The organism is Desulfofarcimen acetoxidans DSM 771 (assembly GCF_000024205.1).
Taxonomy (GTDB): Bacteria; Bacillota; Desulfotomaculia; order Desulfotomaculales; family Desulfofarciminaceae; genus Desulfofarcimen; species Desulfofarcimen acetoxidans.
In genome coordinates this window covers 865,070-922,740 of record NC_013216.1, presented here as the reverse complement: position 1 = coordinate 922,740, position 57,671 = coordinate 865,070, and the positions used below count along the sequence as shown (strand labels likewise).

The following is a 57,671-nucleotide window of genomic DNA, read 5'->3' as shown; positions in this document are numbered from 1 at the left end:
GTTCAGCGGAAGCAGCATTAGCTTCAATCAAGTTGACCAGGGCACTGCCCACAATAACCGCATCGCAATAGGCAGCCATTTCAGCCGCCTGAGCCGGTCCGGAAATGCCAAAACCCACTGCTACGGATAGCTCCGTATACTTTTTAACACGGCTGATAAAATTGGCTATGTCAGTCTTGATAGATTTGCGCACCCCGGTAACACCCAGAGAAGATACACAATAAATAAACCCGCCTGCTTCGGCTGTGATTTTCTTAATTCTCTCTTCCGGACTGTTGGGAGCTACTAGGGGAATCAAGTCAATACCCTTTTCTCTGGCCGGTTTTGCCAGAGGTCCTGATTCCTCCAGGGGCACATCCGGCATGATCAGGCCGTTCACTCCCGCCTCTGCCGCCTCGGCGACAAATTTATCTATACCAAACCTGAAAACCGGGTTGTAATAAGTCATAAGCACCAGCGGTATATCAGATTTTTGCCTGATTTCCCTGACCGAATCAAGAATACCGGCCAGATTGGTACCCCCGGCCAGGGAACGCAAAGAGGCTTTTTGAATAGCCGGTCCGTCAGCTACCGGATCGGTAAAAGGCACTCCCAGTTCAATCACATCAGCGCCCGCTTCCGCCATAGACAGAACCAGCTTAACTGTAGTTGGCAGATCGGGGTCCCCTGCCGTAACAAAGGGAATCAACGCTTTCTCACCGTTTTTTCTCAGCTCAGCTAATCTCTTCTCAATCATTTATATGGACTCCTTTCGCCTGTTTAATAAAGGTTTTTATTTTTTCTACATCTTTTACACCGTCAGTCTCCACACCGCTGGAAACATCCACGGCAAAGGGCTTTACAGTCTCGACTGCCATCGCCACGTTTTCCGTATTTAAGCCGCCGGAAAGTATCACCGGTGCCGGAAAAGTGAAGCTCTTTAAAATCCGCCAGTCAAAAACCTCACCTGTCCCACCGGGCATACCCTTCTTATAGGTGTCAAACAAATAAGCATCTGCCGCTGATTTAAGCACACCGCTTACCGACTCCTCACCCTTGACCCGGCAGGAAAGAATAACTTTAACCGTCCGGTGCAGTAAAGCCTTGTACTCAGCCAGGTCTTCTTCACCGTGCAGCTGCACAGAGTCCAACCCGCAGTAGTTAACAATATCCAACACTTCTTGCGGGGAGGAATCAACAAAAACACCTGCCCGGCTGATAAAAGGAGGTACTGTGGCAATGATTTGTCTGGCCCTTTCCGCAGTTACACGGCGCCTGCTCTGAGCAAAGACAAAGCCCAGTGCATCGGCTCCGGCGGCTACTGCCGCCCCTGCTATTTCCTCGCTCATTATGCCGCAGATTTTAACCCGCACTGTTCCAGGCATTTTATGCACCCCTCAGTTCTCTTACAGCAGCACCTACATCAGGATGAACCATAAAGCTCTCTCCTACCAGAACGGCGTCCACACCCGCTGATTTCAAGGTCAGTATGTCAGCATAAGTTTTAATACCGCTTTCACTGACCACTACAATCTCCGGAACCGTAATTTTTTCTCTCATACGCAGGGTGTGATTGATATCGGTTTGAAAAGTCTCCAGATTGCGGTTATTTATACCCACGATCCTGACCCCCGCTTCCAGAACCGCAGTCAATTCCGCTTCTCCATGGATTTCTACCAGGGCATCCAAACCCAGTTCTTTTGCCAGAGCATAAAATCTTTTTAAGGTTTTAGGGTGAAGTACCCTGGCTATTAAAAGAACGGAGTAAGCACCCAGAACAGCCGCTTCATATATTTGATACTCATCTATAATAAAGTCTTTTCTCAGCAGAGGCAAGTGTGTTATCTCCGCACCGAGCTTTAAGTATTGAGAACTGCCGCCGAAAAACTTTTCGTCAGTCAAAATTGACAGGGCTGAAGCTCCTGCGTCAGTATAGGATTTGATTATCTCTGCCGGGTTGAAATCAGCTCTTAACAACCCCCTGGAAGGAGACTTTCTTTTAACCTCGGCAATGATAGACATTTCACCCGGCTTTTTCAGCGCCCGATAAAAAGACTTGGCTTTAGCCCGCTTTTTTGCTGCTGCAGATATTTTTTCCGCTCCCGCCTGCATTTCAGCCGGAGTAATTCTCTCTTTTTGACTCTTCAATTCAAAAATTTTGTGCTCTATAATCTCTTTCAGGATACCCCGAAGTTCTCTCATAAACCTGCCACCAGCTTCTTTTTATACTGTGATGTAAACTCCACCAGTTCGATTAATTTTTTCAAAGCATAACCATTGTCTATACTCTTATTCGCCAGGTCTACCCCGGCAGCAAAATCTTCCGCATAGCCTGCCGCCATGAAACCAAGGGCGGCATTTAACACTACCGCATCCCGACGAGGGCCTCTTTCCCCGGACAGCACACTGGTTGTAATAGCAGCGTTTTCCTCCGGCGTTCCCCCTGCCAATTGGCTGACTTTAGCCGGTCTGAAGCCGTAGTCCGCAGGATCAATTTGATAGGAAACAACCTGTCCGTCCTTTACCTCACTGACCTCTGTCAACCCGGCCGGGGACATTTCATCAAGACCTCCCGCCCCGTGAACTACAAATGCTCTGAAAACTCCCAGCCTGGCCAGAACACTGGCCATAATTTCTGTCAAATCCTTGCTGTATACTCCCAGCACATGCGCTTTGGCACCCGCCGGGTTAGTCAATGGACCGAGAACGTTGAATACTGTACGAAAGCCTAATTCACGACGCGGTCCGATAGCATGCTTCATGGCCTTATGCAGGGCGGGTGCGAATAAAAAGCCTATACCGACCTTATTAAGGCAATCAGTAATTTCCTGAGGCTCCAGTTCCAGGTTAACACCCAGTTTCTCTAACACATCAGCACTGCCGCACTTGCTTGTAGCAGCCCGGTTGCCGTGTTTGGCTATCTTAACACCGGCGCCGGCCAGCACCAGGGCAGCCGTGGTAGAAATATTAAAAGTATTGGAACCGTCACCACCGGTACCACAGGTATCCAACAGCATGGGAAAATCGGCTTCCACTACAGTCGCCTTTTGCCTCATCACTCTGGCAAAGCCGGTTATCTCATCCACAGTCTCGCCTTTTAAACGCAGTGCTGTCAAGAGCGCGGCTATTTGAGCCGGAGTTGCCTCTCCTTCCATAATCAGGTTCATAGCATAACTGGACTCTTCCTCAGTCAGAGGCTCTCCGGCAATCACTTTCTCTAAAATAGCTTTCACTAAGCTCTCCTCCCCTCAGCTAAACAACCTTTTCTATGATGCGGTACTCTTTATGTTTCTGAACCATATTTAAAAAATTGGCCAGCATATCCATGCCATATTCCGAAAGCATTGATTCAGGATGGAACTGAACTCCTTCCACCGGGTATACTTTATGTCTTAGCCCCATAATCTCTCCCTGCTCCGTCCAGGCAGTAATCTCCAGGCAATCAGGCAGCGATTCTTTTTCCACCAAAAGCGAGTGGTAGCGCACCGCAGTAAAGGGAGTAGGCACTTGATTAAATATTGTCTCCCCATCATGAACCACAGCAGAGGTCTTGCCATGCATCAGCCTGGCCGCCCGCACAACCCGGCCGCCAAAAGCCTGCCCGATAACCTGGTGCCCCAGGCAAACACCCAAAATGGGCAGACGGCCGGAAAAGTTTTTCACCAATTCCAGAGAGATACCGGCACTGTCCGGGTTCCCCGGACCGGGGGAGATGACTATGCCTTCCGGTTTCATAGATTTTACTTCCGTCAGAGTTATTTTATCGTTGCGCACTACTGTAACCCGTTCACCCAGTTTGGCAAAATACTGCACCAGGTTATAGGTAAAGGAGTCATAATTGTCAATCATTAAAATCATTCGGCTCACCTCGGCTCATTATTCCTAACTCATCTTTTCTCGTAAACTAATAACCCAACACCCGCAAAAGGGCTCCGGCTTTGTTTTGCGTTTCCACATACTCTTTTTCCGGTTCTGAATCGGCAACAATACCAGCCCCTGCCTGCACATAGCATTTGCCTTTATTTACAACAATTGTTCTGATGGCAATAGCCGTATCCATAGTGTTATTAAAGCCGATATAGCCGACAGCGCCGGCATAGATACCGCGCCGCATCGGTTCCAACTCCTCTATAATACTCATGGCTCTGATTTTAGGCGCCCCGCTGACTGTGCCGGCAGGAAAACAGGCCATTAAGGCATCCAAAGGTGTTTTTTCCGGCAAAAGCCTCCCCTGAACGGTAGATACTATATGCATTACGTGAGAAAACTTTTCTATTTCCATAAAACGGGCCACCTCAACCGTACCGGGCAAACTGACTCTGCCTATGTCATTGCGTCCCAGATCCACCAGCATCAGGTGTTCCGCCCGCTCCTTCTCGTCAGCCAATAAATCTTTAGCTAGTTCACTGTCCTGAGCACCGTTCTTGCCTCTCGGTCTGGTTCCGGCAATGGGATGAGTGAGGACCTGGCCGTTATGCACCTTAACCAACATCTCAGGCGAAGACCCTACCACCACAGGATCACCGAAATCCATAAAGTACATATAAGGCGAAGGGTTTAAACGACGCAGCTTTCTAAAGATACTGAAAGGCTCCTCCCTCTGCGGCGTTGAATAGCGGCGGGATAAAACAACTTGAATGATATCCCCGGCTCTGATATATTCCAGAGCCTGTTCTACCATCTCCATAAATAATTCTTTGCCCGGCTCAGATACTATCTCCTCAAGACCGGCGGCGGGTGACCGCTTTTCCTGCTCGAAATTATCCCCCGGTAAAACCAGCGGTTTCTGCAAATCCTGCTTCACAGCCTTAATTAGCTCCAGAGACTGCTCATATGACTGTGCCGGGTCATCACCTACCGGAACATTGGCTACAATTTTCATACTGCGGCAAACATGGTCGTAGCATAAAATCACCGAAGGAAAAAACATCATACACAAAGGCAATGAATCGTCTTCCGGCAACAGCTCAGGCAACTCCTCGACGGAACGCACAACATCATAGCCTATATAGCCAACCGCCCCGCCGGAAAATTCGATCAGTTCAGGAAAGGAAGGAATTCTATAACTGTCCATCAGGCCCTGCAACACCTTATGGGGTGAACCAACAACAGCTTTTTTCAATCCGCCGGGATAGGTCAGTTCACCTTCCGTATTAGATCCCCTGTAAGTCAAAAAGGGCTTCAGGCAGATAAAGGAGTGCCTCCCCACATTCTCCCCACCGTTTACGCTTTCCAGCAGGCAGCCATGGCCATCACCGACTGTCTTTAAATAAACCGTGTTGGGCGTTTCAGTATCCGCTTCACAATCTGTATATACAGGTATCAGGTTATAATCAGCACTCAGTCTGAGATATTCCTCGTAACCAGGTTTTATCATAATATACAATCACTTCCATCCAGCGCAAAATAAAAAACCGTACTCAAATGAGAGACGGCTGTATACTGACAGATATACCGTACTCATCTCAGCTCTACTCATGAAACTCACTCAACTTTACTCTTCTCAACTAAAAAACACTTGGAATATCTTATACTATTTGATTAACAAAATTATATACTAAGCCAAATTTTATTTCAAGCTAAAGTTACTTTTTAGGTATGATTTTTTATGATGAAAAGAATAAGCTTTATAAAACAACCTATTCTTCGATTATCTTATTGCCCTGAATCAACCTTCTTCTGTTGCAAACTAACGAAATGGTCAAATAATATTCTATAGACCTTTGATATAACATCAGGATCAAAGCCCTTTATCTCAGCCAGTTTTCTCAGTTTTTCCAATACGCGGCTCTCTCTTTCGGGATCACGCACACTGCCCACCTTCTTAAAATTGCCAACCTTATCCACCGTACGGGTACGACGTCCCAGCAGTTCTATGATTTGGTCATCGATCATATCTATCTCCTGCCTTAAATCGTCCAGCGTCGGTTCAAAGACACTTCTTTTAGCCGTCTCAACTTTGACAGCCGATCTGTAAGTACCCAGTACCCTGACTGCCTGCGCTACTGTCCTTATTTCCTCCAGCGCCTCTTTTACTTTGGGTTCCAGCCTGTGGCCCTCTATGTCTATAAAAAAGAAATACTCACCTATTTTTTTGCGGGTCGGGCGTGATTCTATCTTGGTCAGGTTAATTCCCCTTAAAGAAAACTCCCCCAATACGCGGGACAGCGCGCCTGGTTGGTTCAATACATAAACCAGCAGTGAAGTTTTACAATCCCAAAAACAATCGCTGTCAAACCGGGAAAGCAGCACAAACCTGGTTTCATTATTGGAATAATCATTAATTGCCGGCACCAGTACAGCTAGCCCGTAAGCCGCGGCTGCTCCGGCTGTGCCTATAGCAGCCCAGACCTCCCCGCTCAAAGCCACCTGCCTGGCTGCTTCCGCCGTACTGGCAATCTCAACCGGTTCAGCCCCCGGCAAGTGACCTTCAAGATATTCCCGGCATTGAGCCAGTGCCTGGGGATGAGAGAGAACACGGGTAATAGCCGTTAGCTCCACGCCCTGCCTGCTTATTAAATTCTGCTGCACCGGCAGTATAATCTCCCCGGTTATCTTCAAGTCGAATTCGTTAGCCAGCAGATCAAGAGTCTGGTTTACCGAGCCTTCACAGGAATTCTCAATTGGCACTATGCCTAAATCCACCTCTCCCCGGTAAACGGAATTGAATACATCCACAATAGTGCCGCAAGGAAGTAATTGCCAGTCAACTTGCTCCCGCATAGTAAACTTGCAGGCGGCTTCTTCGCAAAAGGTACCAATGGGACCGAGATAAGCAATCTTATTGATATTGTTAGCTGTCTTTATTTCACACATATGTTATTCTCCTATTAAACTGACATAGTGCGATCTATCGCAGGCATCATTTTTGTTAATTTAGCTATCAAGCCAACCAGTTCCCCCGGGTGCAGAGACTGTGCACCGTCACAAAGAGCTTTACTCGGTTCCGGATGCATTTCCACTATCAGACCGTCCGCACCCCCCGCCGCAGCCGCCAGAGACATAGGCACAACCAGCTGCCTGTCACCTGTGGCATGGCTGGGATCAACAATTACCGGCAGGTGACTGAGCCTCTTAACCAGCGGAACGGCACTGAGATCGAGAGTATTGCGGGTATAGGTTTCAAAAGTACGGATACCTCTCTCGCAGAGAATAATCTTGCCATTGCCCTCTGACATAATATACTCGGCTGACATTAACCATTCCTCTATGGTAGCGGACAATCCTCTTTTCAGTAAAATAATTTTATCTGTCTGTCCGGCCGCCCTGAGCAAACGGAAATTTTGCATATTTCTGGCACCGATTTGTATTATGTCTACATAATCATGCGCCAGCTGCAAACTGTGTTCATCAATAACTTCCGTCACCGTTGGCAAACCTGTTTCCTCCGAAGCTTCTTTTAAAAGCTTTAAACCCTCCTCCTCCATACCCTGGAAACTGTAAGGAGATGTTCGTGGTTTGAAAGCACCGCCACGCAGGACATGACCACCCGCAGCTTTAACCTGCCGGGCGGCGGTCAAAAGCTGTTCCCTGCTTTCCACCGCACAGGGACCGGCCATAACAACAACGCCCTCTCCACCTATGCTGATACCGCGTATATTAATAACCGTGTTTTCTTCCCTGGCTTCTCTGCTGACCATTTTGAAAGGCTTCATAATTTTAACAATATCCTCCACACCTGGCATTTGTTTCAGACTAACGCTGTCGAGCGCCTGCCGGTCACCTACCGCACCTATAACTATTCTCTTTACCCCGCGAATGACCTGTGTCTTAAAACCCAGACCATCTAATTTCTCTATAACTGCCTCTATCTGTGCGTCTGTGGATTCAATAGACATAACTATAATCATAAACATTCCCTCCGTTATATAAATTAAAAGCCCAGAACTTCCGCCCGCGCAGGGACGAAAACTCAAGGCTTCCGCGTTACCACCCTAATTGGTCTAATATAAAGACCCTCTTAGTCAAAGATACACAAAAAATATTATTCCCGATCAGCCCGCTTGTATTCATATGAGTAGAAGGTTATTTTTATTCGCAACTGCTCAAGAAAATCGTCTTAAGCGACTTTCGAGCAGCCACAAGCACTTGTGCTCAATGGAAATTATGCAATATCAACCCTGCTTATGCTATATAAATTTGCACAACATTAAACAATAATTTATCTGCCAAATTATCATAGCACAATTTCCCAGAGTACAAAAAAAGCTCTTCATCCCAAAGGGACGAAGAGCCTTCGCTCGCCGCGTTACCACCCTGCTTGAACTGTATCAATACAGTTCCACTCATACAAGATACGGGAAAATATTCCGATATCCCCTTCCCTCTAACGTTGGAAGCAAACGGCCCAACCTACTTACCCTGACGGGTTTCAGCCGGCAACTCCGGAGAGAACTTCGGTTAACCATACTTTAAAGGTGCTTGCAGTCAATGACACCTTCTCCCTGAAAAGCTGGGCTTAACTTACTTTTCTCCTTCACAGCTTTTAATAAAGATTTAATTAATAGTGATTATAACATATAAAGGAGATATTGCAAGTGGTTTTTTAGAAGATTTTTCAATTCCATAACTTACTCAAACCTTTCTGCCTGTTTCACAACCCACTTGGGCTCTTCTTTAACTCTTTTCTAGCGTTTTATTTTCTTCTTCTCAGATAAAGGAACAGCAGCCAGTACTACCTGGTTTGCCTGAAGAGAAACCTTGATTTCATAATCAATAATACCATCCTTAAAAAGCTTTACTTTAAGCTCTAATAAAGCTTTGTCAACCTTCTCCTGAAGTTCAGGTGTTAAAAACGAACTTTCTTCCTTTGTCGATGCTCTTTTGACCGGTTGAGCCGATGGCTCTGCTTCCTCCTCATCAAACAAACAGGTTATACGTTCTCCTTTATTATTTATTAAAAAACTTGCCAGCATATCCTGATCAGTTAAATTCTTTCTAATTTTTGTTCTCTTTTTCATTTTCATCACCTATTTTAACTTTATGATTTGATATTTTCTTTCGTATAATTATTTGACATGCATCCGGTTATTTCCTTCTTTAACCGGATGCAATACATTCTTCAGCAACGAATATAATAACGAAAATTTGTCTAAGTGATTAATCAAGCAGGGATTTTCAGACAAATATTGAATAAATAAAAAAGGTTTAAGACTTAGCTGTATATTACGATATATTCATTATATATTCTTTTAAAAATATCAATTATGAAATTTCTGGAGGTCTAAAATTTGCCTACATCAAGTGAACTCAATTTATCTCTTGCCACTACCAGTCGCTTACCCCAGATTAATGTTCTGGAGCAGACGAAATATTTGGAGAGATTTAAGAATATCCGTTACCTGTTGGATGCTTTCGGTATTGTTATAGTACTGAATCAATACTTGCAAGTGGTTTACTGCAACGAAGCCTTTTTAAATTTTACCAACAAGACAGGTACCGGCTTAGACAAAATTATTGGGAACAGGACAGGGGAAGTTTTGAATTGTATCCATAGTAACAGTAAGTTCGGCTGCGGCACAAGCGAGCACTGCACTGCCTGCGGGGCACTTCAGGCCATTCTGGCAAGCAGAAACGGCACAAAAACCTCTAAAGAGTGCAGGATTACTGTAAACAAAGAAAAGGAAGACTTCTCACTGGATTTAATGGTCACTACGGCTCCCTTCTCTCTGGAACTGCAGGACTATATTATTGTTTTGATAAAAGACATTAGTGATGAAAAAAGAAGAAAGGCCCTTGAAAGGATATTTTTTCACGATGTGATAAATACGGCCGGCGGACTGCACGGGCTTATTCAACTGCTTGATGCATCATCCACCGAGTCTCCGTATACCATAGATATTACGCAGGACTTATTGCAGATATCCGCCAACTTGTTAGAAGAAATCAAATGCCAAAGAGATTTAGTATCCGCTGAGAATAATGAACTGGTCATCAATACAGAAAAGATAGAATCCTTAGCAATATTAAAAACAACTGTTAAACAATTTGCCAACCACCAACTGACCGGAGAAAAATCCATAGAGATTGATAATAATTCGGCTGATATTGAATTTAATACTGATCCTGTTCTGCTCAAGAGAATACTGGGCAACCTGTTAAAAAACGCGCTGGAAGCTTCCGGTAAAGGGGATATTATCACCACTGGCGTAAAAATATGCGACTCTCGAATTAAATTCTGGGTAAACAATCCCGCCTTTATGCCAAGAAACGTGTCACTGCAAATATTCCAAAGATCCTTTTCTACCAAGGGTAATGGGAGAGGACTGGGTACCTACAGCGTAAAGCTTCTTACAGAACGTTACCTCAAAGGCTCCGTTTGGTTTCAGTCCAGTGAGGCCGAGGGCACCACATTCACTGTCAGTATACCTTTACCTGCAGATTTAACCAAACCCCGCCAGAATTCCCCCACCTCTAAGGTGGTGAGATGAATGGCAGCCTTGTTTTGTGTACTAATAAAATGTTTGCCAAAGCCTCTATGATGTGGCAAAATATAATCAGACGCAATAACGAAAGGCTGATTATTATTGAGCAAACTTGATACAAATAGCCACTCGGTCTTCTTACTCACATATCATCTGATTTTGGTAGTAAAATATCGCAGAAAAGTTATAAACGACACAATAGCAAACCGTATCAAAGAAATTGGTGAGTATATTGCACCAAAATATAATATTAGTTTTCTTGAATACAACCATGACAAAGATCACACACACATATTGTTCAAGGCTCACCCTAATACGGAAATTTCTAAGTACATCAATGCATTCAAAAGTGCATCATCCAGACTTATTAAAAAGGAGTTTCCGGAAGTTAGAAAGCAGCTGTGGAAAGAATATTTTTGGTCGCAAAGTTTTTGTCTTCTAACTACAGGTGGTGCACCCATTGAAGCAATTAAGAAGTACATTGAAACCCAGGGTGAAAAGAGGTGAATCATTTGCAAATTGTCTACCGGTTTGAAATGCGTCCGACCAAAGAGCAACAGAAAAAAATGTTTCACACACTAAAACTTTGCCGGAAACTCTATAACCGGTCTTTATCTGAGCGTCAGCGTGTGTATAAAGAAACCGGCCAAGGGTTGACATATAATAAACAGCAGAATATGCTGCCAGGCTATACAAAAGAACATCTGGAATACAAGCAAGTTCACAGTCAGGTAATGCAGGATACTTTGCGCCGGGTAGACTTTGCCTATCAGCAGTTTTTTGCCAAAGAAGCCGGATACCCCCGGTTCAAAAACCGTGACCATTACACATCATTTACCTATCCCCAGGTGGATGCTATAAAGAAAACTTTCTCTAAGCCGGGTAAAATCTATCTTTCTAAAATAGGTTTCGTAAAAATGACAACTCACCGGGAATTTGATGCCAGTCAAATATCCAGGGTTAACATAAAGTATCACGGTGGTAAGTGGTACGCTAATTTGACTGCCGAAGTGGAAGTACTCGAAAATCTTATCGACAGTACCAAATCCATTGGAATAGACGTGGGCCTTGAACATTTTGCTGTATTGTCTGATAGTACAGAAATAGAAACCCCAAAATACTATCGTAAATCAGAAAGGAAGTTAGCCAAACAACAGCGAAGACTTTCTCGCAAAAAGAAAGGTTCTAACAACCGAGGGAAAGCCAAAACTAAAGTGGCTAAACTTCATGCTAAGATAACTAATCAACGAAAAGACTTTCTACACAAGACCAGTCTAGACGTGGTTCAGAGCCATGATATTGTCTTCATGGAAGATCTAAAGATCAAGAACATGGTCAAAAACCACTACCTAGCTAAAAGCATACATGATGCTTCATGGGGTACATTCAGAAACTTTGTTGAGTATAAATGTCACAGATATGGTAAAATATTTCTTCCTGTCCCTCCTCATGGCACTTCCCAGACATGTCTTTGTGGTGCCAATGTGCCAAAGGATTTGAGTGTCAGAGTGCACCGGTGTCCTGCTTGTGGAATGGTTATGCCCAGGGATTTGGTGTCAGCTATATTGATAGAACGTCGTGGCTTAGAAATGCTAGCGGCTTAGATATATAGTTGTAGGGCGGGGACCGCCCGAAATCATGCCTGCTGGAGGCCGTGTAAGACCTATTGCTCTTTGTAACGGTAGGCCGTGGCTGATGAATCAGGAAACGCTCGTTGATGTTCCTTTGGAAGCCCCCGCTTCTTAGTGGAACGTAAGCGGGGGTAGTTCACACTTTATCGCAACTTGTCACCGGTGTGGGGCAGGCCGGCTCGAGTGATTTGATTTGTCCTCCCTGGTAAAAGGAAATTCCCGTACGCACATTCAGGGGACCAAGAGGAGAATTTAATAAAAATGAATACCGATTATAGGGCTTTTAAAATGCCCGCAGGAAATTTGCAAATCCATTTCATAAGCCAGCTCCCTCTCATCCTCTTCGGACCAGTGAAGTTGGAATAAGGGTTTGTTCCTGAAGAGGCAGATTTTTTAGGCAGCCGTTAGAGTAAAAGGCAATCGGTTTACCGGATTTTCTCCTTATCTCATTATTTCTAAACATAGGCACAAGAATACCAAACGGTGTGACCAGCTCATTATGCTCTGCTACCACACAATTTCTCAGGTTTCCCTTCGGGTAACAATCCATATATGAAACTCCTTTAATAATTCCGTAGCAGGTCTTAACTTCTCTCATAATTTTTATCCTAACTGATTATTTTTTACCCATACTTTATAGTTTTGATCATCATAGTCTTTCCCACAACAGCAGAGGGAAAAATATTAGTTGTCAGGTGGGGGAATTGATCCGGGTCTGCCAATGACGGACTAAAATGAGTAAACCAAATAAGGATGCCATCAAATTCCTCTTTCCCCTATGCTCATCTACTTTATATTTATTCCTTCGTAAAATATAAGCTTTTTAAGTATTAATTTAATCGCCAAACATACAAAAACTCATCATACTCAGAATTATAAGTTAATCATTTCATCCGGATACGCAATATAATAATCAAGTCCGAACGATCTGCCAAAAGGACTGTTTAAATAAAAGACACACAAATTAAAAATCGTATTAAACAACACTGAGAAAAAAAGAGCTAATGATTTAGGAGGTTCACATAATGTTAAGAAGCTACGTGTTTATTGATACAGCGACTGAATCGGCAGAAGCTCAGTTTAATAAGTTTTTGGCCAACACTAATCTGGCCCGGGAACAGGTAATCAGTATTCAGTATATTGGTGCTGAAGCTAATGGTTCCAGCAGTAAGAAAAATAAAATATTTATATTAGTTGAAGAAAAAAGGTAGCATTTATTGTTTTTTGCAAATCAAAGGTTCTGTCATAATATGTCTTCCGCTTCTGAAACCACTTGATTTTGAATACCCCGCCATACGATTGCATGCTATAATAAAAGCATTATCATCTGCACAAATCACCATCTTATGGAATATTTTTTTATGTTTAGAATAAAAAACGGAGGATTTATCATGCAGGGAAAAAACCAAATCCGAAATGCATTTAAAGCCTATGACATTCGTGGCCGGGTTCCGGATGAACTCAATGAAGAAATTGCCTACCGCGTCGGTCGTGCTTATGTGGATCTTTTCAAGGCGCGGCAAGTGGCTGTGGGTTATGACGTGCGTCTTTCCAGTCCGCCGCTGGCTGCTGCCTTAGCCAGCGGGCTTAATGACGCCGGCTGCAATGTTATCAATATCGGAAACTGCGGTACAGAGCAAGTTTATTTTGCTGCTTTTCATTTAAATCTGGACGGGGGAATAATGGTAACAGCCAGCCATAATCCCATGGACTATAACGGCATGAAGCTGGTGCGTGCGGGAGCCAGGCCCATAAGCGGGGACAGCGGATTAAGAGAGCTGGAGGAACGGGTAGTAAAAGGGATTTTTGCACCTCCAACAGATCTAAATCCAGCCAGGGGAAAAGTCCGTAAAATGGACATCACGGTTGATTACATTGAGCACCTGCTTTCTTATGTTGATCTATCGGCTTTAAAGCCTCTCACAGTGGTAGTTAATTCGGGCAACGGGTGTGCCGGGCCTATCCTTGATTTACTGGAAAGCCGTTTACCCTTCCGGCTAATTAAGGTTCATCATAAGCCGGACGGTGAATTTCCTAACGGTATTCCCAACCCATTGCTGCCTGAAAATCGTGAAGCCACAGCTAAGGTTGTTAAAGAAAGCAAAGCAGATGTTGGAATTGCCTGGGACGGCGACTTTGACCGTTGTTTCTTTTTTGACGAGAAAGGTGATTTCATCGAGGGTTATTATATAGTAGGTCTTCTGGCTAGCGCATTATTGTGTAAAAATCCGGAAGCCAAGATAATTCATGATCCCAGGCTTACCTGGAATACCATCGAGATGGTGCAGCAGGCGGGAGGCATACCGGTCTTAAGTAAAACAGGACATGCTTTTATAAAAGAACGCATGCGCGTGGAGGATGCCATTTACGGCGGTGAAATGTCAGCACATCACTATTTCAAAAACTTTGCCTATTGTGACAGCGGCATGATCCCCTGGTTGCTTGTTTTGGAAATTATGTGCAGAGAAAACACCCCCCTGTCAAAATTAATCGGCAAACAGATGCGCAAATACCCGGCCAGTGGTGAAATCAACCGTAAGGTAGCAAACCCGACAGAAATTCTAAAAAAAGTTGAGAAGCATTTTATCGGAAAAGCCCTTATTGATCATACTGACGGTTTAAGCTTGGAATTCACTGACTGGCGCTTTAACCTTCGCATGTCCAATACTGAACCACTACTGCGACTAAATGTTGAAAGCAGGGGCAACCATCAACTAATGCTGCAAAAAACAGCCGAACTGCTTGCTTTTATAGACGCCTGATTGTCTCTAAACTCTTTGTTAAAACAAAACTTAGGCAACCGCAACACAAAAGCACCCTACAGGTTTATTCTTTTAAGGAAAACTATTTAAGAAAAATATGCAATAAATATGGAGACAGAAAGATGAGTTTGCTCGATCCTGAAAAAAATAAGCGATCTGAAGATAAGGTAGTATACCGGAAAATCCTTACGGGGGAAGCAACATTTCGTGGCGGTTTGATTAGTCCCTTTCACAGGTGGTTTCGCCTTACACCCAGTTACGGCCCGGAGCTAGTCGAAATCATGCTGGCTGAAACGGAAACCTGTGATAAGCACGTGGTTCTCGATCCGTTTGCCGGTGGAGGAACAACACTTATCCAATGCAAACTAAATCAAATAGCCGCCTATGGCTTCGAAATAAATCCAATGCTTCATTTTAACTGCCGGGTAAGCACAAACTGGCAGTTAAATGCTTCTCTTCTGAGAAAGAACTTAGAGAATCTAAGTTCTTTCTACTTCGAGAAAAAGCTTGCTTTAAAAAACGCTGAAGTTGAGGAAACGGGTATCAGACTTCCAGCTATCCATAATATCTTCCGCTGGTGGAGAAAAGATGTTTTAAAAGACTTGTTAGTATTAAAACTGGCTATTACCACTGCCAGGATGGATGAACCGGAGCGCAATTTTTTCCTGTTAGGATTGGCAGGGGTTCTGGTACCTGACTTAACTAATGTAACTCTCGGAAGGCTGCAGCTGCATTTTGTCGATAAAACCGGCAGGGACATTGAAGTGTGGAGCACTTTTTCTAATCACATTGAAGAAATGCTTTCGGATCTGGAAAGCACCGGCAGTAAGGTTGCTAATACTCCTTCCACCGTCTTTATGACTGATTCAACTCATTTAGAAGGCATTGACATACCTCAAAAAATCGACCGGGTAATAACCTCGCCGCCTTATCCCAACAGGTATAGTTATGTATGGAATACACGGCCCCACCTATACTTTTTTGATTTTCTAAGTAACAGTAAACAGGCTGCCGATTTAGACAAAATCACCATAGGCGGTACCTGGGGTTCTGCCACCTCCATATTAAATAAAGGCGTAATAGACCCCCTATACCCAATTATTAATCAAAAGGTATCACCTATAGCCGGGCAAATCAGAGAGCAGGATAACTTAATGGCCAATTACATAACAAAATATTTCAATATGCTAGCCAAACAGATTGTAGCTCAAGACAGGTTCCTTTCGGATTATGCCCGGTGTGCCTATGTAGTCGGTTGTTCTCGAATAAAAGGTATTTTCATCGAAACAGATAAAATTCTCGGAGAAATTTTTGAGGGCCTGGATTTAGGTTATCAAATTCACAAAATAGAGAGGATTCGCAAAAGACACAGTGACAAAGACTTACATGAAGCCATTGTTTACGTTTACAAAGGCTGTCGTAAACAAAACAAAAAACAATATTCTATTTCTTCCAATTGATAATATTTAATTCTTTTCTACTGCCTTTTCCGGGAGAGAGATCAGGATATCCCAGAATAATGGGAGCCACTACTTCATATCGCTCCGGAACATTTAATTCTTTTTTTACTTCTGAGGTATTTGCAATACTACTGGCAAAACCAATCCAACAACTCCCGAGGCCTTTGTCATAAGCGGCCAACATCATATTAAGAGCAGCCATACTGCAATCATTGATATATGTAAAAAAGTTCTTGTCGCCATAAATTATAACCAGAACAGGAGCATCATAAAAAATATTAAAATTAGGATTAGCAAGAGCGTTTCGGTATTGTTCAAGGGCTGGCATGGCGTCTAATTTTTCCAAAAGAAAAGCCTTGGCTCGATCAGAAAGGTTTTTAAGGTATTCCTTGTTCTCCAAAACAACAAAGGCCCAGGGTTGACTGTTTATACCACTTGGTGCCCAGGCAGCAAGTTCCAGCAATTCTCTGATTGTCTGTTCTGGGATAGGGTCACTTTTGTATTTGCGAATGCTTCTTCGCGATTTAATGGCTTCAATTGTTTCCATATTAAACTCCTTTCAATAAATGGCAATATATTTTCAATAGAATACCTTCTCCCCTAATAAAAGTCAAGCACAACAACTCCGAAAATACTCGAAATTTGTTATTAGTATACCAAAAACAGAATGTTCACATTATTCACAGAGTTATCCACAGAAAACACAGGCACGTGTACTTATTGGAAATTATGCAATACTAACCTTAACTTATCCACAGATCCATCATAAGCATAATTTCCCGAAATACCAAAAATACCCCCTGATTAGGGGGTATAAAACAACTATTTGGCAACCGGAGTTTCATATGCTACCGGGTTACCATCTTTATCTACTCTTGGGCCAAAAATAGGAGCATCGGCTTGTCTAGTACCTTCCCATGCAATTGAATAGCCGAAACGCATGTTCTTTACATTAAGCCCTGCATCCCCAAGTACGCCTGCTGCCAGGCCGGCAGTATTCCCGGTGTAACAATAAATAACTATCTCATTTTTACCACCCTTAGCAACATGATCAGCTAACGCATCCTCAAGCTTTGTCAAGTTACCCGGCTCTGCAATATTTTGAGCTTCGGCTATCCAAACAGCTCCCGGGATATGACTCACGTCATAATCTTTTTGGGTCCTGACATCAACAACTAATGGATGTTTTGCCATATCACTATCATCAAGAGCCGCTTTTAAATCCACTGCCTTAACAAAATTAGTATGAATGGTAGGCTGAGACTGACTGGCATCGTTTTTCCCTTTTAAGAATTTATCCCCACTGGATCGAGTAATAACAACAGAACTGTTTTCTGAATCCCAATTTACATCACAGCCTAATGCTTCAGCAACAATACGAATAGGTACAAGTACACGATCATTTTGCATCAATGGTGCCACATCTGATTGGATATCCTTACCATTAACTAAAAGCTTAATGTTATCTACGTTAGCCGCAGCTATTGATGTCACGAAGATTAATAACAAACAAAAAATAAGTATTGTAATTTTCTTTTTCAAATTCCTTCTCCTCCTTTTTTATGATAGTTAACAAAAAATATCAAATAACACCCCCCATAATTTGTAATATATTAGTATTGTTTTTAAGAGAAAAAAGTTTCTATAAATATCTATTGAGTAGAATTTTAACAACATACATTGTTTTATTGGTTGGCATATTTTCTATACCTTTCCGGCTATTAATAATATTCTGATTATTCTAATAACTAAAAACATCCTTACATTAGGAAATGCTTCTGTATATTTTATTGAAAACTTTTTTACTCTTAATAATTACTATACCACAAACGAATTAAATTTCCTGCAAAAACCAGCAGTGATTTATAAACTTATGTCAGATTCTTTTAGCAATATAACACTTTAATATTCTTTTGTTCAAAAAGTGTTCAATAGGTCACCAAGTACTTTTGCTCAAATACTACCTAAAAGGCACTCACAGTTTAAAAAAATAAGAAAATTTCCCATAATCATGTTGACCAATACTTACCCGCTATATTAAGATAAAACAGAGGTGAATATATGAGTTACTCAGAACTATTATCGGAATACATCAAAAGATCTACTTATAGTTTAAGAAAAGTAGCTGAACTCTGTAATGAAAAAGGGTTTTCTATAGATCATTCCTACATAAGCAAACTCAGGAATGGTAAGAAACCGCCTCCCTCTGAGGAGCTGTCTCGTGTACTTGCTGAAGTTTTGAATGGTGACCCGGAAACCCTTGTAGTCGAAGGCTACAAAGAAAAAGCTCCTGAAGAAATTAAAAATTTGCTGAATGGCAAATGTGCTGCCGTCCCAAGATCGCCTGGAGTAATGACAAATACACAGCAAACAAATAATTTATCCCGAAAATACAGTATGGTTATTGAATTAGCTGATATTTTAGAAAATGACACTGTCATGCTAACCGCCGGCGGAAAACCTTTAAACGGAAAACATAGATTAAATCTACTTAAGCTATTGGATAAGACTTCAACCAATAAAAATATTGATAAGGCCGCAGATTTAATTCCAATTTTAGGTTCTATCAGAGCCGGCATACCTTTATTATCTGAGCAAAATAAAATAGGTGAAATTGATGTCCCGGCAAACCTTGTTGGCAGAGTAGATTTTGCATTATATGTGAATGGGAACAGCATGATCGGGGCGGGAATAAATGAAGGAGATCTTGTTCTATGCAAGCAGGATTACAACCCTTACCCTGGTGAAATTGTAGTTGCTTTAGTTAACACTGATGAAACAACCCTCAAGTATTACATCAAGGAAAATGATAAAGTATTATTAAGAGCAGCTAATCCCAAGTATAAAGATATTGAATTAGGGCCGGGTGACCAAATCCAGGGCAATGTAGTTAAAATTCTCAAGGAACCCCCGTCAATAAATGTTTATAAAGAATATCTCTACCTTAAAGAGGATCACTTGCAAGAATGGAATGAGGCAATCGAAAAAGCTGCCGCTAACGGAATCAAACCCTCCGCCATTCGGGAAATGATTGATATCCAGGTGGATTTAGCTAAAAGATTAGCAGGTTTAGATTAATCAAAACCACTAAGTACATGAGCCGCTTAGTGGTTTTTCCTTTGGAAATACAACAAGTTTCTCAAAAAAGATTCATCAATAATGTTTACTCTTTCTAATTGAACATTATTTCCTTATTTTGATATTTATCCATTAGATATCATAACTTAACTCAACACAATTTATTTTAAACCGCATATTAAATGATTTAACTACGAACCATAATATCGTAAATAACTTTGAAAGGGTGAAATAAATGAACCAACATATTCACTGCATTATTAAAGATTGCCATTACTGGCAACAAGGAAACAAGTGTACCGCTAATGAAATTCTGGTAGCAACAGATGAATTTGGGGCAAAATATCCTGAAGAAATGGATGCCCACATGGCAGCTCAGCTTACCCCGGAATCAGCTGGAAATTGTACGACAACTTGCTGTAAATCTTTTATGCCTAACGGTTCTAATTACAAGACTCTTGACGGAATTAAAAAAATGAAATAGTCAAAAAGATTAGCTGCACTCATATAAAAACAGTATGAGCCATTGCTGAAAATATACTATCGCAATGGCTCATACTGTTTATTGTCAAGTTAATTTGAATTTTTATCATTAGTAAGTCTCCCGTCACCTTTTACCGGTATTGCTTCTCCTAAGAAAGTGGGTTTTGGCTTGATGATTTTCGCGTTAAAGAAATCCTTGTCCCTGGCAGCAATTTCTCTGAGCTTGTATTTTTCCATAACAATACCGTAATCCTGCCTATCTGCCGCAACTCCGTATGCTTTAAGTCCTAATTCCCTGGCAATGAAAACTGCCCGCAACAAGTGGTATTGCTGTGTAACAATTATAATATTTTTAGCCTGAAAGATATCTCTTGCCCTATACAAGCTTTCGTATGTGCTAAAACCTGCATGATCCATGAATACGTCTTCATTCCTGGCGCCTTTATCTATGAGGAACTTTTTCATGGCGTTGACTTCATCATAACTGAATTTTCCATGATCACCACTGACTATTAATTTTGCAGCTTTGCCTCGTTGATAAAGTTCAAAACCAACAGTTAAACGGTCATTTAACATCGTTGACACAATTCCATTGGGATAAACATAGGCACCCAGTATGAGAATAGCATCCGATTTGGGCACATCATTCTCATTAGTAATATATCTGGAACCGTTATTTTTTACATAATTATCAATCGCGAGACCGGCAAACACAATCACAAAAAATATTACTATAATAACGATGCATGTCCATTTATTCCTGGCTTTCATTTGAATTAGTACCTTTCGTTTTAATAACATAAGATCGTAATAGGCCTCTTACTCCTGTTTAAATTATTCCTTGGCCATCTTCTCCTTAACCTCATCTATATTTAGCGGGTAAAGCGGCTTGCAAATAATTTCGTTAACCCGAAGCCTCCTTATATGCTGTGAAGAGGCTGCCTGCATAACCAGAGCAGTATCTGAACCTTTGGCAGTTCCGGCTATCGCTATTACCTTCTCTCCACTTCTTAAGTGGCCTGCATCTGTGGCCATGAGAACTATTTCAAAACATACTTTTATTCCCTGGCAAAAACAGCGCAATAGGTTCGCCATCGCAGTTGAAGTATTATTCCCATATAAATTATCCGTATGGAAAAGCATACTTCCAAAGTGTACTTCGTGACCGGATTCTCTAAGCGTCTTAACCAAATCATGAGGAAATGGGTTCTCTTTTTTATAAAAGTCAAACTGATGAGGTACTACTACTAACTTGACACCGCTATCTTTAAAAAAGTCCATAGCTTTCTTGGCTGTCGTACCTGTAGTAGAAGCTAATACTAATTTATTAATACCTGAGTTCTGCAATCTTTCTTGAACTAAATTAAAGGTGATTCCGGTATTTTCGGATTTAACATCCTCGAAATAGAATATTTTACTCTCCATAATATTGCCTCCGATCAAATAATCTTGGATATCAAAACTACCCTTAAGCTTAATATTATGAACTACTGAAATGACTATACGTTTTTAATCAATTTTTCTCGGCTTACCTTTTCTATAAATATAACCAACTACATTAATTTTACATCAACTATCATGGAAAAAACAATCTTAAGATAAATTTTAGTAAAAGAAATATAATATTAACCCTTATAATACTCTTAAAAATTCCAAAAGTTTATTTAGAATAAAACGAAATATGTTAGTAACAATTTAATATTATTTTAAGGTTCCGTAAGTATTATTAATATCATATTCATCAGCATTAGTCTCACAGCAATGTTCTTTCTAAAGTTCCAACTCCCAAGCGCCGTTAAAATATATTCTCTCCAATCTAAATATTCACTCCTATGACCTCCGTTCTAACAGGAGGTTTTTCTTTTGGTCAAAATAAGACAAGTAATTCATTGACATTTTAGCAACTTAGTGTTAATATGTTCAAGTCATTACTTATAGGAGGCGAGAAAGTTGACTGAGGAGCTAATCAATGAGATTCTGGAAAGCGTTGGTTTGGAGAAAATTGAGGATCAAGGCGAATAGAACCGAAGGCAGAAGGGGCCTTCGGTTCTATTCGCCAAAAAGAGAAAATGGATACTATTAAACTATTAAAACCCGGCCAAGGCTAAGTGTGATATTCTTAACAAGCTTTTAAACACATTATGGCAGCGAAATTACTTCTTAACCTCCAGTTTACTAACCACAACCGCCAGTTCCCCCCAGGTAGGTCTCCAATCAGCCTGATGCCCACTGGTTATTATACCCTCTTTTTTTAGAGTATCAACAGCGCTTTGCGGTATCTCAGCCGCATCCAGAAGGCCGCACCGATCTAAAATTACTGCTAACATCTCCCTCGTTACTACACCTTGAGGATTAGTACCATCCATGAATCCTTTTGCTGTTGCCTTATCCCAACCCGCCTTTGCCCAATCACTCACTACATCTATTATCTTTCCGTATTCAGCCGCGCCCACAGCTTCCAGTCTTACCTCGCCCGCTTCCTGCCAATCCCAATAACTGATACCGGGAAGACCGGCATTCTTGCACAAATCAGCAAATTTAACAATTTCATCTGCTGCTACCTTGCCATATACCTGACCGGCAGGCATAACGGGTATGCCAAATTGCATACAGTCACGCAAAGATAGAGATAAAGCTTTATCTACCGGCATAGCAAAGTCGCCCCAGTATACTTGAGGTAAAACTACATCACAAGCTGCGTTAAAAACCTGCCAGGGAAATTTACTGTGATAAGACGGTATGCCGAAACTGGAATAACCCAGTGGTACGCCAAAAACTCTAAAAGCCTCCAGAACGGAGCCAGCTCTACTGGGATTCTGTTCATACTCAACTTCAGCATCAATTATTAACCAATCCGCACCCGCATCTAAACACCTTTTTGCAGCCGCAGCCTCGCCCTGCGGATATGTACCGTAACTATAACCCCATGCACCAATAATTAAACCTGCTGCGTGTGCCAAAGCAATAATATCCTCTATTTGCGACCAGTAGCTTCTTCCATCCCAACCCTTCACTAAAAGCCCGGCAAGACCAAGATTCACAGCACGGTTAACAATGACTTCGGGACTGCCGCTCTGATTTAGTTGCCATATCCATATATGCTTTCCTTCCCATGGATTCATCTTAAATTGCCCCTTTCAATATTTTTATTATCTAATAGAGCGATCCATGATTGGCGTAGATATATTTTCATTAGCTTTTTAGCAGCATCATACTGCTAGCCACATTATAGAACAAGTACTTTATACCAATAATGTATCAAATGTCTAACTAACCCCATATTATAACTTAAAATATAAAGGGGGTATAAAAATGGCATTATCAACAGCAATTAACTTTGCAACAGGAGTTACTGTTAATATTTTAACTACCGGTGGCTTTGCTTTCACTGGTGAACTGATTGATCAAACTACAGGCACAACAGACACGACAACTACAACAGATAGTTTCTTAATTATTAGATTGAGAACCGCTACAGCTCCTTATTTCGCAGGTCAAGTATTAAGAATAAATATGAATCAAATAATCGCTCTTGGGTAAGGGTTAATTTAATTGTCACTGGTAGTAAACATGGGCAGCCAGTAAACCGAGTATGGTAGTATGTGGTATGAGCCGCTAATTATTCAATACCACTATTAAATTCTCTAGTTAACATAACGTGCAAAGCAAAAACGATATCTGTGGTTTACAAGATTTTGTGTAATTGATTTATTCCCTTGTAGATTTAGGTGGGCTTATAATGGATCTTACCTGCCGGAGATAGCTAAGGATATTATTCCCAGCTATCTCCTTTTTTTATAGCTATTTTTGAGAGAACGAAAGGAAAATATACTTACTGCTAATCCCCTGCTCCTTGTAAGATACATATTTCATGGAGTTACGAATTTGGCGAATGACACAATTACGGAAAACAGCGTTAAATAGCCTCGCCAAAACCAGAAAGACTGTCTTTACAGGCTATTAGGATATCTTCACAACGCCCCTATTTTTAAATTATATGCATCTTGAGCCAAGTCTATCATCTCAAAACCGAATATATATTCTCAGGCTTTGATATCCTAAACCCCAATACCCCGGAGTTTAAAGGCTATTTACTGGTCAAGAAAGAAATAATAAACTTCAGCTACCAAGTCAGCCTGCCAATTTATTAATCGCGGCCCCCCGATTCCAACTTGTAATCAACCTTCTCCCGTTTATTAGTTTTTAATTCCAATGAATTCATAATCAAACCACCACGCTAACTTGACCCGGCCCTTCAACCACTTCTCCGATTTCTACTGCAGTTAAGACTTCTTCTTTACTTTGTAGAGCTTTGAGTAATTTATTTTTATTTTCTTGGGGAACTGCAATCAACAGACCTCCCGAAGTTTGCGGGTCGCACAAAATTAGTTTTACTTCCTTGGAGAGTCTGGTATCCCATTCAACCAAATCACGTAAATAGCGATAATTGTTATGTGTTCCCCCGGACACTGCCCCTGCTTGTATTAATTCTTCAGTTTCCGGTATAATGGGTACCTTGGAAGCAGTTATACATGCCCCGGTTCCACTGGCTATGAGTATCTCACGTAAATGTCCCAACAGTCCGAAGCCAGTTACATCCGTACAGGCATTTACCCCCACCTCCTGCATAATCTCAGCAGCCTGTTTGTTTAATGTAGTCATCTGTTTAGTAACTCGTCCTATTAGCTCATTATTTACAAGCTTACGATCTATGCCTGTTGTGATCACTCCAATACCCAACGGTTTAGTTAATATTAAAGCATTTCCTGGTTTAGCTCCCTTTTTGCTGATCATCCGGCTTGGATTAACAAAGCCGGTTACCACCAAGCCGTACTTAGGTGCATGGTCAGTAATAGAGTGACCTCCGATAATGGCAATACCAGCTTCTGCAGCCTTGTCCGCACCACCCTTTAATATCTGGCCAAGAATGCTTAAAGGCAGGGATTGGTTAGGATAGCCTACAATATTTAGGGCAAAAGCCGGAGTTGCTCCCATCGCATAAATATCGCTAATGGCATTGGCTGCAGCAATCATGCCATATTGATACGGGTCATCCACTACCGGGGTGATATAATCCACCGTTTGAACCACAGCCAAGTCATTACTTACTTTATAAACAGCGGCATTATCCTCCCGGCCAGCTAACACCTTGGGGTCAACCACTTTAGGCAATCCGGATAGAAGCTCCAATAGGTCCGCCGGACCTATTTTACATGCTCATCCAGAGCCAGGTGAATACGAGGTGAGATTAACATCCATAATGTAAAATTTCCTTTCTTAACAGGTATTTATAATTATAGAAATATACTTAAATATCGAACTTATTCTACCCTTTATTTGATGTCAGCAAGGTATTTTCCACTTCCACTGCTGCATCACCGCCTCCTACCACTGCCACAACCAGGTCTCTAAAGAAAACTCTATCACAGGCAGCATAACTCAATACATGTTTACAGCTTAGCACTATATTTTATATAATACAAATGCATTGTTTGTATTTAACCTATACAATTTTATTATAGGTGGTGATTTGTTGACTGATATAATTTTTAACTACCTGCGGGTTTTTCACTCGGTGGCTAGACACTTGAGTTATTCCAAGGCTGGAGAAGAACTTAACTTAAGTCAACCGGCAGTATCACGGCAAATTTCATCACTAGAAAAAGGATTAGGACTGGATTTATTTACACAGCGTGGCCGCAAGGTGGTGCTAACCGACGCCGGCCGGTCTCTCTATGATTATGCGGATCGCATCATGGGTCTGGCTCAGCAGGCTGGCCGGACACTGGCCCAGTACCACGACTTGGAAAGGGGGGAAGTTCGATTAGGGGTTAGCCCGGTGTTAGGCTGCTATCTGCTCCCTTCAATCTTGAAAGAATTCTATACTCGTTTTCCTAATATTAAAGTCTCCTTACAACTGGATAGCGGACAAAAATTGATTAAGAGAATTGAAGATGGAAAACTGGATTTAGCCCTAGTGGTGGGACCGTTGGAAAGCGACAGAATACATTTAGAGAGATATACCCAGGATGCTCTGGTTTTGGTTTGTCCCCCTGGTGAGGATTCTCCTATGTTTAACGAAATTTTTATTAACTACCCATTGATTACAAGAGAAAAACCCTCTTCTACTAGAATTACTATAGAAGATCATCTGGCTAAGTACGACATTAGACCTAAATTAATTATGGAGATTCCAGATAATGAAGTAATTAAAAGACTGGTAATAACCGGAATCGGTGTTGCTTTTCTGCCTAAACGAGCTGTGGAAACAGAATTAGTCTCCGGTGCTCTGCAGGTCGTTAAAGGGGAAGGAACTGCTTTAACCCGATGGGTATATTTAGTAACTGCTAAGGATCAGCACCACTGTCCAACTCTTCTTGCCTTTATGAACTTCATGAGAAAATATTGATAAAAATGGTTGAGCTACCCCATCTATTTCGATAGTTAAAATAGAATTTCATTCGTAGGGTTCCGAACAGGTTACTTGTTCCAATTAGCAGTACATCAATACATACTTGAACGCTTATGCTGTATGCCAATTATGTAAAAATACACAAGAGGCTACAATTGAACACGCCCTGAAACGGGTATGCTTGGCCTGCGGTATTTTTTACTGATGTCAGCCCCCAAGAGAAATTGGAAATAACGCCTTTTTGTTATTTCCGATTTCGATTCGAACATCAATAGAGGCTATCCTCTGACAATTCCATCAGTTTAATCATATAACCTTCGGATTTCTAATGTTAACTGAAAAATACCTCATAAAAATAGTGTGTTTCAGCCTGATATGGCCAATATAATTCTAATAATAATTATTTTACACACTCAATCAACATTCTTGCATATTTTAAACGTTTGTTTTTATAATCTTGGTAAAAAACATGTGGCTTCCCCTTACTGCCTAAAGCCATAGAAATCGCACTACCAATATATTCATCAACATCAACGAATTCAACAAGCCATTTGTGATTTTTTTTCTTGGCATATTTTAAGACATGGATAGTTGTATCAGTGTATACAATATGTGGAGTGTTATTACTATCAAGAGCCATTGACACACCGTAACCAACATCATTTTTTTTATCTACTATCTCTATAACCCATTTTTCATCTTGCAAAACAGCATATTTTAAATCTTCTCTGAGATAATCATAATAGCTAACATGAGGGATGCCCTTGTTGTCCAAAGCAAGTGAAGCATTATATCCAACGTCCCCATGATTATCAACAATATCAATTCGCCAGGTGCCATCCTTAAAACAAGCATATCTCAGATTTTCATTTTCACCGTCATAATATGCAACATGAGGATTGTCAAAATTATCTAATGCAAGCGCTACTTCATAACGTCCTTCACCGCACCCGACACTGTCTACCTTTACTATTTCCCACCTTCCTGAAATTTTCTTAGCAATTTTTACTTCTTCCATATCAAAATCATAAAAACATATGCACGGTTCACCAATATGGTTAAGAGCCAGAGAGAGTTTTTTAGCTGCACCCTTAGCCCCCTTAACCACCTCAAATCCCCATTTATTACCTAATTGTTGAGCATATATCAGTTCTTTTTTTACAATATCGTAGTAACTTATATGCGGATGGTTTGCACTATCAATTGCAAGGGAAGAGAATGCTCCGGCAGCACCATGAGTTTCTAGCATTTCAATATACCAAACATCACCCGACCCAAAAGCATATTTATAATTGTTTTTTTACTCTCTAAATAACAAACGTGTGGCACATCGTTTTGATCTAAAGTCATCGGAGGTTCATAACCTACTTTACCTTCCTCATCTACAATTTGTATATTCCATAAATTTCGTCTTTTAAATTTCATAACATACCTCTCGTTTTTATTATATTGACAATATTGGTACAAATATGGGAGTAAAGTATGGTACTGGCATATATATGTTTGGATAAAAAATAAAATATATCCTGAGACTCATAATCAATTCTATACTTTTGATATTTCCAACTATTTCCCCTACCAAATTCACTTCTTATTTCTTCTTTTCCGGTTTTACCGTGTATGTCGTCATCGTTCCATCATCGTTGATCTTTACGACCAGTCCCTTGTCTTCGTCTTTCTTCCCCGAATCTGTGGTATATGACGATAAATCAGGAGAGCGGTATCCTTCGGTGCTAGGCCTGTTCCTTCCGGCAATAAGATCTTCCATCGTCAATGGCTCTTTACGAGAAGGTTCTTCGCGGCAAAAGGCATCTTCCCCCAGGTGCTTTTTGACCCTTTCTTGTATTTCCAACATTTCAGGATTCTTCTCCATGGGCTCATCTGAAGTTAAAAGCATGAAGTGATCTTTAGCGAATTCCTCCACCTTACATGGAGCGGTTTGGATTACCTCTTTCCCAAACATCTCAACATGGGGCGGCCCGTATAGCGTCATCCAGGTTATATGGCCCAGGCATGTTTTATAGTCAAGTCCTGGTGTATAGATAAGGTTTGAAATATGGCAGGCGTAACCATAAACTCCATTTGACCAGAGAAACAGTTTTTTGGCTAACTCTATGAATTTTTTAGTTCCGTTATTCTTTATGACGAGATCCCTAGACATATCAAGTCCAATGATATTAGAATTATCGTTGTTCCAACTTATGTCTCCATATATTTTTCGACCTTTCAGCATGATACCACCTTAAAATATCTTTACCTTTTCCGATTCTACCCACATTTTTTTAGCTTCTTCCATGGAAAATGGTGTTTTAATAGGTTCATACATTCCAATTTTATGAGGCAGATAGGCTGGATTAGCGTCCTGGAGCATCTGAAAAAATTCTTCTGTGAAATGTTCTTCTCCAAAAGTTTTATAACCGTAAATCGTTAAATAAACATCGTCAGATTTTTTACCTTTCATAATGATCCCCCCCTACTTTTTCCGGTCGCCGGCCTTTAGTTTGCCATGGGAATCTTGACGATAGTTTCTCTAACATTTCCAACCTTAGTTTGGCAAAAATTTTCGGGTTGGCTTCGGACCAGATCATCAGCGCTTCCATTCGTAGAAACCGTTCGTTCGGTGATCCAGCAGGAACTGTCTTGGAATTTTCGCAATCTCAGTCATTATGCGACATTATCAAAAATCCAAGACTATCAGCAGCTGGAGTTTGATGTGTCTGAAAAGATACATGCCTGATATAGTTATCAGGCTTATTTGGAATATTTCATTTGGGATTTCTCGGAAATAAAATTCTTTTGGATATCTTTTACATGCCATTTTATCCCCTCCACTGTTTTTAGTTTATACTATTTGGGGATGAGACTCAAATCCTTTTAAGGGGCTATATAGTGTCCACTATATACAGTCTTACTTGTTCGCAATCCATCATGTCTATAGTTGTAGGTTGCAACCAGACTATTATCGGATACCCTTTTTACTTGAGTCAATTGACTTTCTGTATCATAAGTATAGTTAAAGGTTCCATCACTGGTCATATTACCGTTATTGTCATAGATGAAACCGCTATTTGTTATCTGATTCGCGTTGTTATAAGAAAAATCTCTACTTCCTTTTCTCAACATGTTCCCTGCAGCGTCATATATATAGCTTTCCTGAACAGGGCTACCATTTTGGGGCGTAAAAGACCAGGATGTCAATCTTCCATTAGCATCATACACAAAGTTATCAATACCTGCCCAGGACGAGATGGAAGAGATATTTCCATTATTATAGTAGGAATAATCATAAACATAGCGCTCTCCACCTCTAAGGCAATTCTGAATATTTTTACACCAACCATTGGGATAATATATAATATTTTTTAGAGAGTATAATCCATTACCATAAATTATTTTAAAAACACGGCCACTTTCATCATAATAGTAATTAAAATGATACTACTCCACTACAACATTGCCGTACTGGTCGTATTTCCTGCCGTTTGACTCCTTAATGCCAGGCATACCTAAAAGGCTGAGACAAGACCATAATAAGAAATATGAAACGGCCGAGTATATATGTGCCTCTCTCAAACTTTAGGAGACGCTTTGTATTACCTGGAGATATAAGAAAAAGCCCTGTTTAGGGCTTAAGCTAAATAACAATATATCTAGAATCTAGACAGAAGAGATATACCTGTGCATTCTTAATTTGGATATATAAAGAGATAGAGTGTGTTTTAGGAGCCTTACGAAGTCGTCCTTTTGTTACTTCTAGCACTTCTTATTTCTTCTTTTCCGGTTTTACTGTGTATGTCGTCATCGTTCCATCATCATTGATCTTTACGACCAGTCCCTCGTCTTCGTCTTTCTTCCCCGAATCTGTGGTATATGACGATAAATCAGGAGAGCGGTATCCTTCAGTGCTAGGACTGTCCCTTCCAGCAATAAGATCTTCCATCGTCAATGGTTCTGTACGGAAAGGTTCTTTGCGGCAAAAGGCATCTTCCCCTAGGTGCTTTTTGACCCTTTCTTGTATTTCCAACATTTCCGGATTTATTTCCATGGGCTCATCTGAAGTTAAAAGTATGAAGTGATCTTTAGCGAATTCCTCCACCTTACAGGGAGCGGTTTGGATTACCTCTTTCCCAAACATCTCAACATAGGGCGGCCCGTACAGCGTCATCCAGGTTATATGGCCCAGGCATGTTTCATGGCTAAGTCCTGGCGTATAGATAAGATTTGAAATATGACAGGTGTAACCATAAACCCCATTTGACCAGAGAAACAGCTTTTTGGCTAACTCTATGAAATTTTTAGTTCCGTTATTTTTTATAACGAGCTCCCTGGACATGTCAAGTCCAATGATATTAGAATTATCATTTTTCCAACTTATATCTCCATAGGTTTTTCGACCTTTCAACATAATACCCCCGTAAAATTTTCCTGCCTTTTCTGAATCTACCCACATTTTTTTGGCCACTTCAATGGAAAATGGGGTTTTAATAGGTTCATACATTCCAATTTTATGAGGAAGATAGGCTGGATTAGCGTCCTGGAGCATCTGAAAAAACTCCTCTGCAAAATGTTCTTCTCCAAAAGTTTTATACCCGTAAATTGTTAAATAAACATCGTCAGATTTTTTACCTTTCATAATGATCCCCCTATCTGTTTTAACCGAACCCATTAAAACATATTTCGAGTTAAGTTCCATAATCTTCTTGAAACCAGTTTTCCCAACCAGGCGGGAATACAAAAATCGAAGGTGGTGCTTTCAAAGCTTCATCAATATTATACGGAATAAGCTTTCCATTAACCATTCTATATAATTTCCCACCAGTATTTTTAAGATTTTTAAGAAGGGGTTTTGAACACTCTGTTGTTTCATTAATAACTAATCTAAACTTATCTCCAAATTGTCTCATAAAATCTCTTAACTGTGGGCTATTCGATATATACTCACCCGATTTGGCTTCCCGAGCTTCACCTGTCTTTGTGATGTAATCAACAATTCTGTTTCCAAGCCCTTTTTTGCTATTTTTTGCGGTATCAAGTAATTCCCCAAGTTTGTCTTCAAATGCTTTCCAAGTTGCGCGAACAGGAATCTCCCCTGTCGGATCTACATTATTTACAGGATTGCTACCCGTATAGCTATAAAGATTCAGTGTTTGTGGATTTTTATACTTAATATATTTAATCGAATCCTTCGTCAAAAACCTCCCCAACGCTGGACTATAGTACCTGCTCTTCAGATAATATAACCCTGTCTCCTCGTCATAGTAGTATCCGGCATACCTAAAAGGAGCAGAAATCCAACCAGAATAAGAAATTTGGTTACCCCATGGATCGTAGTTGTATTTAGCATAAAAACCGCCATCAATGTTAGTTAATAAATAAACATCACCTCTTAAATTAAGATGTACTTCATAGGTGTAATTGTTCTTTCTAAAACAAACTAGCTTCCCTTGGTTGTCGTAATTATAGAAAGAGACGTTACCTGCTGAATCACTTTCACGTACCAGGCGCCCGAATGCATCCCAGTTGAAATATGTAGTCTGGGATGTCTGTCCACTATATACAGTCTTACTTGTTCGCAATCCATCATGTCTATAGTTGTAGGTTGCAACCAGACTATTATCGGATACCCTTTTTACTTGAGTCAATTGACTTTCTGTATCATAAGTATAGTTAAAGGTTCCATCACTGGTCATATTACCGTTATTGTCATAGGTGAAACCGCTATTTGTTATCTGATTCGCGTTGTTATAAGAAAAATCTCTACTTCCTTTTCTCAACATGTTCCCTGCAGCGTCATATATATAGCTTTCCTGAACAGGACTACCATTTTGGGGTGTAAAAGACCAGGATGTCAATCTTCCATTAGCATCATACACAAAGTTATCAATACCTGCCCAGGACGAGATGGAAGAGATATTTCCATTATTATAGTAGGAATAATCATAAACATAGCGCTCTCCACCTCTAAGGCAATTCTGAATATTTTTACACCAACCATTGGGATAATATATAATATTTTTTAGAGAGTATAATCCATTACCATAAATTATTTTAAAAACACGGCCACTTTCATCATAATAGTAATTAAAATGATACTACTCCACTACAACATTGCCGTACTGGTCGTATTTCCTGCCGTTTGACTCCTTAATGCCAGGCATACCTAAAAGGCTGAGACAAGACCATAATAAGAAATATGAAACGGCCGAGTATATATGTGCCTCTCTCAAACTTTAGGAGACGCTTTGTATTACCTGGAGATATAAGAAAAAGCCCTGTTTAGGGCTTAAGCTAAATAACAATATATCTAGAATCTAGACAGAAGAGATATACCTGTGCATTCTTAATTTGGATATATAAAGAGATAGAGTGTGTTTTAGGAGCCTTACGAAGTCGTCCTTTTGTTACTTCTAGCACTTCTTATTTCTTCTTTTCCGGTTTTACTGTGTATGTCGTCATCGTTCCATCATCATTGATCTTTACGACCAGTCCCTCGTCTTCGTCTTTCTTCCCCGAATCTGTGGTATATGACGATAAATCAGGAGAGCGGTATCCTTCAGTGCTAGGACTGTCCCTTCCAGCAATAAGATCTTCCATCGTCAATGGTTCTGTACGGAAAGGTTCTTTGCGGCAAAAGGCATCTTCCCCTAGGTGCTTTTTGACCCTTTCTTGTATTTCCAACATTTCCGGATTTATTTCCATGGGCTCATCTGAAGTTAAAAGTATGAAGTGATCTTTAGCGAATTCCTCCACCTTACAGGGAGCGGTTTGGATTACCTCTTTCCCAAACATCTCAACATAGGGCGGCCCGTACAGCGTCATCCAGGTTATATGGCCCAGGCATGTTTCATGGCTAAGTCCTGGCGTATAGATAAGATTTGAAATATGACAGGTGTAACCATAAACCCCATTTGACCAGAGAAACAGCTTTTTGGCTAACTCTATGAAATTTTTAGTTCCGTTATTTTTTATAACGAGCTCCCTGGACATCACAAGTCCAACGATATTAGAATTATCATTTTTCCAGCTTATGTCTCCACGTGTTTTCCGACCTTTCAACATAATACCGCCATAAAATTTCCCTACCTTTTCCGATTCCACCCACATTTTTTTGGCTTCCTCCATGGAAAATGGGGTTTTAATCGGTTCATACATTCCAATTTTATGAGGAAGATAGGCTGGATTAGCATCATTGAGCATCTGAAAAAATTCTTCTGCGAAATGTTCTTCTCCAAAAGTTTTATAACCGTAAATAGTTAAATAAACGTCATCAGATTTTTTACCTCTCATAATGATCCCTCCTTGTATAATCTGTATTTTTCATGCAAAAATCGAACCCCTTGAAACATATTTCGAGTTAAGTTCCATAATCTTCTTGAAACCAGTTCTTCCAACCAGGTGGGAATACAAAAATCGCAGGTGGTGCTTTCAAAGCTTCTTCGATATTGATCGGAATAAGCTTTCCATTAACCATTCTATATAATTTCCCGCGAGTATCTCGAAGATTCTCAAGAAGGGGTTTTGAACACTCTGTTGTTTCATTAATAACTAATCTAAACTTATCTCCAAATTGTCTCATAAAAGCTTTTAACTGTGGACTATTCGATATATACTCACCCGATTTGGCTTCCCAAGCTTCACCTGTCTTTGTGATGTAATCAACAATTCTGTTTCCAAGCCCTTTTTTGCTATTTTTTGCGGTATCAAGTAATTCCCCAAGTTTGTCTTCAAATGCTTTCCAAGTTGCGCGAACAGGAATCTCCCCTGTCGGATCTACATTATTTACAGGATTGCTACCCGCATAGCTATAAAGATTCAGTGTTTGTGGATTTTTATACTTAATATATTTAATCGAATCCTTCGTCAAAAACCTCCCCAACGCTGGACTATAGTACCTGCTCTTCAGATAATATAACCCTGTCTCCTCGTCATAGTAGTATCCGGCATACCTAAAAGGAGCAGAAATCCAACCAGAATAAGAAATTTGGTTACCCCATGGATCGTAGTTGTATTTAGCATAAAAACCGCCATCAATGTTAGTTAATAAATAAACATCACCTCTTAAATTAAGATGTACTTCATAGGTGTAATTGTTCTTTCTAAAACAAACTAGCTTCCCTTGGTTGTCGTAATTATAGAAAGAGACGTTACCTGCTGAATCACTTTCACGTACCAGGCGCCCGAATGCATCCCAGTTGAAATATGTAGTCTGGGATGTCTGTCCACTATATACAGTCTTACTTGTTCGCAATCCATCATGTCTATAGTTGTAGGTTGCAACCAGACTATTATCGGATACCCTTTTTACTTGAGTCAATTGACTTTCTGTATCATAAGTATAGTTAAAGGTTCCATCACTGGTCATATTACCGTTATTGTCATAGGTGAAACCGCTATTTGTTATCTGATTCGCGTTGTTATAAGAAAAATCTCTACTTCCTTTTCTCAACATGTTCCCTGCAGCGTCATATATATAGCTTTCCTGAACAGGACTACCATTTTGGGGTGTAAAAGACCAGGATGTCAATCTTCCATTAGCATCATACACAAAGTTATCAATACCTGCCCAGGACGAGATGGAAGAGATATTTCCATTATTATAGTAGGAATAATCATAAACATAGCGCTCTCCACCTCTAAGGCAATTCTGAATATTTTTACACCAACCATTGGGATAATATATAATATTTTTTAGAGAGTATAATCCATTACCATAAATTATTTTAAAAACACGGCCACTTTCATCATAATAGTAATTAAAACTATCCCCTATTCCATTAACTTGCAAAAGTCTATTGTCACTTCCATAAATATAACTTATACAAGCATAGGTACTGGGTGGGTAACTTTCCTTTACAAGATTATTACTTTTATCCCACGTATAATCCAAACGGTAACCAAAGGAATCTGTCGAGTACTTAACTCTACCAGCACCGTCGTAATCCCACAAACAACTTTTATTGTCCTGATCGGTAACGCTAATCAGATTATTAGCACCGTCATAAGAATAGTTGTAGTGTTTTCCATTATCCAATATCTTACTGGTAAGCCGGTTTGCACTGTCGTATGTGTAATTTATTTGCAGCCCGTTTGGTAAGGAAACTCTTGTTAAATTACTAGATCGGTCATAAGTGTTTGATATATTCCTTAGCAATGGATCGGCAAGGGTGTTTAACTGGTTTATGTTGTTATGTGCAAACAATGTTCGGTATGTGCTGTCTGTTGAGCTTGAACTCTTAGGATCTCGAGTGGCTGTGAGATTGCTCACAGGGTCATACTCATAATAGGCATGTCCAGACATCGGGTCAGTCACTCTGACTAAACGGTTCAAATTGTCGTAGTCATAATACGTAGTATTATTGGAAGCGTCTGTGAAACTTAATTGAGTACCGGTATTCTCATTATATACTCGTCTACTCTGTTTGCCTAAAGCATCTTCTGAAGTAGTCAAGTAGTTCCCTGACGCACTGTAAGTATATTTTTCACCATCTCTATGCACTAGTTTAATAGAGTCAAAAAATGCCTTGCCCTTGCCATCGAGTACAGCTCGTAGTCGCGCATATTTGGCCTGGGAGGGTGTAATTGCCAAACATGAAAGCCGGGTAAATTCACCCCACTTTTCATAAGTTTTAACAGAACCAGTTTGCACGGTATAACCAGGGATTATCTGATTCGACGCATCATAATAATCGACTTTAAAGTAGGCGCCTGTACCTTCACATGACGCAGATACCATTCCCGAAAGAGTCATTGATTCCCCGCCATAAACAGGAATATCCTGATAAAACGAAGATAGATTATTTGTGGAATGATATAACAGTCCCGATCTTACCCCTTCCCAGGCTACGCCTGTATAAATAGAAAAATTTGAACCAATAGTCCAGTTCCGAGCATAATTTTCAAAGCTGCTGTCCTCAACTGAATTATAAGCACTAAGAGTGTAGCCATTGCCTGATTGGCACATGTTTTCAAGCTGAACTCCGTCAATCCAGGCTGTACCAGTGGCGTTATTTAAACCAATATAAACATCGACATATCTGGAGCCAGTTCCGTAAGGCACGGTTGAGGTTATCACAATGGGTGTGGTACCGCTACCCGAGCATACATAAGATTCCCAGTGACTCGGGTCGTAATACAGTTTGATTATGACACCACCATGAACGTTGTCAAGTTTAATATCAGCCCTCAGGGTAAGCTTGTCATAGTTATGCAAACCAGTAACTCTTTGATAAAACAAGTCAGTGGTATATGTATTGCTGCTCATTTTCAAAGCGGAATTACCGTAAAGCTGGCATCCTTCCATGCTAACCGTGGCATTGCCGGCAATCCGAGTCCAGTAATTCGTTGAGTTTTCGAAACTGCCATTATTGAGAAGGTTACAAGTACTTGAGAGTCTGGGACTATATTCTATAACATTGCCGTATTGGTCGTATCTCCTGCCGTTCGACTCTTTAATATCAGGATTACCGGTGGAAAGAAGGTTTCCTCTGTTATCATACTTATAAGAGGTTTTTCTGCCGCTACCGTCTACGAACTCGAGAAGCTGGTTATATTCGTCATAAGTCATGGTTTGGATGATGTTGTTGTTGGCATCGTTGTCTACGGTGATAGTTTTTTTGATAATATTTCCCTTGGTATCATATTCGTATGTTATCGTACCTTTAGCATCCTGGGCCGTTATAAGGCTGTTGCTGGACCAGCTGTATTGCCAGGAATTGCCCAATTGATCTTGGTATTTTGTTAAATTGCCTGTACTGTAATCATGGGTAAAGGTAAATCTATGACTTCCCGGATCTATTACAGTTGTTACTATCGTGTTTGTTTGGGTACTCTGGCTAAATAATGTATCATAAATATCCTGGCCATTTGTCCTGGCATCCCTGATAGTTTGAAGTTTTCCATCAGAACTATTTATAAATGAAGTAACACGGTTCAACGGATCGGTTAAGGAGGCTAAATATCCATTTGCATCATAAGCAAAAGTAACCGTTTTATTTAGCGGATCTGTGACAGCTGCTAGGCGGCTGTTCTGGTAAGCCAACTGATAGGTCCGGTTGCCCGGATCTGTCATGGCAGATAACTGGCCAGAGGTGTTGTAAGTATACGTAAGCTTCCGATCTGAAGGATCGCTTAATTGGTAAAGACGCCCGCTTGCGTCATAAGTGAAGGTCGTGGTATTATTATCTCGATCAACAAACTTACTGGGTTTTCCGTTTACAAAAGTATATATGTTTTGCTTTTTATCGGTGATTTTAAAATTACCTGACCCTAGTTTCTGTAAAGTGAGGTATATACCTTTAGGCGATGTGTAACCGCCGGTTCCATTGGGAGTAAAAATGTGTGAGGAACCATCTCCTTCCACATAAAGGACAGTTCCATCCTGGCGTTCGGTTAAACTGATATCGGTGCCAAGATGCCAACCGATACCTACAGGGCCACCTCTGGTGTCAATGGAATTGTATGTTAAGCTGTCTCCTATGGGCAAACCACGACCAGGAATAAGAAATAGCCCTTTACTCAAAACCAGATTGAGATTGCAGGTGTTAACGGAGCTTTCCCATCCCCCTCCTAAATCTATTTTTGAATAGTTCCAATAAGACTCTATTCCTGATCCGTCACTTCCCGCCAGATTGATTGTTGGATCAATGATAACAGGATAAACAGCCTTTTGAAGCCAATTTGAGTTTATGGAAAATTGTAGAATTCCTTCTTTGCTCAGTTCGAAATTATTTGCATCACAGCGATTGCCATTGCTATCCAAAGCGTATGGCCTTGGCATATAAAAGGATATCCTGCCAGTATCCGGTTCGATAAAATAAATTCTATCGTCTTCTGAAAATGCATAAACAGCACCGGTTACACTTAACTGAAAAGAAAATTCACTTTGTCCGGTATACTTCTTAGTAACGATTTCTTCCTTGAGTCGATTTTCTTCTAAAATATAACGCAGGTCAGTATTAGGAAATATATTTTCGTAATTTATCGTGTTTTCATATACTTTACCGCTAACAGAAACAGCTTCTAAGGGAGCAAGAAATAATTCAGTATTTCCATAAGAAAATTTTAATACATTTTTTTCAATTTTATCACTAAATTTGGCAGTATATAAACCCTGCTTGTTTCTAATAGAAAATGAACCATATACTACGCTGGTTACCGACTTTTGTAATTCTTTTTCGCTTACCAATGTTAAATCATGTGTATTGGTTTTATATACTTCTTTTGTAACAGTTTGCTTTGGGGAAATGTAAACAGATGAATCCCTAACAGGAGCAAAGGGTTTCGGTTCAATTATATTATCATCAGGCATATGTTTTATATGTTTAATGAAAATTTTATTATTACTGGAAGGGTCTTGTTCCAATAAATAAGATTCATCCTGTTTAATCGAATATAATATTTCATCTTTATCTGTATTAGAGATTTGTTCTTTTATTAAATCAGTTGATTGCTCTAATTCGGTTCCAAATATTATTGCAGGGAAACCGGCGGTTAGAGATAATAGTATTACTACTAGAAAGATTAAACAAAATAATTTCGCTTTATGAAAAGCCATCTCTATAATAACTCCTTTCAAAATCTGTCAATGTTTTTACCAATTTCATTCTTAGCCTTCCAGTTTTATTTCCAGTTTGATTAATGGTTCACTAAGTCCAATTGGAAATAAAACTTAAATAAACTGGCAATTATTAAATTCCACAGCACTACATTTTCTAACTTCCAAAAAAATGGTGGATATGATAATCAAAATACTATCAATAATACAATTTATATCATCACCTTTCGTCAAACCAAATGGCATTTCAAACTAAATACTTCATATATTAGAAATTACTCTCTAAATTAGATATTTCCTCATAATAACAACAATATCCTTCATATTTATGGATAAATTTTACGACAATGTTATATACTATTCGACTTTTATTATTTTTTAATAATTTTAAGTTAATTTTTTATTACATTATTTTTTGTTTCCTTTTCCAGCGCGCTATGTATAGCATTATCTCTTTTTCTCTCTTCACAAGGAGCTACTCTAAAAAAGTTACATCATTTTATTAGGTTTTCAGCATCATCGATATAATACAACTAAATAGATAATAAAGCTTTCCGGCCATTTCTTGCTATTACTCTTTTGGAACATACCAAAAAGTAACCTCAATCCTATAATGACCTAGGTCCTTTGTCAGTTTAAGCCTGGCTAAATTGTCAACCATTTTTACATAAGGTTTTTTACATAATTCTTTAGCTTTTTGCTCACTAATCATAAATTCTCTTAGGAGAATAGGCCATTCCTTTATATTAACAAGTTCGTTAATTCTTTTCGTATAATCAGCATAACGTTTTACTGCAATGTCTTTAGCATACTGCGTAACCCCTGACCGTAGAAACCAGCTTCAGAAGAAATTCTTCTAACTCTGCCATATACAGTTGGCTGTTTTAGTCTAACGAATATTTGTCCGTTAGGTTTTTCATTTGCCAACCTTTCCACAAATTTATGATACTTACTGTCATAAATTACGTATGCGTCTTGTCACCTTTTTCTGTTAGAGTAACAGTACCTTTCATCAGGTCTATTTTTTCTGCTCTTATTGCCTTGGAAAAATCCCTAGAAGCCTTGGTTTCCTTAACAACTACACCATTTACAACTACTTTCCCGCCTGTTTTTCTCTGTCGGCCAAATATTGTCTCAGCCCTGCAACCGGTTGCACTAATAAATTCAAAAGCATCTGCAGCACGTTGGTCCTGTTCTGACATATCAATGATCAGACTGTCTGCCTCGTCTTCTGTATACGCAGATCCGCGCTGCACTATTACATCCTCCCAATTCCGCCTTGGCTTTTCAAAATCATCTATTTTCCATTATTGTTTGTGCATAATTTTTATACACACTTATATCTTAGCCGTTGGTCTTATAAAAACCTTAAAAAAGAGGGATGGCTGGTAAGGCCGCACCGCGATTACTCCTATATTTAACTGTTAGTTTGATACTCATTTTAACCAAAGCCCTTTTATACAAGCTCGAACATTAAGTCCACCCAGGTTTATTTTCCGATGTAGTGGATCGGACTTATACTCGCTCACCCTTATAACTTGGCAATTTGAGAGATTTACAAGTTCTTCTAAACAATATTTTCGATATTTTTGAAGATATTTTTGAAGATATTTTTTGAAATACACACTTACTGATACTTCCCATACAGGCTCAAGCATTAGGTCTGCCTCGGATTATTTGCCAATAGGCCAGACTTATGCTTATTCACCCATATAGCTATAGTTGGCATTGCTTACAAGCTACCTTTCGCAGCGCGTTATGAAAGGAATTGAGTTATAAACTTTCATAACACTCTGCGAAAGGTAGGTCACTATAGACCCCTCTTAAAATTTGCCACGAGATCTCGTTATAAATATTTATACTTTGCTTATTTTTCATATTGTAAATTCTTTTATTATATATATAATAAAAGAATAATCATTACAATTTTTGATTTTTCAAAACATTAGCTTTAGACGTGATTTTTAAAAAACACAAGCATATCACCCACTCAGAGGTCAATGCTATGACAGAATATAAAAAAGCAGTCAATCTATACATAATATAAAATATCATTTTGTATGGGTTATAAGAAATATGGATGCAAGGTATTACGCGACCGCTAGTCGCTTAATATATAAGAAATAAGTATGAACAAAGAAAGTGCCATTGATTGGTAACCCTACTCCAGCCTTCAAGAAAAAAATAACCCAGGGAGAAATTAGCTGTATGACTCCATATTTATCTTGTAAGGGAGGAAACTTTATGTATGAAAAAGAAAAATGTCCCGTAACGGGCAGAACTAACAATGCCATTGCAGGCGCCGCTAATTCTAACAGGGACTGGTGGCCAAACCAGTTGAACCTCAAGATTCTTCATCAGAACTCAAACTTGAGTAATCCGATGGCTCTGGAATTCAATTATGCTGAAGAATTCAAGAAGCTCGATCTGGATGCCCTGAAGAAGGACCTATACGCGTTGATGACCGACTCGCAGGATTGGTGGCCTGCCGATTATGGTCACTACGGGCCGTTCTTCATCCGGATGGCGTGGCACAGCGCAGGCACGTATCGCACAAACGACGGTCGTGGCGGCGCAGGTAAGGGGACACAACGCTTTGCACCCCTCAACAGCTGGCCCGACAACGTAAACCTCGACAAGGCACGCCGTTTACTTTGGCCAATCAAGCAGAAATACGGCAGTAAGATCTCCTGGGCTGACCTCATGATCCTTGCCGGTAATTGTGCTTTAGAGTCTATGGGACTCAAAACGTTCGGTTTTAGTGGCGGACGCGAGGATGTGTGGGAGCCGCAAGAAGACATTTACTGGGGAACCGAGAGTGAGTGGCTGGGCGACAATCGCTACTCCGGTGATCGGGAGCTCGAGAATCCACTCGCCGCCGTGCAGATGGGCCTGATCTACGTGAACCCGGAAGGGCCGAATGGCAACCCAGATCCGGTCGCCTCCGGCCGTGACGTTCGGGAGACCTTTGCACGTATGGCCATGAATGATGAAGAGACTGTCGCACTCGTCGCCGGCGGGCATACTTTCGGCAAATGTCATGGCATGGGAGATCCGACGCTTGTCGGTCCGGAACCTGAAGCTGCCGGCATTGAGGAACAGGGGCTCGGCTGGAAGAGCAGCTTCGGCAGCGGAAAAGGTGGCGATACGATCAGTAGCGGTATTGAGGGTGCCTGGAAGCCAAACCCGACCAAATGGGACATGGGCTATCTAAACATGCTGTTCAAATACGAGTGGGAGTTGGTCAAGAGCCCGGCGGGAGCGCATCAGTGGCTGGCTAAAGATGTAGACGAAGAAGATATGGTGATTGACGCACACGACCCATCGAAGAAGCACCGGCCGATGATGACCACGGCGGATCTCTCTCTTCGCTACGATCCAATCTACGAGCCAATCTCGCGACGCTACCAGCAAAACCCCGAGGAATTCACGGATGCCTTCGCTCGCGCGTGGTTCAAGCTAACTCACCGCGACATGGGTCCTCGCTCGCGCTATCTCGGTGCGGAGGTTCCTGAGGAGGAACTGATTTGGCAAGATCCGGTGCCCGCGATCGATCATGAATTAGTTGACGAACATGATATCGAAGATCTCAAGAGCAAAATTCTGGCTTCTGGGCTGTCTGTCTCCCAATTGGTTTCAACAGCCTGGGCTTCGGCGTCTACATTCCGTGGCTCCGATAAGCGCGGCGGGGCAAACGGAGCGCGCATTCGTCTTGCACCACAGAAGGATTGGGAAGTCAACCAGCCGGCTCAACTAAACACTGTCCTTAATGTTCTGGAAAAAATCATAGCCGAGTTTAATAGTGCACAGACAGGTCCAAAGAAAATTTCGCTCGCGGACTTGATTGTCCTGGGTGGATGTGCAGGTATAGAGCAAGCTGCAAAGAATGCCGGTTGCAATGTGTCCGTTCCTTTTATACCGGGACGCACGGATGCATCGCAGGAGCAAACCGACGTACAGTCATTTTCGGTGCTTGAACCAATTGCAGATGGGTTCCGAAATTATCAAAAAACCAAGTATTCTGCATCTGCAGAGGAACTGTTGGTTGATCGTGCGCAACTGTTGACATTGACCGCTCCTGAAATGACTGTTCTGCTTGGTGGCATGCGCGTCCTGAATACCAATCACGGGCAATCTCAACACGGTGTCTTCACCAAGAGACCAGAGGCGCTCACGAATGACTTTTTCGTAAATCTTCTCGACATGAGCACTACATGGAAGGCGATATCTGAAGACGAAAACGTATTCGAGGGTCGTGATCGCTCAACGGGCGAAATCAAGTGGACTGGTACCAGTGTTGATCTTATCTTCGGTTCAAACTCCCAACTACGGGCTATAGCTGAAGTCTATGCATGTGACGACTCTCAGAGTAAGTTCATAAATGACTTCGTATCTGCTTGGAATAAGGTGATGAACGCAGATCGTTTCGACCTTTCTTGAATCGCTGCATAAACAATTTCAATAACTCTTTAATTGAGTACCAATGGTTCAAGAGAAAATTTAAATCAGAGACATATTATCGGCAACTGTTTAAAGACGGATTCTGCATATGGCAAGGCCATTGCAGATACACCTAGCATTAACACATTGGATAATGTCAAATAAACAAAAAGCAGAAGAATTTCTAAGATTATTAAAGGAACTAGCCCCTAATCAGGAAAAATTTTATGCGGAAGGCAGGCAGCAGATCTCGCTGTCTGCCTTTGCCGTCTAAACGGCTATTTTTCCTGATGTCCTGTACAATGTCCCAGGTTTCACGATTCACCGGCGGCTCATGGATATTTTCAAAGCGAAGCTGTTCGGATGTGGGACGTTTGATACGCTTCTTATTTTTATAGGATATTGTGGTGGACTTCAGACTGATGGTATGCCTCAGGTAGACCTCATCCTCTAAAATATCGGCAACAGACCGTCCGCTCCAGTCGTAATGCCTTGTGGTGTCTACGTTAGTTAGAAGAATGCCGGTTTTACTGTAATAATAATTGCCTGGCGTGAGAACCTGCTCTTTTTTAAGCAGCCTCAAAGCTCTTTACATCTCCTCGTATAATAGAGTCAGAACAACCGAATACGACATGTTCTAAAATAGTAGAATGTTGTGGTCCGGATGTTCAGGGAACCGGTTCCCATATCAAGGGTACCTGGGTTTGATGAAGTCAATAACAATACCACAACAATGCAGTAAAGGTACCTATTAATCACGTGAATTACTGCATGTGGGTTACTTATTGGAAGTAGTTGCGCCAAGGTACCCAATCAATGATAGGATGGTGATGTCTATACGAACCGAAAATTTTATTGACAGAAAAATATCCACAGGCAAATCATTTTCAAAGAGACAGCCCACACTGAAAAATTAGTAAGATGAATTCATCAGTCCTCCTCGCATGTGGTGATATCCACAATGCTTTTTAAGTCTGTTTCTCTTTCCCCGTCAGGGTTTGATTCTGACACTTAGAATGTTTGCTTAGCAATTCTGATTTACGTGAGGCTGTTTAAACCCGGGGGAGTGGTGTTGTCAACTTTCTTTAAAGAGTGCTATAATTTACAATGGTTTAGATAGTACTTTTTAGGTGCCTGTCTGTCAATGTTTGATGAAATAAGCAATTTAAATAATCATTTAGTTAGAATGATCCCGGTAAGATGGTAAATTCTCAATACCCCGAGCAGCATAGACTGCTTAATAAAGTATGTTTCTTTTCCTTCTACGTTTTAGTTCTAACACCTAGCCTGTTCAGCATGATAGTTGACCTGGATGGCAGCAGATCCAGGTAGTCTCCCGCTCCATGTCAGTTCTGATTACGAGGATGTTCTCGCGTAGAAAACGGAAAAGTTAATCCACTTACCAGAGGTGTTTTTATGACAATATCCTTGCATGTTGGCATTGATATTGGTAAGAATAAGAATGTGGCTTGCTTTATGAAATTAGACGGAACGATTTTGTTGAAAAAGTTAGTTTTCGATAACTCCATTTCAGGTGCCGAGAGTTTGGCATCTAAAACTAAAGAGTTATCGATTAAAGATAGCTTTGATCATGTTGTTTTTGGAATGGAAGCTACTTCTTTATACCACTTTCACTTGATGAATTATTTACTAATCACCGAAGAATTAAAGCCATACAGGCCTACAGTTTACCAACTCAATGCCAGAAGTATCAAGAACTTCAAGAAGTCTTATCCTCCAAAGGGCAAGAACGATGCATATGACGCTTATATCATAGCTGAAAAACTAAGACACGGCAGATTACCTAAACCTTACGAGGTTGATGAGATGTATCTTCCGCTACAGCGACTGACCCGTTACAGGTTTCACCTGGTGGGTTCACTTGTGCGAGAAAAAAGTTATTTTTTAACTATGTTGTTTATGAAATTTAGTAATTATGGTGATGTATTCAGTGATATCTTTGGAGCCACCAGCATGTCTATTATTACCGATTTTTTTGGCCCGGAAGAAATTATTAATACACCACTTGAAGACTTGGTTCAATTGCTTGTGGATAAAGGAAATAAGCAATTTTCTAACCCTGAAACATTGGCTACTGAGCTAAAACGAATTTGCCGTGAATCCTACCGGATGAGTCCGAAGCTCACGGATTCGGTTAATCTGATTCTTGAAACCAGTATGAATAATATCCGCTTTTTTGAGCAAACCATCCGCAAATTGGACAGTGTGATTGCCAGGGATATGGCCAAGCTCTCGAATCCATTGATGTCAATCAAGGGAATTGGGCCAGTGTTTTCCGCCGGCATTATCTCTGAAATTGGGGATATTAACAAGTTCGAAGATCAGTCCCAGTTAGCTAAATTTTCAGGTATCACCTGGAATAGCAATCAATCCGGCGAATTTGACGGTGAAGATAAACCCCTGAATAGGGCTGGAAACCGGTATCTCAGGTATTATCTGATAGAAGCTGCGGACAGTTTGAGGAGACATAATGACGAGTACCGAGCTTACTATCAAAAAAAATTTCAAGAATCAAAAAAACATGCCCATAAACGAGCTCAGGTTCTTACAGCTAGGAAGTTTGTAAGGCTGGTTTTTTCCTTACTTTCAAAGAACCAGCTTTACAGGTCGGACAGGGGATAGCTGTTTAAATAACTGCGGTAACGGTGCTGATTAATATTCCTGCGGTTGTCTGCTGCCAACTGGCTAGGAATATTAATTATCATAGTTATCCACAGGTAAAAGAGTGGTGATGCACTGAAATATTATTTGTGCACCAATATATGTTTTTCCCTGAGCTTTATTGGTGCAAACAATAACCATATTTTAAGATTATGCCTTAATATCAGGGAATAATTTTATAGCCGCAACAGGAATTTTTGGGTGTTTCTGTGGTGGTTAATTTTTTATACCCAAAAACAAGGAAAAATATGTTTTTAAATTCCCTCTTGACATATTACCCTAGCACTTAATTCACCAAATGGTGTAAGGCTGTAGCTTATCAGCCTTTTATCTGCAATCTCGCTCTTGTTATTTTAGTCTTATAAGGGTATAATATTGATACAAATTTGACTATCAGGAGTGAGAAAATTGAGTACAATCATTAAGTCATCAAGTGAGCTTCGGAAAAATTACAACAGTATCGCTGATATTTGCCGTAAAACGAAAGCACCTGTATTTTTAACCAGAAATGGCGTCGGCGATACAGTTATCATGGATATGGAAACATTCAACCGGCGCGAGGATGATTTGGCGACAGCCGAGCGTTTGCTTGCAACGGAACGTTCCCGTTTGCTTGGAACTCAAGGATATACGGTTGATGAGTTCGAAAAGAACATGAGGGAAGCAATCGCCAAGGGAGCGGAGCATGGAGCGTAATGAAAAGGTATATCAGGTAATTATCGCATCCGATGCAAATGAAAGAATGTATGACCATTTTGAATTTTTAGCACGTGTCAGCGTTAATGCAGCAAACATGCTTTTGGATGGATTGCTCAAAGATATTCGAAATCTCCGAACCGATCCGTTCCGTTATCCTGTATATAACCGTCCGTATCTTCCAGTCGGCAAATACCACTATATACTATTAAACAAAAGGTATCGGATCGTTTATCAGATTATTGGCAATCAAGTGTTTGTGGATGATATACAAGATTGTCGGCAAGATGATGACAAAAGCATATTAAACAAATAATTGCAACGCGCCTTTTGTGCTGCCCTTATTTTTATAAGGATAGGAAAATCGGAATGGCTAATTGATGATACCGGTTTTCCCAAACAAGGAAGTCACTCCGTTGGTGTGGCAAGACAATACTCAGTCTAAAGAGATTATTAAGATATTCATCACTTTTTACAAGATTGTTTTTAGCCTAATATTATCCTTATGTTATAATTATATAATGCAATCATGCAGGGAGGATATAACTGTTGCTAGAAAACTAAATTAATATCAAAAAGCCTGCTATAATAGGATATGATTTTGGCAGGTGATTAGGATGGAAAACCATATAAGTATTGGCAAAGCAGTTAAATATTTAGGGGTTAGTATTAATACTTTACGTGTTTGGGAAAAGAAAAAGATATTAGTTCCAGAAAGAACTCCTACTAGCCATCACCGCTATAAAATGTCCCAAGTAGAATCCTTTGAGGGCAAAAAATATAGCCGAATTCAAAATACCGTATTTCCCTACGCCAGGATATCTACGCAAAAATAGGCTGATGCCGGGAATCTTGATCGAAAAATAGGAAGGCTTACTGAATATGCATCAAATAACAAATATGCTATTCAGGCTGTTTTTCGTGATATTGCCAGTGGTTTAAATGAAAACCGTAAAGGTCTACAAAAGTTACTTAAGGCTGTAAAGGAGACTAATAACGCCTTAGTAATTATTGAGTATAAAGACCGTTTAGCACGGTTCGGTTATGCCTACTTAGAGAAATACATTAGCGACTTTGGCGGGCATATTGCAGTAATAGAAAAAAAGCTGTCAAAGGTCATTGAAAGCGAGGTGACTGCCAGTGAAGACAACGGCGATGGGGATAATCCCGGAACTGACAGCTAAACAGAAAGAATACATTGATAACCTCATGGATAGTTACTGTGCCGCAGTTCGTTGGACATTTAAAAGACTGCTGGACGGATGGAAAGTACAGGACATTCGTATAACTGTACAAGGAAAGTTCAGACTTAACTCCCGGCAGGCTAACGATGCAGTATATGATGCCCAGACCACAATCAAAAGCCAATATAAATTAGTGCAGATGCACTATGAAAACGTCAAAGCAAAGGTTGAATTTACAGAAAAGCGTATCGCCAAGGCTAAATCACCGGCTAAGATTGCCAAACTGCAAAAACGGTTAGAAAAGGAACAGCGTAAACTGGCCTTCTGGCAAAAGCACCTGGATAACAACACTTTTCCGCCTATTGTATTCGGAGGAAAGAAGTTCTTTCAAGAACGCTGCAAAGGCAATATTACCAGGGAAGAGTGGCAGGAAGTCAGAAGTAACCGTTATCTATCACGGGGAGATAAAACCAAAGGCGGCAACCTAAATACCCGCATATACGAAGACCAAGACCAAATCTATCTTGATATAGCTGCCGACCCGGTACAGAAAGGGAAATCCGTTCGCTATAACCGCATAACGGTGCCGATCTATTTAGCTCAAAAGCCATCGAAAAAGACCGGCAAGATTAATGGTATCAACTACCGGCAAATGGTTTTGGATTATCTTAAAACAGGCAGTGCCTATCAGGTAGAAATCCTCCGCAGAGACGGGAAATATTACGTCCATGTGAGTATTGAAGAAGAAGTTCCGATGCCATATAACCATAAGGGTGCGTTTGGTGTAGACACCAACCCGGACGGATTAGGCGTAACCCAGGTAGACTGTCTGGGGCAATACCGGGGCAGTGAATGGCTGGGGCAAGGCGAATGGACTTATGCCAGAACAAACCGGAGAAATAACCAGACCTGTGAAATGGCTAAGAAAGTGATCCTCCAGGCTAAAGAAAAAGGTTACGCCCTGGCGGTAGAGGACTTGAAGTTTAAAAATGACAAGTCCGTAACGGCCAAGTTTAACCGAATGAGTCACAGTTTTGTCTGGTCGAAGTTTCTAAAAGCAGTTGACCGGTGTGCTGCCCGTGAGGGAGTGCCGATATTAAAGGTAAAACCGGCTTTTACTTCGGTCATAGGCATCCTAAAATACCAGCACATGTACGGCATAGCTGTTCACGAAGCGGCGGGCTATGTCATAGCCCGGCGTGGCTTGGGCTTTGATCATGAGAAGATACCCAAGATATTGCTTGATAAACTGGTTAAAAAGAAACCTGAATTTAAACAAATGACAAATTGGAAACAATGGTCAGCAGTTAAAAAGTCTGTGCTGGCCAAGATTAAAAAAATCACGAAAAGGAAGAAGGTGAATAGCCTGGTTTCATGGCAGATTCACCGGAAAAATGTGTTAGGTATAGGTTAATCCCTTTGCTATAAATTTTGCGGGCGGCACAGTACACGCAGCGAAAGGCTGTTGCCGCAAGTCAGAACCCAGGCGGAGGTAACACCTTCTCCGGTTAGTACGCTCGCTTTAAGCAGCGGCGGGGAACTCTTTTAGAGGAGACCACCCGGAACATAGGCGAGAGCCTATGGCCTAGCAGTTGAATCCTGTGACACTGCCACCCGTTTGTCGGACGGGTGAAAAAACTACTTGTAGGTTTTAGAAACCAGGTTATGAAAATAATTAAAAGAATAATTAGTATAACACTTGTTGTCGCCGGAGTATTTATAGCTATCTGGTCTAATACTCCAGTATTAGCAGCTGCTAGCAGCAGCGACTATTTTACCGCCTCGCCTATCCGATACAACCTGTCGGTAGACGGTGAAAGCGCCTCTCTGCGGGCGTATGTTATCAACGGCGGCATGTATTTCAAGCTGCGCGATGTTGCGAAGGCTCTCAGTGAAACAAGGAAACGTTTTAGTATAACCTGGGACGGGGCAAGTAATGAAATATGCATCTACTCCAGTACAGCCTATTTGAAAGCCGGCGACGAACCGGTTCCGACAGAGGATACGGAAAGCAAGACGGCATCCCGCGCCACCTCAAAAGTATACATGAACAACCGATACCATGAATTAGGTTTTACAGTTTACAGTATTGGCGACAACAACTACTTTAAACTGTCTGATCTTGCCGAGGCTTTAGACTTCTACATTGCATACGGCGACGCAAACACCATTGAAATTGATACTTCCGCTGGATATTCCGTCACGGGGAATAAAATCTACAATTCGGATAATACGTGGCTGAGGGATGAACCGGCCACCGGTGTGAAATCCTCTTTAAGCGCGGACCTGAACGGCGACGGTCAAAACGAAACCGCTGAATTGGTCATGTCGGAGGAGAAAACAAAAAAGTGGATGCTTGTCTATAAAGACGGCGCATCGGAAGCCTCTATTCCGGTATTTAAAGGAAACGAATACGGGTTTTCCACTTCCATTGCCGCAGGGCATATGATCAGTAAGAATTCGATTGATTTTCTAATCGCGTCCGACTTTATGAGCATGCCGTTCGGAGGTTCTGCCTATGAGCTTTACAGCTTTCAGGACGGAGTCTTTACCAAAATAGATGTATCGGAAATCACGGACGGAACTGAATTTGATGTCAGCGTGGATGAAAATAAAAAAACGGCGAAACTTATGGCAAACGGTTCAGAAAAGACAGTCGAGCTTTCCGATACGGCGTTGTCTGATTATAAGCTGTACGGAAAGGAATTCTGTCAGGACTTCTTTATCGAAATGAAATTTCAAAGCGTCGAGGGCTGCTCTTTGCCTGAGCTTGTCACAACAGAAGTGATCGCCGCCGTCCTGCCGAATAGTTTAACGTATCTTCACACTACATATAGATATATTGACGGTGCATGGAAGGTTCAAAGGGTGGAATTTTATAATTTTGACTAGGCTTTGCCGGGAACCGTAAAAGATACAAAGCCGAACGATGTCACCCTAACAAACGCGGGCCACTTCCTGGTTGTTTGACGGAACCCGGCCGGCCCTTTTTTGTGGTGCTGTAATATTCATCCAGGACACCATAGACTGGCACCAGTTGAAGGAGTGAAATATATGGATTAGAGAAGACAAGAAATATTATAGAAAATCTTGTTGCAAAATCCTTTTTAGTTGTCTATACCCTTACAAGATATTTTTAAGGAGGGATACCGAATGAACAAACCCAATTTATGGTTATGGACGGCAATCGCTATATTATTCCTGATAGGAGGTGGCTTAAGTTCACCTGCTTTAGCTGACCAATCAGCAATTACGGTTACTATAAACGGTCAAAAACTTGAACTGTCTGAGCCACCTCGGCTGCAGAGCGATGAATGCAATTATTTATGGATAATCGTACCTGTGCGGGAGATTAGTAACGCTTTAGGAGCCAGTGTGACTTGGGACTCAGCCACCAACACAGCTACCATCGTTAAAGGTAATCAAACGATTATTCTGAAACCGGGTGATCGTGAAGTTTGGCAAAATGGCCATCAGTTTGAACTCGCCACCCCACCACAAATAATAAACAATCGACTACAAGTCTCCCTCAATTTTCTGGCATCCGCCCTAGGGGGCCGGGTCAAATGGGATCAAGCTGCGTCAATGGCCCAAATTACCACCAGCCAACCAGTCCCACTCCCCAAGCCGGAACGGATTGAAATGGCGGCTTTTGCCGCCCGAGTAGCTTTCACCAGTGATGGCCACTTGTGGCTGGTAGATGGCAGGCAGACTGATAGCACACCAATCAGTCTCACAGAGGCTGGCCCGGCAGAAATCGTGGGTTGGTCTTCAAATGGTGAATGGTTAGCCTATCTGCAGAGCGATATCAGTGATGAATATGCCAGCAGGCAGTATCTCTGGGTGGTAAAAGCTGATGGGACCGGCGCTATACAGTTAGACGAAAGACCAGTCTATATTACCCCATCCTGGTCGCCAACAGAAAATCTGCTTGCTTATACCACTAAAGACCCTCAAGAAGAGTATATTCCAGATGGCAACTTGAAAATCTCCTCTTTAAAAACCGGCGTGGTCACCACAACAAGCTTGTGGCCACAGAATAGCGAAATAATTGAGAGCTTGGCCTGGTCACCGGATGGGCAAAGCCTAGCCATTTCTCTGCCTAGAAATGAAAAACATCCTCTGCAAATTGACCAGATCACATTAAAAGGCGATCATACCAATCTACTGACCCTGGGTGAAACTGGCAAAATGGAAAATGAAATCTATACCCGAGTTGCCACCGGGCTAAAGTGGTCCCCGAACGGACGCTACCTGGCCTACTATTTAAAACCCAATTCGGCTTCAATATCGGCCGATGGGGTCGCCATGCAAGTGCTAAATATACCACAAAAAAAGTCGATCGATCTGGGTTGTGGATTGGCCTATGCCCAATGGCTTGATTGGGCACCCGACAGCAGTCAATTGGCTTATATTGTAGGTGGTGGCCGGGAAGCAACTATTCAAAAACGCTTACATATCGTTGACGTGAAAACCGGTCAAATTAGTGATTGTGGGAAAACTGGTCAGGTTGATACTCAACCCAGGTGGCTATCAACTCCTGCAAGCGGCATTTTGTTCTGCAGGGGAACAGAAACATTGGACTGGGAAGGCCAAGAGCAGGCTGGTGTCCTGGTCCCAGGGCAGCGAATTTGGCACAGAACGGCGGATGGTAAAGAGTTAGATGTTACAAGCGGACCAGTTGATACGGCTGATTATGCCCCGCACCTTTCCCCTGACGGTCAGGGTTTATTATTCCTCCGGTTAACTAACTATAATTGCGGCTCATTGTATTATCAACCTATGGCAGGTGGACCGCCTAAAGAATTAATTCGTGGTATCAGCGGGCAACCTGGCTACTATGGCAATTACTATCCCGAGTGGATTAACATTTATTGAGGCATCCAGTCTTGTCCTACCGACAAGACTAACGTCGTACTTGATGAAAGTTGAATAATTTTCACCCCCATTAATATCCAGATTTAATTTGAATTACTGATACATAATCCGAGCCTCTGCCTTGGTCAACTCTATACTCCAAGAAATCTTTTACGGATTCAAAATCACCTACACGTGCCTTTTGAACACAGCAGCTTAAGGTTGTTTGAAGGCTGGCTATATACTAAAACCAGAAATCTGATTAACAGTTTATACAGGAGCATGTATATAAAAAAGAGGCATGAAGTATTCATTGATGATAATATATCAAATATTATACTATCATCAGATAATGATTTTGAGAAAATTTTAAATGGCAATATTGACGATATCGAAATGCTATCTGATAAGATATTGAAAAAACAACAAATAGTGAAAATTAACCATATGTCGATTTTAGAATTGTCGGGAAAATATGATGTTTCAGCTATAGCAATAACCACAAGAATTTGTCGGCTTAAGAAAAAAATCAAGAATATTATACATGACCCTTTCATCGAAATGAATGCAAAAATTAGTAGGTGCAAGGCGAAAGAAAAATAAAAAACTTTGAAACGTTTTTATAGGAGTTGAGTCTTATGGGCAGGAGGTGAGTGAGAAAGTGACAGACTTCGAAGAAATATATACAAAATATTTTTCTGATGTATATAAATATGTGCTAACCCTATGCCGGAACGAGGCTATCGCGGAAGAGGTTACGCAGGAAACTTTTTTCAAAGCCATGCGGCATATAGATCAGTTCAATGGAAGCTGCAAATTATACGTATGGCTTTATCAGATTGCTAAAAATACTTACTTCTCACTTTCCAAAAAACGAAAGCGTATCGCTCTGGATATAGATGCAGATTTCCCGGATATAACATCAGACATAGAAAGAGATTACTTTAATAAAGAAGCGGCAACGCGGTTACACATTCTGCTTCATAATCTGAATGAGCCATACAAAGAGGTCTTTACTTTGCGGGTATTCGGAGAACTGCCATTTTCTCAAATCGGTGAGTTATTCGGGAAAACCGATAGTTGGGCAAGGCTGATTTTTTACAGGGCAAAAAAACAATTACAGGAGGCAATGAAATGAAAATATCTTGTGAAATTGTTAAAGATTTGTTGCCATTGTATCACGATGGCGTTTGCAGTAACGACAGCAAAACGATGGTTGAGGAACATCTTGCTTATTGTGACAGATGCAAAGCCGAGCTGCTGGTAATGAACAATGCATTATCTATTAACAAAGCGGAACAGAATTTGCACGAGGCCGAGGCGGTAAAAAAACTGTCAAAGAGATGGAAAAAAGGAATGTTAAAATCACTGCTAAAAGGCATTTTAATCACTATTTTGGCTATTGCCCTTATTGCTCTTGTTCTCTATTGCTTTATGGATTTTAGAATTATACCCAAACTCAAATAACCTCTCGCCAACGCACCATTCAAAGAAGTCTTTCAGATAAACCAATCTTAGATTAAACGTTGCTGGCTTTACTGGCTGGACTAAATATTCCAACGCTGCAGATTTCACATTTTTGTTGTAAGCTTCAGAATAACGGTTAAAGAACATTTTAACATGAGTACGACAGTCATTAATTCTTCTCTCACTCAATCCTTGTGATGTGTAATAATTTAGATATTTTTATTCCCAGACCACAAGCAAGGAAGGATAAATTGATCTGCTGTGGAAATTATTATTACAAGTAAAGTTAATATATTCGAGTAAAGTGTCCTTAGTTTATATTAATCATATAAACGCAAATGCCTAAAGATAACCTTTTATACCTTGTTCCTATCTGATGATGTAGGGAGAATAAAATCGTGATAAAAAAGGTGAAATTAGTTACATGTATCATAATAAGTCTAGTTATTCTCGGGTACACTTTCTACAAATGGTTAGCCAATGAACATATTGGTAAAAATGAACTATTTTCTATTACATTTATCCTAAGTACGCTTTTTTCAACACTTACCTGGAGTCCAACAAGGCAAGAAGGTATCACTGAAGATGAAGAATTAGGAAGATATATCATTTTAAGAAGTACCAAAATAAGCTATTTTGTGTTGGTATTTTCAATTCTCATAATCTTTATAATTGAAGAATTAGTCTTTAAAATTGAAAATATGGCTTTGTTATTGGTTCTTTGCTTGTCATTAATTATTCTACCCTGTACTGAATATCTTATCGCTAAAAAGTATCGATAGAATTGTTTCGATGTTATAATTTTTGTCCTAATGGCAATTATTATATTACTGACTACTCTGTTGCACATTTTTAACACATGTACAGCAAGAATATATTACATTTCCTTTTGTTTTATATCTTGAACTTGATTGTCCACTTTTAATTAAACTCATTAATTTCAATGTCAAATATAGAAAGAAGGGTTTTCAACCCTTCCCGCATCCTAAGGTAACGCTATGTCTCTAACCTTTTTACAATAATACTCCATTACAAATCCATCTGATGTCCTAATCTTCTCAACCTCAAAACCTGCTCTCGCCAGCATACCTTCCATAATCCAACTAAATGTGCTGAATTCATCTCTTATATGAGTTTCAACCTCGGCCTTAAATTGTTCACCTGCCATTGCTTCAAAAGCCGAAATAAAATTATCAATTTTATTGATATATTCTGTGGGTTGAAAATGATAAATGACATCAAATAAATAAAATATTCCACTCGGTTTAAGCATTTTATTTATTCTCAATAGGGCAACTTGTTTCCAAAAATCTGGTAGATGATGAAGAGCCGATTTAGTCAATACGATATCTACTGGTTCTGCTTTATGTTCGTAGCTTAAAAACCCAGAATTAATAAATTCAATATTTGTTATATTTTCCTTTTCAGATTTTTTAATTACTTGCTTAATCATCAGTTCAGATACATCAATAGCATATATTTTTTTAAAATACTTCGATGCATAAAGTGATGTAGCACCCGTTCCACAACCCAAATCAATCATTGTTACATTATGGTAATTATCCAATGATAAGTTACTTAGGAAATCAATAAATTCCTTCTCATAATCTCTAAATTTTTGGTGTTGATTATCATAAATTTCTGCTTGCTCTATATCAGAGTAATTAACTCCGCAATGTTTAAATTCGTTATAAATCCAGTTATTTATTTCAATACCCCCTTAGCAAAACTATATATATGCAATATATCGTATATATATCTATAATGCTTGTCCTTCCTCTATCATTGACTTATAATAACCTTTTCCTGCATTCTTAATCGTACCAGCCTTGGCCAACTTCATAAGGCAGTTTAAAACCGTTTTCTCCGGTTGTTTTCCGGAAATTTCATAACCATTCTGAGCAATTATATCCGTTAGGTCTTTGTAATGAACAGATTGTTCGCGAAAATCGCTTATTGTTTGCAGGACTATATCATGAAGATTACCGTCATTTAGCACAGAACTATTTTCGTCCGGGCTAAGAAACTTTTTTAATGCCTGTATTTGAATTTTTGCGCTTTGAATACGCAATTTATAGGCTTCAATTTTTTCTTCCAAGTCAATTATTTCTGATTCGAGTTCAAGAATAGCATCTTCAGCACTAGATTGGATTTGTTCAAATGCGGACATATAATAAACCTGGTTTCTAAAACCTACTAAAACCTACAAGTAGTTTTTTCACCCGTCCGACAAACGGGTGGCAGTGTCACAGGATTCAACTGCTAGGCCATAGGTTCTCGCCTATGTTCCGGGTGGTCTCCTCTAAAAGAGTTCCCCGCCGCTGCTTAAAGCGAGCGTACTAACCGGAGAAGGTGTTACCTCCGCCTGGGTTCTGACTTGCGGCAACAGCCTTTCGCTGCGTGTACTGTGCCGCCCGCAAAATTTATAGCAAAGGGATTAACCTATACCTAACACATTTTTCCGGTGAATCTGCCATGAAACCAGGCTATTCACCTTCTTCCTTTTCGTGATTTTTTTAATCTTGGCCAGCACAGACTTTTTAACTGCTGACCATTGTTTCCAATTTGTCATTTGTTTAAATTCAGGTTTCTTTTTAACCAGTTTATCAAGCAACATCTTGGGTATCTTCTCATGATCAAAGCCCAAGCCACGCCGGGCTATGACATAGCCTGCCGCTTCGTGAACAGCTATGCCGTACATGTGCTGGTATTTTAGGATGCCTATGACCGAAGTAAAAGCCGGTTTTACCTTTAATATCGGCACTTCCTCACGGGCAGCACTCCGGTCAACTGCTTTTAGAAACTTCGACCAGACAAAACTGTGACTCATTCGCTTAAACTTGGCCATTACGGACTTGTCATTTTTAAACTTCAAGTCCTCTACCGCCAGGGCGTAACCTTTTTCTTTAGCCTGGAGGATCACTTTCTTAGCCATTTCGCAGGTCCGGTTATCTCTCCGGTTTGTTCTGGCATAAGTCCATTCGCCTTGACCCAGCCATTCACTGCCCCGGTATTGCCCCAGACAGTCTACCTGGGTTACGCCTAATCCGTCCGGGTTGGTGTCTACACCAAACGCACCCTTATGGTTATATGGCATCGGAACTTCTTCTTCAATACTCACATGGACGTAATATTTCCCGTCTCTGCGGAGGATTTCTACCTGATAGGCACTGCCTGTTTTAATATAATCCAAAACCATTTGCCGGTAGTTGATACCGTTAATTTTGCCGGTTTTTTTCGATGGCTTTTGAGCTAAATAGATCGGCACCGTTATGCGGTTATACCGAACGGATTTCCCTTTCTGTACCGGGTCGGCAGCTATATCAAGATAGATTTGGTCTTGGCCTTCGTATATGCGGGTATTTAGGTTGCCGCCTTTGGTTTTATCTCCCCGTGACAGATAACGGTTACTTCTGACTTCCTGCCACTCTTCTCTGGTAATATTGCCTTTGCAGCGTTCTTGAAAGAGCTTCTTTCCTCCGAATACAACAGGCGGAAAAGTATTGTTATCCAGGTGCTTTTGCCAGAAGGCCAGTTTACGCTGTTCCTTTTCTAACCGTTTT

50 protein-coding genes, 4 pseudogenes and 1 other annotated feature (2 of these 55 running past the window's edge) are annotated in these 57,671 nt (G+C 40.7%); of the genes and pseudogenes, 24 read left to right on the top strand and 30 right to left on the bottom strand.

The window, feature by feature from the left end; all coding sequences use genetic code 11:
- The 9 genes from trpA to DTOX_RS04345 form a co-directional block, all read right to left on the bottom strand.
- On the bottom strand, positions 1–736 hold the 5' portion of the coding sequence (trpA, locus tag DTOX_RS04385; RefSeq protein ID WP_015756521.1) for a tryptophan synthase subunit alpha. Its footprint begins 83 nt before the window's first position; only the first 736 of its 819 coding nucleotides appear in the window; it begins with the start codon at positions 734–736; the stop codon falls past the left edge of the window.
- Positions 729–1,364 carry a phosphoribosylanthranilate isomerase gene (locus tag DTOX_RS04380; protein ID WP_015756520.1) on the bottom strand — a complete coding sequence of 212 codons (636 nt, stop codon included), beginning with the start codon at positions 1,362–1,364 and terminating at the stop codon, positions 729–731. Before DTOX_RS04380 ends, trpA begins: the two co-directional genes overlap by 8 nt.
- Position 1,365: 1 nt before the next feature.
- Positions 1,366–2,181, bottom strand: coding sequence for an indole-3-glycerol phosphate synthase TrpC (gene trpC / locus DTOX_RS04375; protein WP_015756519.1), 816 nt, complete (start codon positions 2,179–2,181; stop codon positions 1,366–1,368).
- On the bottom strand, positions 2,178–3,212 hold the full coding sequence (trpD, locus tag DTOX_RS04370; RefSeq protein ID WP_015756518.1) for an anthranilate phosphoribosyltransferase: 1,035 nt from the start codon (positions 3,210–3,212) through the stop codon (positions 2,178–2,180). Before trpD ends, trpC begins: the two co-directional genes overlap by 4 nt.
- A 19-nt stretch (positions 3,213–3,231) precedes the next feature.
- Positions 3,232–3,837, bottom strand: a complete 606-nt coding sequence (locus DTOX_RS04365; RefSeq protein ID WP_015756517.1) for an anthranilate synthase component II — start codon at positions 3,835–3,837, stop codon at positions 3,232–3,234.
- A 46-nt stretch (positions 3,838–3,883) separates the two neighbouring features.
- Positions 3,884–5,356, bottom strand: coding sequence for an anthranilate synthase component I (gene trpE / locus DTOX_RS04360; protein WP_042316699.1), 1,473 nt, complete (start codon positions 5,354–5,356; stop codon positions 3,884–3,886).
- Between the two features lie 278 nt (positions 5,357–5,634).
- Positions 5,635–6,795 (bottom strand): prephenate dehydratase, encoded by a 1,161-nt coding sequence (pheA, locus tag DTOX_RS04355; protein ID WP_015756515.1) that lies wholly within the window; start codon positions 6,793–6,795, stop codon positions 5,635–5,637.
- Between the two features lie 14 nt (positions 6,796–6,809).
- Positions 6,810–7,829 carry a 3-deoxy-7-phosphoheptulonate synthase gene (gene aroF, locus DTOX_RS04350; protein WP_015756514.1) on the bottom strand — a complete coding sequence of 340 codons (1,020 nt, stop codon included), beginning with the start codon at positions 7,827–7,829 and terminating at the stop codon, positions 6,810–6,812.
- 368 nt (positions 7,830–8,197) lie between these two features.
- Positions 8,198–8,468: a binding site (T-box leader), on the bottom strand.
- A 138-nt stretch (positions 8,469–8,606) separates the two neighbouring features.
- Complete coding sequence (locus DTOX_RS04345; RefSeq protein WP_015756513.1) at positions 8,607–8,939, bottom strand: hypothetical protein; 333 nt, start codon at positions 8,937–8,939, stop codon at positions 8,607–8,609.
- Between the two features lie 270 nt (positions 8,940–9,209).
- Between DTOX_RS04345 and DTOX_RS04340 the strand changes: the two genes are divergently transcribed.
- The 3 genes from DTOX_RS04340 to DTOX_RS04330 all read left to right on the top strand — a co-directional run bounded on the left by DTOX_RS04340 (position 9,210) and on the right by DTOX_RS04330 (position 12,007).
- Positions 9,210–10,409: a sensor histidine kinase gene (locus DTOX_RS04340; protein ID WP_015756512.1), complete on the top strand. Its 1,200-nt coding sequence runs from the start codon at positions 9,210–9,212 to the stop codon at positions 10,407–10,409.
- Positions 10,410–10,505: 96 nt separating this feature from the next.
- Complete coding sequence (tnpA, locus tag DTOX_RS04335) at positions 10,506–10,910, top strand: IS200/IS605 family transposase (RefSeq protein ID WP_015756510.1); 405 nt, start codon at positions 10,506–10,508, stop codon at positions 10,908–10,910.
- 5 nt (positions 10,911–10,915) lie between these two features.
- Positions 10,916–12,007 (top strand): RNA-guided endonuclease InsQ/TnpB family protein, encoded by a 1,092-nt coding sequence (locus tag DTOX_RS04330; RefSeq protein WP_015756509.1) that lies wholly within the window; start codon positions 10,916–10,918, stop codon positions 12,005–12,007.
- A 361-nt stretch (positions 12,008–12,368) separates the two neighbouring features.
- On the opposite strand, the gene DTOX_RS04325 is transcribed toward DTOX_RS04330, so the two are convergent.
- Entirely contained in the window at positions 12,369–12,584 is a 216-nt protein-coding gene (locus DTOX_RS04325) for a hypothetical protein (protein ID WP_157862849.1), read from the bottom strand.
- Positions 12,585–13,059: 475 nt separating this feature from the next.
- Between DTOX_RS04325 and DTOX_RS04320 the strand changes: the two genes are divergently transcribed.
- The 3 genes from DTOX_RS04320 to DTOX_RS04310 all read left to right on the top strand — a co-directional run bounded on the left by DTOX_RS04320 (position 13,060) and on the right by DTOX_RS04310 (position 16,256).
- Positions 13,060–13,245 (top strand): hypothetical protein, encoded by a 186-nt coding sequence (locus DTOX_RS04320; RefSeq protein ID WP_015756508.1) that lies wholly within the window; start codon positions 13,060–13,062, stop codon positions 13,243–13,245.
- Positions 13,246–13,425: 180 nt separating this feature from the next.
- A complete protein-coding gene (locus DTOX_RS04315; protein ID WP_015756507.1) occupies positions 13,426–14,796 on the top strand; it encodes a phosphohexomutase domain-containing protein in 1,371 nt (456 codons plus the stop codon).
- 122 nt (positions 14,797–14,918) lie between these two features.
- Positions 14,919–16,256 carry a hypothetical protein gene (locus DTOX_RS04310; protein WP_015756506.1) on the top strand — a complete coding sequence of 446 codons (1,338 nt, stop codon included), beginning with the start codon at positions 14,919–14,921 and terminating at the stop codon, positions 16,254–16,256.
- Here the strand turns inward: DTOX_RS04310 and DTOX_RS04305 are convergent.
- Together DTOX_RS04305 and DTOX_RS04300 are read right to left on the bottom strand one after the other, a co-directional pair.
- Positions 16,240–16,803, bottom strand: a complete 564-nt coding sequence (locus DTOX_RS04305) for a nitroreductase family protein (RefSeq protein WP_015756505.1) — start codon at positions 16,801–16,803, stop codon at positions 16,240–16,242. The two genes, DTOX_RS04310 and DTOX_RS04305, sit on opposite strands and share 17 nt — an antisense overlap.
- A 275-nt stretch (positions 16,804–17,078) precedes the next feature.
- On the bottom strand, positions 17,079–17,798 hold the full coding sequence (locus tag DTOX_RS04300; RefSeq protein WP_015756504.1) for a stalk domain-containing protein: 720 nt from the start codon (positions 17,796–17,798) through the stop codon (positions 17,079–17,081).
- A gap of 519 nt (positions 17,799–18,317) precedes the next feature.
- On the opposite strand from DTOX_RS04300, the gene DTOX_RS21305 reads away from it, so the two are divergent.
- Positions 18,318–19,334, top strand: coding sequence for a helix-turn-helix domain-containing protein (locus tag DTOX_RS21305; protein WP_015756503.1), 1,017 nt, complete (start codon positions 18,318–18,320; stop codon positions 19,332–19,334).
- Positions 19,335–19,569: 235 nt separating this feature from the next.
- Positions 19,570–19,818: a DUF1540 domain-containing protein gene (locus DTOX_RS04290; protein ID WP_015756502.1), complete on the top strand. Its 249-nt coding sequence runs from the start codon at positions 19,570–19,572 to the stop codon at positions 19,816–19,818.
- A gap of 89 nt (positions 19,819–19,907) precedes the next feature.
- Here DTOX_RS04290 and DTOX_RS04285 read toward each other — a convergent pair whose 3' ends face one another.
- From DTOX_RS04285 to DTOX_RS04275, 3 genes are all read right to left on the bottom strand, one after another.
- Positions 19,908–20,588: a SanA/YdcF family protein gene (locus tag DTOX_RS04285; RefSeq protein ID WP_042316690.1), complete on the bottom strand. Its 681-nt coding sequence runs from the start codon at positions 20,586–20,588 to the stop codon at positions 19,908–19,910.
- A 63-nt stretch (positions 20,589–20,651) separates the two neighbouring features.
- Positions 20,652–21,242 carry a pyruvate kinase alpha/beta domain-containing protein gene (locus DTOX_RS04280; RefSeq protein WP_015756500.1) on the bottom strand — a complete coding sequence of 197 codons (591 nt, stop codon included), beginning with the start codon at positions 21,240–21,242 and terminating at the stop codon, positions 20,652–20,654.
- 728 nt (positions 21,243–21,970) lie between these two features.
- Entirely contained in the window at positions 21,971–22,939 is a 969-nt protein-coding gene (locus DTOX_RS04275; RefSeq protein ID WP_015756499.1) for a hypothetical protein, read from the bottom strand.
- Between the two features lie 190 nt (positions 22,940–23,129).
- On the opposite strand from DTOX_RS04275, the gene DTOX_RS04270 reads away from it, so the two are divergent.
- Positions 23,130–23,357, top strand: a complete 228-nt coding sequence (locus DTOX_RS04270) for a hypothetical protein (RefSeq protein WP_015756498.1) — start codon at positions 23,130–23,132, stop codon at positions 23,355–23,357.
- A 306-nt stretch (positions 23,358–23,663) separates the two neighbouring features.
- Here the strand turns inward: DTOX_RS04270 and DTOX_RS25240 are convergent.
- Together DTOX_RS25240 and selD are read right to left on the bottom strand one after the other, a co-directional pair.
- Positions 23,664–23,790: pseudogene (locus tag DTOX_RS25240) on the bottom strand (IS256 family transposase); the annotation flags it as partial.
- 251 nt (positions 23,791–24,041) lie between these two features.
- Positions 24,042–25,076 (bottom strand): selenide, water dikinase SelD, encoded by a 1,035-nt coding sequence (gene selD, locus DTOX_RS04265; protein ID WP_015756497.1) that lies wholly within the window; start codon positions 25,074–25,076, stop codon positions 24,042–24,044.
- 274 nt (positions 25,077–25,350) lie between these two features.
- Here selD and DTOX_RS04260 point away from each other — a divergent pair, with 274 nt between their 5' ends.
- Positions 25,351–26,226, top strand: coding sequence for a LysR family transcriptional regulator (locus DTOX_RS04260; protein ID WP_015756496.1), 876 nt, complete (start codon positions 25,351–25,353; stop codon positions 26,224–26,226).
- A gap of 403 nt (positions 26,227–26,629) precedes the next feature.
- Here DTOX_RS04260 and DTOX_RS04255 read toward each other — a convergent pair whose 3' ends face one another.
- The 9 genes from DTOX_RS04255 to DTOX_RS04210 form a co-directional block, all read right to left on the bottom strand.
- The gene (locus tag DTOX_RS04255; RefSeq protein WP_015756495.1) at positions 26,630–27,478 is read right to left on the bottom strand and encodes a hypothetical protein; all 849 of its coding nucleotides are present in this window, start codon (positions 27,476–27,478) and stop codon (positions 26,630–26,632) included.
- A complete protein-coding gene (locus tag DTOX_RS04250; RefSeq protein ID WP_015756494.1) occupies positions 27,472–27,654 on the bottom strand; it encodes a hypothetical protein in 183 nt (60 codons plus the stop codon). Before DTOX_RS04250 ends, DTOX_RS04255 begins: the two co-directional genes overlap by 7 nt.
- Before the next feature lie 166 nt (positions 27,655–27,820).
- Positions 27,821–28,462, bottom strand: coding sequence for a hypothetical protein (locus DTOX_RS04245; protein WP_015756493.1), 642 nt, complete (start codon positions 28,460–28,462; stop codon positions 27,821–27,823).
- A gap of 9 nt (positions 28,463–28,471) precedes the next feature.
- Positions 28,472–28,690 (bottom strand): hypothetical protein, encoded by a 219-nt coding sequence (locus DTOX_RS24110; protein ID WP_015756492.1) that lies wholly within the window; start codon positions 28,688–28,690, stop codon positions 28,472–28,474.
- 1,302 nt (positions 28,691–29,992) lie between these two features.
- Positions 29,993–30,862 carry a hypothetical protein gene (locus tag DTOX_RS04230; protein WP_015756490.1) on the bottom strand — a complete coding sequence of 290 codons (870 nt, stop codon included), beginning with the start codon at positions 30,860–30,862 and terminating at the stop codon, positions 29,993–29,995.
- Positions 30,863–30,911: 49 nt separating this feature from the next.
- Positions 30,912–32,237 carry an RHS repeat domain-containing protein gene (locus DTOX_RS23835; protein WP_479690838.1) on the bottom strand — a complete coding sequence of 442 codons (1,326 nt, stop codon included), beginning with the start codon at positions 32,235–32,237 and terminating at the stop codon, positions 30,912–30,914.
- A 409-nt stretch (positions 32,238–32,646) separates the two neighbouring features.
- Positions 32,647–33,516, bottom strand: coding sequence for a hypothetical protein (locus tag DTOX_RS04220; protein WP_015756488.1), 870 nt, complete (start codon positions 33,514–33,516; stop codon positions 32,647–32,649).
- Positions 33,517–33,583: 67 nt separating this feature from the next.
- Entirely contained in the window at positions 33,584–38,782 is a 5,199-nt protein-coding gene (locus tag DTOX_RS04215; protein WP_015756487.1) for an RHS repeat-associated core domain-containing protein, read from the bottom strand.
- A 962-nt stretch (positions 38,783–39,744) separates the two neighbouring features.
- Positions 39,745–40,038 (bottom strand): hypothetical protein, encoded by a 294-nt coding sequence (locus DTOX_RS04210; protein ID WP_042315387.1) that lies wholly within the window; start codon positions 40,036–40,038, stop codon positions 39,745–39,747.
- Between the two features lie 988 nt (positions 40,039–41,026).
- Here DTOX_RS04210 and katG point away from each other — a divergent pair.
- Positions 41,027–43,222: a catalase/peroxidase HPI gene (katG, locus tag DTOX_RS04205; RefSeq protein ID WP_015756486.1), complete on the top strand. Its 2,196-nt coding sequence runs from the start codon at positions 41,027–41,029 to the stop codon at positions 43,220–43,222.
- Positions 43,223–43,424: 202 nt separating this feature from the next.
- Here katG and DTOX_RS04200 read toward each other — a convergent pair whose 3' ends face one another.
- Positions 43,425–43,805 carry a recombinase family protein gene (locus DTOX_RS04200; RefSeq protein ID WP_042315385.1) on the bottom strand — a complete coding sequence of 127 codons (381 nt, stop codon included), beginning with the start codon at positions 43,803–43,805 and terminating at the stop codon, positions 43,425–43,427.
- 833 nt (positions 43,806–44,638) lie between these two features.
- Here DTOX_RS04200 and DTOX_RS04195 point away from each other — a divergent pair.
- The 13 genes and pseudogenes from DTOX_RS04195 (at position 44,639) to DTOX_RS04145 (ending at position 54,890) form a co-directional block, all read left to right on the top strand.
- A complete protein-coding gene (locus DTOX_RS04195; protein WP_015756467.1) occupies positions 44,639–45,865 on the top strand; it encodes an IS110 family RNA-guided transposase in 1,227 nt (408 codons plus the stop codon).
- A gap of 447 nt (positions 45,866–46,312) precedes the next feature.
- Entirely contained in the window at positions 46,313–46,600 is a 288-nt protein-coding gene (locus DTOX_RS04190) for a type II toxin-antitoxin system Phd/YefM family antitoxin (RefSeq protein WP_015756485.1), read from the top strand.
- Positions 46,590–46,916: a type II toxin-antitoxin system RelE/ParE family toxin gene (locus DTOX_RS04185; protein ID WP_015756484.1), complete on the top strand. Its 327-nt coding sequence runs from the start codon at positions 46,590–46,592 to the stop codon at positions 46,914–46,916. Before DTOX_RS04190 ends, DTOX_RS04185 begins: the two co-directional genes overlap by 11 nt.
- Positions 46,917–47,036 (top strand): annotated as a pseudogene (locus DTOX_RS25235) (transposase); the annotation flags it as partial.
- Positions 47,037–47,217: 181 nt separating this feature from the next.
- On the top strand, positions 47,218–47,436 hold the full coding sequence (locus tag DTOX_RS24105; protein ID WP_242652547.1) for a MerR family transcriptional regulator: 219 nt from the start codon (positions 47,218–47,220) through the stop codon (positions 47,434–47,436).
- A gap of 24 nt (positions 47,437–47,460) precedes the next feature.
- A pseudogene (locus DTOX_RS24100) lies at positions 47,461–47,784 on the top strand (recombinase family protein); the annotation flags it as partial.
- On the top strand, positions 47,741–49,198 hold the full coding sequence (locus DTOX_RS04175) for an IS200/IS605 family element transposase accessory protein TnpB (protein ID WP_015756483.1): 1,458 nt from the start codon (positions 47,741–47,743) through the stop codon (positions 49,196–49,198). The pseudogene DTOX_RS24100 and the gene DTOX_RS04175, both read left to right, overlap by 44 nt.
- A gap of 215 nt (positions 49,199–49,413) precedes the next feature.
- Positions 49,414–50,676 carry a hypothetical protein gene (locus DTOX_RS21295; RefSeq protein WP_015756482.1) on the top strand — a complete coding sequence of 421 codons (1,263 nt, stop codon included), beginning with the start codon at positions 49,414–49,416 and terminating at the stop codon, positions 50,674–50,676.
- Positions 50,677–50,937: 261 nt separating this feature from the next.
- The gene (locus tag DTOX_RS04165) at positions 50,938–52,662 is read left to right on the top strand and encodes a stalk domain-containing protein (protein WP_015756481.1); all 1,725 of its coding nucleotides are present in this window, start codon (positions 50,938–50,940) and stop codon (positions 52,660–52,662) included.
- A gap of 261 nt (positions 52,663–52,923) precedes the next feature.
- Positions 52,924–53,244, top strand: coding sequence for a hypothetical protein (locus tag DTOX_RS04160; protein ID WP_157862847.1), 321 nt, complete (start codon positions 52,924–52,926; stop codon positions 53,242–53,244).
- Between the two features lie 58 nt (positions 53,245–53,302).
- Entirely contained in the window at positions 53,303–53,779 is a 477-nt protein-coding gene (locus DTOX_RS04155) for an RNA polymerase sigma factor (RefSeq protein WP_015756479.1), read from the top strand.
- Complete coding sequence (locus tag DTOX_RS04150) at positions 53,776–54,108, top strand: zf-HC2 domain-containing protein (RefSeq protein ID WP_015756478.1); 333 nt, start codon at positions 53,776–53,778, stop codon at positions 54,106–54,108. Before DTOX_RS04155 ends, DTOX_RS04150 begins: the two co-directional genes overlap by 4 nt.
- Before the next feature lie 398 nt (positions 54,109–54,506).
- The gene (locus DTOX_RS04145; RefSeq protein ID WP_015756477.1) at positions 54,507–54,890 is read left to right on the top strand and encodes a hypothetical protein; all 384 of its coding nucleotides are present in this window, start codon (positions 54,507–54,509) and stop codon (positions 54,888–54,890) included.
- 203 nt (positions 54,891–55,093) lie between these two features.
- On the opposite strand, the gene DTOX_RS04140 is transcribed toward DTOX_RS04145, so the two are convergent.
- The 3 genes and pseudogenes from DTOX_RS04140 to DTOX_RS04130 form a co-directional block, all read right to left on the bottom strand.
- Positions 55,094–55,747: a class I SAM-dependent methyltransferase gene (locus DTOX_RS04140; RefSeq protein WP_278184588.1), complete on the bottom strand. Its 654-nt coding sequence runs from the start codon at positions 55,745–55,747 to the stop codon at positions 55,094–55,096.
- 120 nt (positions 55,748–55,867) lie between these two features.
- Positions 55,868–56,278 (bottom strand): hypothetical protein, encoded by a 411-nt coding sequence (locus DTOX_RS04135; protein WP_015756475.1) that lies wholly within the window; start codon positions 56,276–56,278, stop codon positions 55,868–55,870.
- A 267-nt stretch (positions 56,279–56,545) separates the two neighbouring features.
- A pseudogene (locus DTOX_RS04130) lies at positions 56,546–57,671 on the bottom strand (IS200/IS605 family accessory protein TnpB-related protein); it runs 333 nt beyond the window's last position.

What these genes read in the sequence shown, in the direction of transcription:
- DTOX_RS04165 (WP_015756481.1), top strand. Translation starts at nt 50,938, where the DNA reads ATGAACAAACCCAATTTATGGTTATGGACGGCAATCGCTATATTATTC.
- DTOX_RS04285 (WP_042316690.1), bottom strand. Translation starts at nt 20,588, where the DNA reads ATGAAAGCCAGGAATAAATGGACATGCATCGTTATTATAGTAATATTT.
- DTOX_RS04280 (WP_015756500.1), bottom strand. Translation starts at nt 21,242, where the DNA reads ATGGAGAGTAAAATATTCTATTTCGAGGATGTTAAATCCGAAAATACC.
- DTOX_RS24110 (WP_015756492.1), bottom strand. Translation starts at nt 28,690, where the DNA reads ATGAAAGGTAAAAAATCTGACGATGTTTATTTAACGATTTACGGTTAT.
- DTOX_RS04250 (WP_015756494.1), bottom strand. Translation starts at nt 27,654, where the DNA reads ATGAAATTTAAAAGACGAAATTTATGGAATATACAAATTGTAGATGAG.
- DTOX_RS04315 (WP_015756507.1), top strand. Translation starts at nt 13,426, where the DNA reads ATGCAGGGAAAAAACCAAATCCGAAATGCATTTAAAGCCTATGACATT.
- DTOX_RS04215 (WP_015756487.1), bottom strand. Translation starts at nt 38,782, where the DNA reads ATGGCTTTTCATAAAGCGAAATTATTTTGTTTAATCTTTCTAGTAGTA.
- DTOX_RS04290 (WP_015756502.1), top strand. Translation starts at nt 19,570, where the DNA reads ATGAACCAACATATTCACTGCATTATTAAAGATTGCCATTACTGGCAA.
- DTOX_RS04310 (WP_015756506.1), top strand. Translation starts at nt 14,919, where the DNA reads ATGAGTTTGCTCGATCCTGAAAAAAATAAGCGATCTGAAGATAAGGTA.
- pheA (WP_015756515.1), bottom strand. Translation starts at nt 6,795, where the DNA reads ATGTGTGAAATAAAGACAGCTAACAATATCAATAAGATTGCTTATCTC.
- DTOX_RS04150 (WP_015756478.1), top strand. Translation starts at nt 53,776, where the DNA reads ATGAAAATATCTTGTGAAATTGTTAAAGATTTGTTGCCATTGTATCAC.
- DTOX_RS04275 (WP_015756499.1), bottom strand. Translation starts at nt 22,939, where the DNA reads ATGAATCCATGGGAAGGAAAGCATATATGGATATGGCAACTAAATCAG.
- DTOX_RS04245 (WP_015756493.1), bottom strand. Translation starts at nt 28,462, where the DNA reads ATGCTGAAAGGTCGAAAAATATATGGAGACATAAGTTGGAACAACGAT.
- trpE (WP_042316699.1), bottom strand. Translation starts at nt 5,356, where the DNA reads ATGATAAAACCTGGTTACGAGGAATATCTCAGACTGAGTGCTGATTAT.
- DTOX_RS04305 (WP_015756505.1), bottom strand. Translation starts at nt 16,803, where the DNA reads ATGGAAACAATTGAAGCCATTAAATCGCGAAGAAGCATTCGCAAATAC.
- DTOX_RS04195 (WP_015756467.1), top strand. Translation starts at nt 44,639, where the DNA reads ATGACAATATCCTTGCATGTTGGCATTGATATTGGTAAGAATAAGAAT.
- DTOX_RS21305 (WP_015756503.1), top strand. Translation starts at nt 18,318, where the DNA reads ATGAGTTACTCAGAACTATTATCGGAATACATCAAAAGATCTACTTAT.
- aroF (WP_015756514.1), bottom strand. Translation starts at nt 7,829, where the DNA reads ATGATTATAGTTATGTCTATTGAATCCACAGACGCACAGATAGAGGCA.
- DTOX_RS04135 (WP_015756475.1), bottom strand. Translation starts at nt 56,278, where the DNA reads ATGTCCGCATTTGAACAAATCCAATCTAGTGCTGAAGATGCTATTCTT.
- DTOX_RS24105 (WP_242652547.1), top strand. Translation starts at nt 47,218, where the DNA reads ATGGAAAACCATATAAGTATTGGCAAAGCAGTTAAATATTTAGGGGTT.
- katG (WP_015756486.1), top strand. Translation starts at nt 41,027, where the DNA reads ATGTATGAAAAAGAAAAATGTCCCGTAACGGGCAGAACTAACAATGCC.
- DTOX_RS04320 (WP_015756508.1), top strand. Translation starts at nt 13,060, where the DNA reads ATGTTAAGAAGCTACGTGTTTATTGATACAGCGACTGAATCGGCAGAA.
- DTOX_RS04325 (WP_157862849.1), bottom strand. Translation starts at nt 12,584, where the DNA reads ATGGATTGTTACCCGAAGGGAAACCTGAGAAATTGTGTGGTAGCAGAG.
- DTOX_RS04220 (WP_015756488.1), bottom strand. Translation starts at nt 33,516, where the DNA reads ATGAGAGGTAAAAAATCTGATGACGTTTATTTAACTATTTACGGTTAT.
- DTOX_RS04380 (WP_015756520.1), bottom strand. Translation starts at nt 1,364, where the DNA reads ATGCCTGGAACAGTGCGGGTTAAAATCTGCGGCATAATGAGCGAGGAA.
- DTOX_RS04365 (WP_015756517.1), bottom strand. Translation starts at nt 3,837, where the DNA reads ATGATTTTAATGATTGACAATTATGACTCCTTTACCTATAACCTGGTG.
- DTOX_RS04185 (WP_015756484.1), top strand. Translation starts at nt 46,590, where the DNA reads ATGGAGCGTAATGAAAAGGTATATCAGGTAATTATCGCATCCGATGCA.
- DTOX_RS04255 (WP_015756495.1), bottom strand. Translation starts at nt 27,478, where the DNA reads ATGCTAGAAACTCATGGTGCTGCCGGAGCATTCTCTTCCCTTGCAATT.
- trpC (WP_015756519.1), bottom strand. Translation starts at nt 2,181, where the DNA reads ATGAGAGAACTTCGGGGTATCCTGAAAGAGATTATAGAGCACAAAATT.
- DTOX_RS04160 (WP_157862847.1), top strand. Translation starts at nt 52,924, where the DNA reads ATGTATATAAAAAAGAGGCATGAAGTATTCATTGATGATAATATATCA.
- DTOX_RS04230 (WP_015756490.1), bottom strand. Translation starts at nt 30,862, where the DNA reads ATGAAAGGTAAAAAATCTGACGATGTTTATTTAACAATTTACGGGTAT.
- DTOX_RS04345 (WP_015756513.1), bottom strand. Translation starts at nt 8,939, where the DNA reads ATGAAAAAGAGAACAAAAATTAGAAAGAATTTAACTGATCAGGATATG.
- DTOX_RS04270 (WP_015756498.1), top strand. Translation starts at nt 23,130, where the DNA reads ATGGCATTATCAACAGCAATTAACTTTGCAACAGGAGTTACTGTTAAT.